This window comes from Phoenicibacter congonensis (genome assembly GCF_902386915.1).
GTDB classification, from domain to species: domain Bacteria; phylum Actinomycetota; class Coriobacteriia; order Coriobacteriales; family Eggerthellaceae; genus Phoenicibacter; species Phoenicibacter congonensis.
On sequence record NZ_LR698997.1, the window covers coordinates 1,384,114 to 1,441,784 of the forward strand.

General features: G+C 43.2%; 46 protein-coding genes, 5 tRNA genes and 1 riboswitch (2 of these 52 only partly in view). Of the genes, 16 read left to right on the top strand and 35 right to left on the bottom strand.

From position 1 onward, the window contains the following. From FXZ76_RS06010 to FXZ76_RS06040, 7 genes are all read right to left on the bottom strand, one after another. Positions 1–3,151: the 5' portion of an immunoglobulin-like domain-containing protein gene (locus FXZ76_RS06010; RefSeq protein WP_147571566.1), read on the bottom strand. It extends 3,032 nt beyond the left edge of the window; only the first 3,151 of its 6,183 coding nucleotides appear in the window; its start codon is at positions 3,149–3,151; its stop codon lies beyond the left edge, outside the window. A gap of 82 nt (positions 3,152–3,233) precedes the next feature. After that, positions 3,234–3,412, bottom strand: a riboswitch (adenosylcobalamin-variant (AdoCbl-variant) riboswitch). Positions 3,413–5,186: 1,774 nt separating this feature from the next. Continuing rightward, positions 5,187–5,261 (bottom strand) — tRNA-Val (locus FXZ76_RS06015). Between the two features lie 43 nt (positions 5,262–5,304). Further along, positions 5,305–5,394: transfer RNA gene (locus FXZ76_RS06020), tRNA-Leu, on the bottom strand. A gap of 67 nt (positions 5,395–5,461) precedes the next feature. Next, positions 5,462–5,722, bottom strand: coding sequence for a preprotein translocase subunit SecG (secG, locus tag FXZ76_RS06025; protein ID WP_079536687.1), 261 nt, complete (start codon positions 5,720–5,722; stop codon positions 5,462–5,464). Positions 5,723–5,824: 102 nt separating this feature from the next. Then, the gene (gene gpmI, locus FXZ76_RS06030; RefSeq protein ID WP_079536689.1) at positions 5,825–7,393 is read right to left on the bottom strand and encodes a 2,3-bisphosphoglycerate-independent phosphoglycerate mutase; all 1,569 of its coding nucleotides are present in this window, start codon (positions 7,391–7,393) and stop codon (positions 5,825–5,827) included. After that, positions 7,381–8,169, bottom strand: coding sequence for a triose-phosphate isomerase (gene tpiA, locus FXZ76_RS06035; RefSeq protein ID WP_079536691.1), 789 nt, complete (start codon positions 8,167–8,169; stop codon positions 7,381–7,383). Before tpiA ends, gpmI begins: the two co-directional genes overlap by 13 nt. A gap of 22 nt (positions 8,170–8,191) precedes the next feature. After that, complete coding sequence (locus tag FXZ76_RS06040; protein ID WP_079536693.1) at positions 8,192–8,653, bottom strand: hypothetical protein; 462 nt, start codon at positions 8,651–8,653, stop codon at positions 8,192–8,194. Positions 8,654–8,744: 91 nt separating this feature from the next. On the opposite strand from FXZ76_RS06040, the gene FXZ76_RS06045 reads away from it, so the two are divergent. Beyond that, a complete protein-coding gene (locus tag FXZ76_RS06045; protein ID WP_079536696.1) occupies positions 8,745–9,659 on the top strand; it encodes an NAD(P)H-hydrate dehydratase in 915 nt (304 codons plus the stop codon). Between the two features lie 350 nt (positions 9,660–10,009). Here FXZ76_RS06045 and FXZ76_RS06050 read toward each other — a convergent pair whose 3' ends face one another. The 3 genes from FXZ76_RS06050 to lepA all read right to left on the bottom strand — a co-directional run bounded on the left by FXZ76_RS06050 (position 10,010) and on the right by lepA (position 13,219). Beyond that, on the bottom strand, positions 10,010–10,354 hold the full coding sequence (locus FXZ76_RS06050; protein WP_079536698.1) for an AzlD domain-containing protein: 345 nt from the start codon (positions 10,352–10,354) through the stop codon (positions 10,010–10,012). Next, entirely contained in the window at positions 10,354–11,088 is a 735-nt protein-coding gene (locus FXZ76_RS06055) for an AzlC family ABC transporter permease (protein ID WP_231961768.1), read from the bottom strand. Before FXZ76_RS06055 ends, FXZ76_RS06050 begins: the two co-directional genes overlap by 1 nt. Before the next feature lie 304 nt (positions 11,089–11,392). Then, positions 11,393–13,219 (bottom strand): translation elongation factor 4, encoded by a 1,827-nt coding sequence (lepA, locus tag FXZ76_RS06060; RefSeq protein WP_079536700.1) that lies wholly within the window; start codon positions 13,217–13,219, stop codon positions 11,393–11,395. Between the two features lie 264 nt (positions 13,220–13,483). Between lepA and rpsT the strand changes: the two genes are divergently transcribed. Further along, the gene (gene rpsT, locus FXZ76_RS06485) at positions 13,484–13,999 is read left to right on the top strand and encodes a 30S ribosomal protein S20 (protein WP_079536703.1); all 516 of its coding nucleotides are present in this window, start codon (positions 13,484–13,486) and stop codon (positions 13,997–13,999) included. 885 nt (positions 14,000–14,884) lie between these two features. Here the strand turns inward: rpsT and FXZ76_RS06070 are convergent. Next, positions 14,885–15,655, bottom strand: coding sequence for a transposase (locus tag FXZ76_RS06070; protein ID WP_079536705.1), 771 nt, complete (start codon positions 15,653–15,655; stop codon positions 14,885–14,887). 615 nt (positions 15,656–16,270) lie between these two features. Continuing rightward, positions 16,271–16,441: a hypothetical protein gene (locus FXZ76_RS06330; protein WP_157887304.1), complete on the bottom strand. Its 171-nt coding sequence runs from the start codon at positions 16,439–16,441 to the stop codon at positions 16,271–16,273. Positions 16,442–16,593: 152 nt separating this feature from the next. On the opposite strand from FXZ76_RS06330, the gene FXZ76_RS06075 reads away from it, so the two are divergent. After that, positions 16,594–17,775: a ComEC/Rec2 family competence protein gene (locus tag FXZ76_RS06075; protein WP_079536708.1), complete on the top strand. Its 1,182-nt coding sequence runs from the start codon at positions 16,594–16,596 to the stop codon at positions 17,773–17,775. A gap of 59 nt (positions 17,776–17,834) precedes the next feature. Here FXZ76_RS06075 and FXZ76_RS06465 read toward each other — a convergent pair whose 3' ends face one another. Both FXZ76_RS06465 and holA read right to left on the bottom strand, forming a co-directional pair. Next, on the bottom strand, positions 17,835–18,020 hold the full coding sequence (locus tag FXZ76_RS06465; protein ID WP_079536710.1) for a hypothetical protein: 186 nt from the start codon (positions 18,018–18,020) through the stop codon (positions 17,835–17,837). Between the two features lie 403 nt (positions 18,021–18,423). Further along, the gene (gene holA / locus FXZ76_RS06080) at positions 18,424–19,407 is read right to left on the bottom strand and encodes a DNA polymerase III subunit delta (RefSeq protein ID WP_157887305.1); all 984 of its coding nucleotides are present in this window, start codon (positions 19,405–19,407) and stop codon (positions 18,424–18,426) included. A 72-nt stretch (positions 19,408–19,479) separates the two neighbouring features. Here holA and FXZ76_RS06085 point away from each other — a divergent pair, with 72 nt between their 5' ends. From FXZ76_RS06085 to FXZ76_RS06115, 7 genes are all read left to right on the top strand, one after another. After that, a complete protein-coding gene (locus FXZ76_RS06085; RefSeq protein ID WP_079536715.1) occupies positions 19,480–20,826 on the top strand; it encodes a phenylacetate--CoA ligase family protein in 1,347 nt (448 codons plus the stop codon). A gap of 1 nt (position 20,827) precedes the next feature. After that, positions 20,828–21,478, top strand: a complete 651-nt coding sequence (locus tag FXZ76_RS06090; protein ID WP_079536717.1) for a LysR family transcriptional regulator substrate-binding protein — start codon at positions 20,828–20,830, stop codon at positions 21,476–21,478. A 129-nt stretch (positions 21,479–21,607) separates the two neighbouring features. Next, positions 21,608–22,630, top strand: a complete 1,023-nt coding sequence (locus FXZ76_RS06095) for a 2-oxoacid:acceptor oxidoreductase family protein (protein WP_079536719.1) — start codon at positions 21,608–21,610, stop codon at positions 22,628–22,630. Beyond that, positions 22,630–23,811, top strand: a complete 1,182-nt coding sequence (locus FXZ76_RS06100) for a transketolase C-terminal domain-containing protein (protein WP_079536724.1) — start codon at positions 22,630–22,632, stop codon at positions 23,809–23,811. The genes FXZ76_RS06095 and FXZ76_RS06100 overlap by 1 nt, the downstream gene beginning before the upstream one ends. A 136-nt stretch (positions 23,812–23,947) precedes the next feature. Beyond that, complete coding sequence (locus FXZ76_RS06105; protein WP_079536726.1) at positions 23,948–24,865, top strand: thiamine pyrophosphate-dependent enzyme; 918 nt, start codon at positions 23,948–23,950, stop codon at positions 24,863–24,865. 443 nt (positions 24,866–25,308) lie between these two features. Further along, positions 25,309–25,384 (top strand) — tRNA-Phe (locus FXZ76_RS06110). Between the two features lie 447 nt (positions 25,385–25,831). Then, entirely contained in the window at positions 25,832–26,341 is a 510-nt protein-coding gene (locus FXZ76_RS06115) for a hypothetical protein (protein WP_147571568.1), read from the top strand. A gap of 195 nt (positions 26,342–26,536) precedes the next feature. On the opposite strand, the gene FXZ76_RS06120 is transcribed toward FXZ76_RS06115, so the two are convergent. Continuing rightward, on the bottom strand, positions 26,537–27,085 hold the full coding sequence (locus tag FXZ76_RS06120; RefSeq protein ID WP_231961769.1) for a QueT transporter family protein: 549 nt from the start codon (positions 27,083–27,085) through the stop codon (positions 26,537–26,539). A 201-nt stretch (positions 27,086–27,286) separates the two neighbouring features. Further along, the gene (locus FXZ76_RS06125; RefSeq protein WP_079536735.1) at positions 27,287–28,393 is read right to left on the bottom strand and encodes a PTS transporter subunit IIC; all 1,107 of its coding nucleotides are present in this window, start codon (positions 28,391–28,393) and stop codon (positions 27,287–27,289) included. 148 nt (positions 28,394–28,541) lie between these two features. Here FXZ76_RS06125 and FXZ76_RS06130 point away from each other — a divergent pair, with 148 nt between their 5' ends. Then, entirely contained in the window at positions 28,542–29,072 is a 531-nt protein-coding gene (locus tag FXZ76_RS06130) for a flavodoxin family protein (RefSeq protein WP_079536738.1), read from the top strand. A 260-nt stretch (positions 29,073–29,332) separates the two neighbouring features. On the opposite strand, the gene FXZ76_RS06135 is transcribed toward FXZ76_RS06130, so the two are convergent. The 12 genes from FXZ76_RS06135 to FXZ76_RS06190 all read right to left on the bottom strand — a co-directional run bounded on the left by FXZ76_RS06135 (position 29,333) and on the right by FXZ76_RS06190 (position 44,349). Next, positions 29,333–30,670 carry a chloride channel protein gene (locus tag FXZ76_RS06135; protein WP_079536740.1) on the bottom strand — a complete coding sequence of 446 codons (1,338 nt, stop codon included), beginning with the start codon at positions 30,668–30,670 and terminating at the stop codon, positions 29,333–29,335. 306 nt (positions 30,671–30,976) lie between these two features. Then, positions 30,977–31,052, bottom strand: a tRNA-Ala gene (locus FXZ76_RS06140). Between the two features lie 26 nt (positions 31,053–31,078). Continuing rightward, positions 31,079–31,155 (bottom strand) — tRNA-Ile (locus FXZ76_RS06145). Between the two features lie 202 nt (positions 31,156–31,357). After that, on the bottom strand, positions 31,358–33,775 hold the full coding sequence (locus FXZ76_RS06150) for a DNA internalization-related competence protein ComEC/Rec2 (protein WP_147571570.1): 2,418 nt from the start codon (positions 33,773–33,775) through the stop codon (positions 31,358–31,360). 502 nt (positions 33,776–34,277) lie between these two features. Further along, positions 34,278–34,961 (bottom strand): helix-hairpin-helix domain-containing protein, encoded by a 684-nt coding sequence (locus tag FXZ76_RS06155; RefSeq protein ID WP_162273050.1) that lies wholly within the window; start codon positions 34,959–34,961, stop codon positions 34,278–34,280. Positions 34,962–35,545: 584 nt separating this feature from the next. Further along, a complete protein-coding gene (gene thiI, locus FXZ76_RS06160) occupies positions 35,546–36,727 on the bottom strand; it encodes a tRNA uracil 4-sulfurtransferase ThiI (protein ID WP_079536750.1) in 1,182 nt (393 codons plus the stop codon). Positions 36,728–36,730: 3 nt separating this feature from the next. Further along, positions 36,731–36,991 carry a DNA-directed RNA polymerase subunit omega gene (locus tag FXZ76_RS06165; RefSeq protein ID WP_079536753.1) on the bottom strand — a complete coding sequence of 87 codons (261 nt, stop codon included), beginning with the start codon at positions 36,989–36,991 and terminating at the stop codon, positions 36,731–36,733. 24 nt (positions 36,992–37,015) lie between these two features. Next, positions 37,016–37,582, bottom strand: a complete 567-nt coding sequence (gmk, locus tag FXZ76_RS06170; RefSeq protein ID WP_079536755.1) for a guanylate kinase — start codon at positions 37,580–37,582, stop codon at positions 37,016–37,018. Positions 37,583–38,251: 669 nt separating this feature from the next. Further along, on the bottom strand, positions 38,252–39,022 hold the full coding sequence (locus FXZ76_RS06175; protein ID WP_079536757.1) for a transposase: 771 nt from the start codon (positions 39,020–39,022) through the stop codon (positions 38,252–38,254). A gap of 1,148 nt (positions 39,023–40,170) precedes the next feature. Beyond that, positions 40,171–40,689 (bottom strand): 4Fe-4S dicluster domain-containing protein, encoded by a 519-nt coding sequence (locus FXZ76_RS06180; RefSeq protein WP_079536759.1) that lies wholly within the window; start codon positions 40,687–40,689, stop codon positions 40,171–40,173. Beyond that, complete coding sequence (locus FXZ76_RS06185; RefSeq protein WP_079536761.1) at positions 40,682–43,261, bottom strand: molybdopterin-dependent oxidoreductase; 2,580 nt, start codon at positions 43,259–43,261, stop codon at positions 40,682–40,684. The genes FXZ76_RS06180 and FXZ76_RS06185 overlap by 8 nt, the downstream gene beginning before the upstream one ends. A 428-nt stretch (positions 43,262–43,689) precedes the next feature. After that, positions 43,690–44,349 (bottom strand): TorD/DmsD family molecular chaperone, encoded by a 660-nt coding sequence (locus FXZ76_RS06190; RefSeq protein WP_079536764.1) that lies wholly within the window; start codon positions 44,347–44,349, stop codon positions 43,690–43,692. Between the two features lie 780 nt (positions 44,350–45,129). Between FXZ76_RS06190 and FXZ76_RS06195 the strand changes: the two genes are divergently transcribed. The 3 genes from FXZ76_RS06195 (at position 45,130) to FXZ76_RS06205 (ending at position 47,061) form a co-directional block, all read left to right on the top strand. After that, positions 45,130–45,573 (top strand): TlpA family protein disulfide reductase, encoded by a 444-nt coding sequence (locus tag FXZ76_RS06195; protein ID WP_231961770.1) that lies wholly within the window; start codon positions 45,130–45,132, stop codon positions 45,571–45,573. Between the two features lie 262 nt (positions 45,574–45,835). Then, positions 45,836–46,000, top strand: coding sequence for a CD1871A family CXXC motif-containing protein (locus FXZ76_RS06200; protein WP_147571572.1), 165 nt, complete (start codon positions 45,836–45,838; stop codon positions 45,998–46,000). A 182-nt stretch (positions 46,001–46,182) separates the two neighbouring features. Beyond that, positions 46,183–47,061: a 4Fe-4S binding protein gene (locus FXZ76_RS06205; RefSeq protein WP_079536768.1), complete on the top strand. Its 879-nt coding sequence runs from the start codon at positions 46,183–46,185 to the stop codon at positions 47,059–47,061. Positions 47,062–47,747: 686 nt separating this feature from the next. On the opposite strand, the gene FXZ76_RS06210 is transcribed toward FXZ76_RS06205, so the two are convergent. Continuing rightward, the gene (locus tag FXZ76_RS06210; RefSeq protein ID WP_079536770.1) at positions 47,748–48,140 is read right to left on the bottom strand and encodes a hypothetical protein; all 393 of its coding nucleotides are present in this window, start codon (positions 48,138–48,140) and stop codon (positions 47,748–47,750) included. 388 nt (positions 48,141–48,528) lie between these two features. Here FXZ76_RS06210 and FXZ76_RS06215 point away from each other — a divergent pair, with 388 nt between their 5' ends. Continuing rightward, positions 48,529–49,314, top strand: a complete 786-nt coding sequence (locus FXZ76_RS06215; RefSeq protein ID WP_079536772.1) for a cupin domain-containing protein — start codon at positions 48,529–48,531, stop codon at positions 49,312–49,314. Between the two features lie 715 nt (positions 49,315–50,029). On the opposite strand, the gene FXZ76_RS06220 is transcribed toward FXZ76_RS06215, so the two are convergent. Continuing rightward, the gene (locus FXZ76_RS06220; RefSeq protein ID WP_079536775.1) at positions 50,030–50,548 is read right to left on the bottom strand and encodes a metallophosphoesterase family protein; all 519 of its coding nucleotides are present in this window, start codon (positions 50,546–50,548) and stop codon (positions 50,030–50,032) included. An 8-nt stretch (positions 50,549–50,556) separates the two neighbouring features. Next, positions 50,557–51,069 (bottom strand): nitroreductase family protein, encoded by a 513-nt coding sequence (locus FXZ76_RS06225; protein WP_079536777.1) that lies wholly within the window; start codon positions 51,067–51,069, stop codon positions 50,557–50,559. Between the two features lie 311 nt (positions 51,070–51,380). Between FXZ76_RS06225 and FXZ76_RS06230 the strand changes: the two genes are divergently transcribed. After that, complete coding sequence (locus FXZ76_RS06230; protein WP_079536779.1) at positions 51,381–52,163, top strand: protein-ADP-ribose hydrolase; 783 nt, start codon at positions 51,381–51,383, stop codon at positions 52,161–52,163. A gap of 280 nt (positions 52,164–52,443) precedes the next feature. Here the strand turns inward: FXZ76_RS06230 and pyrF are convergent, their stop codons facing one another. The 4 genes in view from pyrF to carB are tightly spaced (at most 9 nt apart) and all read right to left on the bottom strand, a layout consistent with a single transcriptional unit that may run on beyond the window. Beyond that, positions 52,444–53,169, bottom strand: coding sequence for an orotidine-5'-phosphate decarboxylase (gene pyrF / locus FXZ76_RS06235; RefSeq protein ID WP_079536783.1), 726 nt, complete (start codon positions 53,167–53,169; stop codon positions 52,444–52,446). Then, entirely contained in the window at positions 53,163–54,071 is a 909-nt protein-coding gene (locus FXZ76_RS06240) for a dihydroorotate dehydrogenase (protein ID WP_079536785.1), read from the bottom strand. Before FXZ76_RS06240 ends, pyrF begins: the two co-directional genes overlap by 7 nt. Further along, the gene (locus tag FXZ76_RS06245) at positions 54,065–54,865 is read right to left on the bottom strand and encodes a dihydroorotate dehydrogenase electron transfer subunit (RefSeq protein ID WP_079536787.1); all 801 of its coding nucleotides are present in this window, start codon (positions 54,863–54,865) and stop codon (positions 54,065–54,067) included. Before FXZ76_RS06245 ends, FXZ76_RS06240 begins: the two co-directional genes overlap by 7 nt. A gap of 9 nt (positions 54,866–54,874) precedes the next feature. Further along, a protein-coding gene (gene carB / locus FXZ76_RS06250; protein WP_079536789.1) for a carbamoyl-phosphate synthase large subunit crosses the window boundary here: on the bottom strand, positions 54,875–57,671 show its 3' portion. Its footprint extends 419 nt past the window's final position; the window shows 2,797 of its 3,216 coding nt (coding positions 420–3,216); the start codon falls outside the window, past its right edge; the stop codon is at positions 54,875–54,877.

The following is a 57,671-nucleotide window of genomic DNA, read 5'->3' on the forward strand; positions in this document are numbered from 1 at the left end:
TGTTAGCAGTGACTGATTCTGCTGAATCTCCTTCTGCAAATCCAATCGCAATTTGCTCAGCTGCGCTATCCAACAGACTTTGAAGCGCACTTTCATCCCAAGCAACGCTCACCGTTCTGTCTGGTTGATAATAATCAACTTCATCTCCGCGGGTTAATTTAAAGACAACATCTGCATATCTCAACTGATCAATCGAAAAACCACTGTAGTTATTAGGGTCAATCTTCAAGAAAGTTACAGTGCCGTTGGAGTCATCATGCGCATCTGATATTCCAACAGTGGCAGAAGGGTCAGTTTGCTTAAAGGCGACACCGCCTTCCATAACCTTAACGTCAACGTCCGCGTAACCGAGGTTTAAGAGCACTGCTTTGAGGGTATCGTTGACATTTCCGCCTTCTGGGCTGTATTCAACACTGAGCTGAACATTTGCGTCATTGAGCTTCTGAATTGCCGCTGCAAGCGAATTCTTGCCCAGCACTGCTTTTTTAAATTGAGCTTCGACGCTTGAATTTCCGCTATTAACAACTACTTTTATGTATTTATTTGAAACTGAATCTGGCAAAGTAACACTTGAACCTGCCAAGCCTTCGATTTTTGTGAATTCCCCATCAGAAGAATCAGATGCAAACCACTCTACATCTACATTTTTAGTGACATCGATGCCATTTGTAGTAGAGCCATCGGCACGTTTGGCCTGGACTGTTGCAGAAATGCTGTCGCCAGTGACAAGTTGCGTTGAATCATCGTTAGCTGCTGGATTTGTTATTACACGAAGTAAATCATATTCGCCCTGTGAACCAACAACACTTGAAGAAACCCACTCAACTGTGTTATCTAGGGCGGAGGCCGTGACCTTTAAACGCTTTCCGACAAGGGGGTCAGACATCGTGAGACTTCCATCGCTTGTATCAATGCCATCAGTGATTTCAGTCCAAGTTGCACCGTTATCAGAACTCTCATACCAAGCCATTGTGAGTTCCGCATCGGCAGGAACATCCTTTGTTGATCCAGCATAGGAACCAGGAACAAGCACACGAGGCGTCAGCTTTGACCCCACTTGAAGCAGAACATTTTTGTCAGCCAACTCAATTGCAGCTAATTTGTATTGACCCTTGAGGGTTACTGGTCCCAACGGATCTTTTGCGCTATATCCACTACCGTAAGAACTTTTCTTTTGTGTACTGTAGAGAGTATTCTCGCTTGTGACTTTTACACGAAGATATTTCCCAACATACGCTTCCTCAACGGTGTAGCTAGATGAAGTAGCATCAGGGATGTCTTTAAAAGAAGAATCGTAACTAGTATTAGTGTCAGAATACTGCCATTGATAAGTTACTTTATCAGTGTTATTGAGATATGAATAGCTTGATCCGTCTTTCTTGCGAACCTTAGATTTAATAGTGTTACCAACACGAACACCATTCGTCTCATAGCTTCCTTCAAACTGAACATCATACAGCTCAACTTGCCCGGCCACAGAAACTGGTCCAGCCGCATAATATGGTTTTTTCTCTCCATATCCGCCGTCAGCCGTGGCAACAACATAAAAACCCTTGAGCGATTCGTCTACCGTAATTGAGCTGCTCGTTCGCCCTTCAATCAAAGTATTGCACGAACTTGCAGTTTTGGAAGTTCCTTTATACCATCTCCATTTGACATGGCTGTCATTGGTAACATCCCCAGAAGCAGCCTTTGCAGTCGCAGTGATAGTTGCACCGACTTCAACTTTTCCAGAAGAAGGGCTCATTTCGACAGAAGTCACGTTAATGGATCCCGCTGAAGCGATGAGCGCCCCAGTTGAATTAGTCAAAGATGAAGTGCCAATTTTCGAAGATACCAAGCACTTTAAATATTTCCCGCCTAAATCGTCAGAGAGCACAAGAGTCTCATTGGTCGCGCCATCGATGTCGGCGTAGGTTCCTCCTTTAGTGTCACAGCTTTGCCACTGGAAGCAGAGCTTTGAAGGGTCAACGAACGCACCGTAGGCACCACCCTTTTCTTTGGCGCGTGCTTTCGCAGTGTCACCAACAGTAAACACGCTTGTGTTGTCTTTTATGTTGATGATAGAAATGGCCGATAATTCAACTTCGCCTGCAAGCTTAACCTTGCTTGTGGTCGTTTTAGAAACAGTGTTAACTCCCGCGGAAGCCTCCACCTTAATATACTTGCCAGAAAGATCATCGGTAACAGAAATTGACGAGCCTGTCTGTCCTTCAATGATTGCGAATCCTGATTTTTGAGAGCTTGAAGAATACCAGGTGTATGTAATATTTGCATCGGCTGGCGCCTGACTTGAGTATGAAATATATGAAGTGGCTGTGAGCGTGTCTCCAACACTTGGAGCATCGCTGCTTAACTTTACATTTGCTAGCTCATATTGACCTGCTCCTAAAACTGATCCAGGAATGTAGTTGGCATTAAAAGACCCATCATATGTTGACGCGGGTGCAAAATAATCTTTTCCGCCTGCGTTAACTTTGCAGATTATATATTTTCCTGCCATGTCAGACGTAACAGTAAGCGACTGATCATGACCCAGCTCTTGGGTGTAAACACTCGTCTCATCGCCCTTAGTATCTGAGGCAATCCATGTGTATGTCCACCCGCCGGGGTTGACAACAGATTTAGTCTCAGTTGTTGGGTCACCCCAGTAGTCCTCGGTCTCCACCTTGTCGAACATGTTTGCCCACAGCACGTCGCCATTTTTAAGCGTGCCGTACTTTTGTGGGTAAGTTGTTGAGTAGTCCTTTGTCGACTGAATCAACACAAAAGCTTGGGAACTCAACTCAGATCCAGATGTCAAAGTTGCTGTATCAGCGGCACTTTCAGGCTCCCCTGCATCATTTCCAATAGCGCTTGTGTTGACATCCTGTTCGGATGTGTCATTAAGGATTGCAACCTCGGAATCTGAAGAGACTCCCTCGGCATTCGCTGTTCCTCCTCCTTCAACCTGGGCTTCTGCGGAAGATGATTCAGAAACAGGGGAACTAACCGAGGTAGCACCACCTGCATCTATGTCTGACCCCTCTGTCGAAGAGTTCTGTGAAAGAGCAGCCTGCGAGCTACTAGATGAGTTTTGATCAGAATCATTAGCAAAAACTAGATGTGGACTCAGAGAAATTACAAGAGAAAGAGCTAGAAAAGCTCTCAAAATTCTATGCCATAACGGCACAACATTCGATTTTGAGATATTACTCTCAGACATAAAAAAACCTTTCTTCCAGGGCAAATAGCGACAGATGAGCATTCCGACTTTGCCTGTGTGACCCAATCTGCATGCCTGCAGGAATCTACGAAGAAATTCACTGTCTCTTCGCATAGACAGTGAGAGCTTCGACCATGGGGAACAGCTTTTACGGTTACTGGTATAGCGTAGGATTTTCACCCACATTCCCTCAAGCGACAATAATCGCTCGCGCCTTTCGCATGGCGCCTATCTGTACAGTGCCAAATGGTTAACCGATGCAGATGCAAAAAACAAGTCCATGCAGAAAGAACCTGTTCAAAATTTTACTGGGATATTTGAATTATAGAACACTTTCTGCATTTACCATCATGTCTGACCCCATTGTCGGCTTGTAAAATTTTTATGTCTGACACCGCTGTCAATCAGCTAACAAATATAAAGTCTGACCCCTTATGTCCCCGTGGTGACCGCTGCATAAAGTCTGACCCCTTTTAAAGGAGATCTACACGAACTGAAAAACCAGCATTCTTTTAGAAAAGAGAAATCAGAAACCTGTGTACTTCATGAAAGAATATGTCTGACACCAACGTAAAAGAAAACTCCCCCAGTAATTGATTTGAAAAAAGCTTAATAATAAAAAATGATGTCTGGCACCATTACAAAAGAGACAGGTTTGCAAGAAAAGTAATAAGGCACTAAACGCCAATAGAACCTTAAGAACAAAGCAAAACAGCAAATTCAATGAAACCATATTATCGATGTGAGTATAAACGCCTAGAAGCACGAACCATTAGTGACAAGTTGCGCACATCCAACTCATATAGAAACAATTCTTGCAAAAACGACAAGCAAACAGCAATTACCCTAATGCAAAAATTGATACATTTTTACACTAGAGAAAGGATCAAAAAAATCTTTTATGGTCTTAGCTTAGGACGCGTAATTTAGGATTGGGCGGCGGGAGGAACCTTTTCAGTGCCTCCCGCCAATAGGAGTAAAGGTAAAGTGATGTGGTGTTTAAACCAGTTGTTATTATACTTTAAAAAGATAATGGCTATCAATATTTTTTTCCTTTATTCAAATCTTGGCTTCCTCAGCTAAAAATAGCATTTGACCTTAGAACTTTTTGAATATTTCGATATTTCTAAAAATTGTCTGGCACCGCCTAATTATGTCTGATCCCACTGAAAATGTTTGGCACCAATGCAAGGAAATTAATGACTGACCCCTCTGCAAAAGGTCTGGCACCAACGAAGTCTGGCACCAATGCAAGGAAATTAATGTCTGACCCCTCTGCAAAAGGTCTGGCACCAATGCAAGGAAATTAATATCTGACCCCTCTGCAAAAGGTCTGGCACCAACGAAGTCTGGCACCAATGCAGATAGTCTGACCCCAATGCAAGGAAATAAATGTCTGACCCCTCTGAAAAAGTCTGGTACCAATGAAGTCTGGCACCAATGCAGAAAGTCTGGCACCAATGAAGTGAAATGAAATTAAATTTAAAGAAGGTAGTTTCATTCAATTAGCCGTTACAAGAGAAAATCTAGAAAAATATATGAGTTATGAAGAAGAGGCTTTAAAGTCTTTTAATCTAGAAGAAGATGAAAATAATGTAACAGAAAAACCACCAATGAAGTCTGGCACCAATACAGATAGTCTGACCCCACTGAAATGACACCAACGAAGTCTGGCACCAATACAGAAAGTCTGACCCCACTGAAAATGTCTGGCACCAATGCAAGGAAATTAATGACTGACCTCACTGAAAAGGTCTGTCACCAACGAAGTCTGGCACCAATGTAGATAGTCTGACCCAAAAGACATAAGTGAGGATTATGAGATTATGCGAACCTGTGGCGCGTTAATTTCAGTGATTAGTGATTACCGATATAATGTGTTACGCAATACATTAATTAACGCAAAGCACGATCAATTTTCGTATTTGATTAAAGAAGTTAAAGTTAATAGCTCATACAAAATTTTTCTTGATAGAGCAGATGGTGGGCGGTATAAGATTTGAACTTACGACCCCTACCGTGTCAAGGTAGTGCTCTCCCCCTGAGCTAACCGCCCGAATAAATATTCGCTTTGCGCGAGATGAAAATGCTTGAAAAGATGGTGTCGGAGGCGGGATTTGAACCCGCACACCCGAATATGTGGGCACTAGCACCTCAAGCTAGCGTGTCTGCCGTTCCACCACTCCGACAAATTCAAACATATGTAAAAGTGCGAAAACTATTCTACCAAAGATTGAAGAAAAAAACGCTAAAAATCTAATTGCCTGATTGAATCATTCCTGTTGGGAAGAAAACCATCATCAGAATCAATGTGACGATAAATACAACGGCGCAAATGATAGTGATGCGATCAAGGTTCTTCTCAATAATGCTAGTGCCACTCTGCGAAGAGTACATAGATGAAGCAATAGCGTCAGAAATACCAGTCCCTTTGCCACTGTGCATCAAAATAAAAATAACTAGACCAGTCCCAGAAAGGAACAACAAAACTAGCAAAATTATTGCAATAGGTGACATTTCACATCCTTAGTAAATCGCAACTAATGTGCATGAGTCATTACGACTCACGAGTTAGTTATTATAGCAAAACAATCAAGTTAGTGTTCAAAAGTTTTCTGTTTAGGCAGAAAGGTTGCTACCAGTCATCTCCGGCGGTACAGAAAGACCAGCTAGCGTTAGCATTGTTGGCGCAATGTCACAAAGAGCTCCAACATGACTCTCGTCAGTAAACTCCCTATTCTTCCCCGTGTAATCACACAAAATTAGTGGGACGAGCCGGGTTGTGTGTGCAGTGTGTGGTTGACCATCTTCTGCAATCATCTGATCTGCATTGCCATGATCAGCTGTGACAAGCGCGAAGCCACCTTTCTTCTCGATGGCATCAGTGACTTTTCCAACTCCGTCATCAACAGCTTCAACTGCCTTAATAGCAGCATCTAAAACGCCTGTGTGCCCAACCATGTCGCAATTTGCGAAATTTACAATGTAAAAATCAGCAGAATCATTCTCAATCGCTTGAACAAGAGATTCAGTGACCTCTGGTTCGCTCATTTCAGGCTTTAAGTCATATGTTGACACTTTAGGACTGGGAATGAGGATTCTATCTTCCCCAGGTTTTACTTCTTCAACTCCTCCATTGAAAAAGAATGTAACGTGAGCATACTTCTCAGTCTCTGCAATATGAATCTGTTTTAGCCCCGCATCGCTCACAACGTCGGAAAGGACATTCTCAGGAAATGATTTCGGAAAAGCGACAGGCAGAGGAAAAGTCTCGTCATATTGGGTTAAACAAACGAAGAACAAGTCTTGAACCTTTTCGCGATTAAAATCGCAAAATTCATCTAAAGCGATCGCTCTAGTGATTTCACGCGCACGGTCAGGTCTAAAATTGAAAAAAACACATGAATCACCTTTACGAATTCCTTTAGAGCAAAACGCCGCAGGCTCCACAAATTCGTCAGTTATTCCCTCTTTATACGAATGTACAACATATTCTAATGGATTCAACTCTCGTGACAAATTCTCGCCCAAAACAACCGACCTGTAGGCAGAATTGACGCGCTCCCATCGATTGTCTCTATCCATTGCGTAAAAGCGGCCACAAATTGAACCAAATTTAATGTTCACATTATCGTGTTCGAGTCTAACCTGCTCAAACTTTTCTAGAGTTTCAGTGACATATTTGGTACCCGAAGTTGGCGCAACATCGCGCCCGTCAAGAAAAGCATGAACACGAATAGTCTCTACTCCATGTGAGACTGCAGCATCTATGAGTGCAAACAAATGGTCGATTGAAGAATGAACGCCACCATCGCTCAATAATCCAAGTAGGTGAAGGCGACTATTCTTCTTAATGCAGTTATCAAAAGCCTGCACAAGAACTTCATTTTTTGCAATTGAACCATCTCTACAAGCGTGGTTTATGCGAGTGAGCTCCTGCGGAACAAGACGACCTGCACCAATGTTTAGATGTCCAACCTCGCTATTTCCAATTTGCCCATCGGGCAAACCAACAGGTTCACCACTCGCAGCTAGTTGAGTGTGAGGACATGATAAAAACAGACGATCCAAGTTGGGGGTGTTCGCTAGTGCAATCGCATTGCCCTCCTTTTCATCACGAAGACCGAAGCCATCCATGATGATTAAACACGCTGGCAAATTGAGTTTAGACTTATCTACTTTTGACATTCAACAGCAGCTTTCACTAAATTGACAAATGATGATGCTTTCAAAGAAGCACCGCCGATGAGACCGCCATCAATGTCAGGCTGCTCAAGCAAAGAATCAACGTTTCCTTCGTTCATCGAACCGCCATAAAGCACTCTGATCTTTTCTGCCATTGCACCACCAAGGATGTTTGCAAGGCAACTTCTAATTGCGGCACACACTTCTTGAGCCTGTTCAGGAGTGGCTGTGCGACCAGTTCCAATTGCCCAAATTGGCTCATATGCAATCACCAGTTGGTCAGCATCAAAAATATCGATTCCAGCCAAAGCCGCCTCTGCCTGTTTAGTTACATAATCAATGTAGTCACCAGATTCACGAACCGCCAATGATTCACCCACACACAAAATCGGTGTCATTTTCTTGCCTTGATACTCCACCAAAGCACGAACTTTATCGTTAATCATCGCATTAGTTTCACCGAAAATTTCGCGACGCTCGCTGTGTCCTACAATGCAGAAATCGCATCCAGCATCAGAAATCATCTTTACAGAAATTTCGCCGGTGTAGGCGCCAGATGGTTCAAAATAGCAATTCTGTGCGCCAACATAGATGTCTCGCTTATCAAATTCCAAGACACCTTTGACTGCTTTCAAATCAACCGCCGGGGGACAAATAATCACATCGACAAATTCTGTGTAATCACGATAGAAATTGTTTGAAATCTCTTGAGCTAATACGACACCTTCGGCAACCGTGTTATTCATTTTCCAGTTGCCGGCAATAATTGGCTTTCTCATTATTTCCTCCTGTTGAGAAGTACTAGACGGTCGTTTTTCTTAAAGAAATTACCTTTTTAGTCAAAGCGTTGTAAAGAATCAAAATAACGATTACAGTGACCTGAACAATCAAGCGAGAATGCATGAAGTCCGTCGTTCCCATAAACAATGCATAGCAAGTAGCGGCAATTTGAAGGCACATAGCAAGTGTACATAAAGAAACTATTGCGGTTGCAAGACGGCTTCTTTTTCCTCCATTTGAAACAATAATTCCCTTTAAACCGACAAACACCAATAACAAAAAAACTAAAATTGCAACACCCACAGTAGAGTTTACTGTCGTTGAAGCAAGTGAAGGTGCCATGCCAGTGATGTTTACAAGTGTTTCATAGGAATAGGCACCATTTGGAAGAGCGACTGATGCGATAGCGCCGATTAAGTCAAAAATTGCCAATACGATGATAATTACAGACGTGCTCTTAAGGTCACGTTTCGCTTTGTCCATAAATAAACCTTTTCTTTATTTATAAAGTGAGTTCATAATAGCACATGGACAATTGGCATGTTATCTTTATAGAAGCGATTTAGGAGGACTAATGGAGCTTGCAAGATATTCAAATTTTCTTCCGCAAAACAACCCTCACGTGCACAAATATTCTCGTGGTAGAGTTGCTGTAATTGGAGGGAGCGGAAAATATCCAGGAGCTGTGATGCTTGCAAGCAAAGCTGTTGCGCGTGCTGGCGCAGGCTATGTCACTGCCTTTGTGCCAATTTGCATAAGAACCATTTTTCAAAGTTCTCTTCCTGAAATTGTTTCAGTGCCAATCCCAAACAACACAGAATCATTCATCGGAAAAAATGCATTTGAATTCATTTCGCTGGAAAAACAACACTGTGTTTTATATGGCCCTGGTGTTGGCTCTGGCAAAACACAAACAAAACTTTTAAAGAAGTTGGTCAACGCAGACACACCTCTGGTCGTGGATGCCGACATGATTGAAGCACTTGCGTCGCTCGAAGACATTAATGGGGCCAAATCGGTCTACGGCCGAACAACTCCACTCATAATCACTCCGCACCATGGAGAGCTTAAAAAATGGTTGCGCGATAATCGCGAAGACGACTACAACAAATTAGATCCCTCACTAATTGCTTTTCGAGTACAAGGAAAACTCAAGGCAGCCGAAGCTAACAATGTTGTCGTTGTCGCCAAAGGTGAAAAAACGCAGGTTATCACTTCAACCAGCGTTTTGAATCCAGCTGGAGGAACAGACACTCTTGCAACAGCTGGCACAGGTGACGTTTTAGCGGGAACAATAGCAGGTCTCATTGCTCAATCACGCCCAACAAGCGTCAGTGAAACCGCTAACGTTTGCGCTGCAGCTGTTGAAGCACACGCGCTTGCAGGAGAAATTGCGAGCAAACAATTTGGTCGACGCGGTGCTATGGCAAACAATGTTTGCGACTGCATTGGTCTTGCAATCGACCAGTTGCACGGAAAAGAAGAGTAAATAGGATGCACCTAAAACGCGTACCTAGACTATTAGTCTATGCAAAATTAGAAGAAAAGCTAAAAAAACATCCTCAGTTTGCGGAATGCATAAAATTCTTACTTCAAATCTGCGTGTAACACGTAACCAAAGCAAACTTTCTTTGACGAGGCAAAACTTTTTATCTAACCAAACTTTTAATTCCTAAGAGTCAAATCAACTGACGCACAAAACACAAAATGTAAGCAAAAATTCCCATTCCTGCAAGACAAAAGATGTCCACCTTCATGGTTTTTGCGCTCAGTGCAAATAAAGCAAATGTGTTTGTCTGTTAATAGAAAAATGGAGCTTAACTTTTATGCACTCGTCGTTTAAAAGGCAAATCCACCTGTTGCAGCTGCATAAAGAACAGCATAAATTCCTATTCCTGCAAGACAGCATATAATCATCGACTTGGTTTTATATGCAACAAGAAACACGACAACTGCAGCTAAAACTGGCAAGCACCCTGGCCAAATGCCTGCGTCAAACATCCCAGCCGTGAAAATGTCATTCGCAACAAGAGCCCCAAAGGCGGCAGGTGCTATCAAATTTAAACACAATTGCATTCGCTCTGAAATCTGCTTGCCTTTCAAAATAAAAGCAGGCATGACCCTGCATGCAGCAATGGTCACAGTGACAGAAAGAAAAAGAACTCCAAACGTTGTCCAAGACATTAACTCTCACCTGCTTCAGAATTATCGACTTTAGCACGCCGGTTTTGCAGCTGTGCAAATGCATAGGCAACAACAACGCCAAAAATAGCGCCAAGAAAAATAGCTGGTCCAGTTAGCCCGACCGATTTAAAGACGATAACACCAACAACACCGGCAACAGCAGCAACAAAAGTTGGCTTAGTTTTTATCGAGCCCACAACTAGACAAATAAAAAGAGAAGTCATCGCAAAAGAAGCAATTGGCAGCGGAATGTTGATAACTGGCCCCAAGAGGCAACCAATTACACAAGAAATTGTCCAGGAAGCATGAGAAAACTCATTGAGAAAAATTGCTCGTTCTACACTCCAATTTCCCTGTTTAAACTTGCTAATGGCGATCCCAAACGTCTCATCGGTCACAGTAACCATGTACCAAAACATGCGACGTTTGCGAGATCTTTCGCAGAAAGGCGCAAGTGCAGCAGAATATAGTGTCTGGCGAGTGTTGACAAAAGAAACACTTGCAAAAATCGAAAGTAAATCAGCCCCGGCGAGAAACATATTAGGAATCATAAATTGACCTGCGCCAGAATAAAAGAAAATGCTAAAAAGCAGGACTTGCAACCAGTTAAGACCCATCGATGCCGAAAGAATCCCACATGGTATCCCAATGGCAACATAGCCTAACATCACAGGGATAGCCGCGACTAGCGAGTCATGCAAAACCTCAATAGTTATTTTGTCATTGCTCTGCATTAGGCGTTCTCCACGCAACTTAACTCAGCAACATTGAGCAACGAACGCACAATGGGACTACCTAGTCTCTGACTCGAAAAATAATTAAAACTGTTTCTTCTGTAGAAGTTATGCTCCATTGTCATCTTTGAAGCAGTTTGCGAGAAAAATGGTCGAACGAAGACCCGAAACGAACTCCGATTCGTAACTGATTTTGAGCTAGCTTGTTCAAAATTAGTCCCACCATAAATCAAGCATACTTTGGTGCTTGAAATGAGATAGTGATATTTGCAGGACAAAATAGCCAAAACGAATGCGAATCAGCCTAATTAACCTTAAGAATAGCCATAAATGCTTCCTGCGGCACCTCTACGTTGCCGATAGCCTTCATGCGTTTTTTACCTTGTTTCTGTTTTTCAAGCAACTTGCGTTTACGCGAAATATCACCGCCATAGCACTTTGCCAAGACATCCTTTCGCCGTGCTTTCACCGTTTGACGCGCAAGCACACGTCCACCAATAGCGGCCTGGATCGGAACTTCAAAAAGTTGTCGAGGAATAATCTCTTTTAGTTTTTCGCAGAGGACTTTTCCACGGTCATATGCTTTATCCTTATGTACGATAAACGAAAGCGCATCTATCGGTTCTCCGGCAAGAAGAATGTCAAGTTTCACCATGTCTGATTTGCGATAACCATCGTAATCATAATCAAGTGAAGCATAACCTTTTGTATAACTTTTCAACTTGTCAAAAAAGTCCATTATGAGTTCTGAAAGTGGGATGTCCCACAGAAGCTCTACTGTTGTTGAAGACAAGTAATTCATGGTTTTGAAAGTTCCACGTCGGTCAACTGCCAAATCCATCACAGCACCGACATAATCTGGCGGAATGAGGATTTTCGCGTTGAGATAGGGTTCTTCAACTCTCTCGATTTCGCCTGCGTCTGGCATATCTTGTGGGCTAGTAATCACTAACGGTTCGCCCTCACTGCCAGGACCTTCTGTAACTCCGCGCCTGTAGACGTGATATTCCACACTAGGCGCAGTAGCAAGCAAATCGAGAGAAAACTCACGTTCAAGACGCTCTTTTATAACTTCCATGTGAAGAAGTCCCAAAAAACCAACGCGGAAACCAAAACCGAGTGCGCGTGAAGTTTCCGGCTCCCAAACAAGAGCGGGATCGTTTAGGGCAACTTTCTCGAGTGCCTCCTTAAGCGGCTCATATTGATCACTGTCTATTGGAAAAAGACCAGTAAAGACCATCGGTTTAGCTTCGCGATAACCTGGAAGTGGTTCTACATCATTGTTTTGAATTAGAGTGATTGTGTCACCAACTTTTACTTGATTAACATCCTTTAGGCCAGTGACGACATAACCAACTTCACCAGTGTTAATTGAAGGTAGTGGTTCTTCCGCAGGGTGGCGAGCTCCAACTTCTTCAACAATTGCAGTCGTTTTTGTCGCTAGCATTTTAATTTTGTCACCCTTAGAGAGCTTTCCGTCTTCTACTTTCACAAGCGCAACGACGCCTCTATATGGGTCAAAAAAGCTGTCAAAAATAAGTCCTCGCAGCGAAGCATTGGGATTCCCAGTCGGCGATGGAACGTTATAGACAACCGATTCTAAAAGATCGGTAATCCCCTGCCCCGTTTTCCCGGAAGCAAGAACTGCATCATCAGCAGGAATTGCAAGAGAATCCTCAATTTCTGCGCGGACACGATCAGGCTCAGCAGAAGGCAAGTCAATCTTATTGATAACAGGGACGACTTCCAAGTTGGCATTCATTGCAAGCATTGCATTTGCAACGGTCTGCGCCTCTACGCCTTGTGTCGCATCAACAACAAGAACCGCACCCTCGCAAGCTGCAAGTGAGCGAGAAACTTCATAGGTAAAGTCAACATGACCTGGTGTGTCGATGAGATTTAGTTGGTATTCTTCCCCATCTTCGGCAGTGTAATTAACGCGCACGGCTTGGCTTTTGATAGTAATGCCGCGTTCGCGCTCGATGTCCATCTGGTCGAGAAGCTGTGCCTCCATTTCGCGCGCAGCAACAGTTCCCGTCTGTTCTAAAATGCGGTCAGACAGGGTCGATTTACCGTGGTCAATGTGAGCAATTATTGAAAAATTGCGGATATGTGATTGATCTATTGTCATTTTTGAAAAAATCTATTTGGGCATTCGATTATGATACAATAGTTTTCCCAGTGAGGAGCGATTCGTGCGAAAAGCACACACCGCAGACGGGCTGCAAAAGGTAATCGACACTGGCGACTTTCAGCAAAAATCCTGTGCTGATAATTTAAGAATTAGTCATTCTTGTGTCGCCGCGCGTCTATTCCACCATTCAACCTAATCACTGAGTAATTTATAGATAAAGCACTTTTGCTTTTGATTTGATTAGAAAGGACACGGCTTCAAATGGCAAACATTAAGTCACAGAAGAAAAGAATCATCACGAACGAGAAGTCTCGCATGCGCAATCGCGCAATCAAGAGCGAACTCAAAACTGCAACTCGCAAGGTTAAAGACGCTGTTGCTGAGGGCAACGGCAAAGAGGCTTTTGCAGCAGCATGTGCAGCATGCCGTCTGATGGACAAGGCAGTAACTAAAGGTGTAATTAAAAAGAACCAAGCTGCTAACCGCAAGAGCGGCATCATGAAACTCGCTAACACCGTTGTGACAGAGGAAGATCGCAAGGCCTACGAGCCAAAGAAAGGCGCAGCTCCAGAGGCAACAGGGAACAAAAAAGCTGCTGCAAAACAGGCTCGCAAAGATGAAATGAAAAAAGCTCAGAAGGAGAAGGACAAGCGCCGTTCTGCTCAGAAAAAACAAGAAGAAGCCGCTGCAAAGCGCAAGGCTAAAGAAGAAGCAGAAGCAGCAAAAGCTGCTGCTGAGGCAGAGGCTGCAGAGGCAAGCGAAGAAGCTGCAGAATAAAGCAGCAACTTTCAGCTCGATGAGGTCAATGTTAAACAGTGGCCTCATCGACAAGCCTTCAATGAGTGTCTTTCTGCCTTAATGTCAAGGTTTGGCGGAGTGCCCGTTCGGAGTGCTCGTTGTCGGTTCTGTGATGAGTGCCTCCTTGCTGCTCGGAATTTATGTCGGTATTTATGTCTTCGGAATTTATGTCTTCTTCGGAATTTATGTCTGGCACCAGTGCAAGAAGTCTGACGCTAAAGTCTGATCCCTGTTTTTGGAATTTATGTCTGGCACCAATGCAAGAAGCCTGACCCTAATTCGCAGCGCAAAAGGTCTGACCCTGATTCGAGAAATCTGACCCCTGCTTTAAATCTAACACCACAATCTTATGTCTGACCCCAATACAAAAACTCTGGCACCAAGACGACCCCCAAAGCACATACCATCTTCCTGCCAGAATAACTTGCCTGCTTTCACGGCGAAATACAGTGACGAAATATAGCGACTTACGTCTGACCCTGATGCAAAAAGTCTGACACTCGAAAAAAGTCTGGCACTAGAGAGACGCTTGGGAGACACTTGCAAAAAAAGCAACAAATAATCACATAATTCCGAATTTCCCTATAAAACAAATCCCAAATTAACAGTAAAACAGCACAAAAATGACTAAAAATGACTAATTGACGAATTGATGAAAGTTTAATTTCTAATTTAAAGGAGGCAGGAAGAGAAAGAAGAATAAACAATTAAGGATATAAGCAAATGTAAGCACAGTGGCTGCTTAATCCTTTCACATGTAAAAAATGAAACATCTATTCGAATGTCAAATAGAGTGCAAAGCACGAAGTCAGATATCTGAAACGTCTCTCTTAGCTTTCCAAGTGGCTGAATTAACGTTTAAACCTACGCAGCGAGGACGCTAACTTGATGACGTGTTAAAGTTGTGATTCGAGAAATTTGACTAATGTTAGACCCAAACTTCAGGAGTTCCTTAACTAGTTTCCGAAGAAAAGACCTGGACAGCGTTGGGATTTTACCAAGATTCTTACTTTTAACAAGTCTTTTGACTGCATCAATAACCTCAAGATCAGAGGGTGTAGTGTTCGGAATAGCTTCGCACTGTTTCTGAACATCTGAATCGAGCGTAACCTCGGCGGCCTCGTGCGTATACTGCTTGAGATAGGCAATCGAAAGTGTCGAATCAAGTATCTCTCTTGCCTTTTCGTCGAAATTTTTTGTATCCATATCCCTAAACGAGGACCATCTATAGTTCTCTGCTCGCTTCACGATGCCCGCTTTTACTGGGTTGTTAAAGATGTATGCCGCAGTTTGCAAGAATTGCTGTTCGTCCTGGACAGGCTTTGAGTAAAAGCGGGAATTCCAAAGCGTCCCCGTCCTGCCATATTTTCGGTTAAACCAGCGCACATAAGTTGAGCCAATAGATTGAAAAACACTCGCACATTTTTCAATATCCCCGTAAAACAACGCGTGGATATGGTTTGACATCAACACATAACCAAGCAGCACTACCCCAAATTTTTTGCAGGCATTTTGCAGGCACTCAAGGTAATACTCTCGATCTTCGTCATAATAAAAAATGACCTGCCCATTGTGCCCTTTTTGCCCAATATTAAGAACACGCAGAGGCGAATCGCACCTCAAAGGTCGAGGCATAATGCCCTCCTTTCCCTGTAAGCTTTCGTTTCAACATTAGCCTACTCTGAATAGTGAAGAAAAATAAGAATAAACAGGTTATTCAAAACCGATAGAACAGATGTTGAACTAGTGTACGAGGAAATGAAGAAAAGCGAAATTGGGCTTTCAACGAGGGTGTTTTAAGTGTTTAGTTGGTTGAAATTGGTAAAAAAAGCTATGTCTGACCCATGTGTTGAAATACCCAAATCTATGACTGGCACCATTGCAAATATGAGGTACTTACTCGAGACTTTTTAAATTTAAAAATTAATAAATTAATACTTGGCTATTTTTTAGAGAAATGAATAATCATCAAAATCAAGGATACTCAGGTAAAACAACAAGGGAACTCAATAGTTACGGCGGCAGAAACTTAGAAGCAAATAGACAAAAAAGAAGAAGTCAACCTAAAAAAACAAGTGAACATTAAGCAAGAATGACCATTTTCAATTCATGTTTGACTCCATGGGATGGCCGTGTCTCAATCATAAATAGGGCTCAATGAACTTCCTTTACATACTGTGTGAGTTATATGTCTGGCACCGATGATTTATGTCCGGCACCAATGCTCCTTTTTTATGTCTGACCCCCGTGCTAGAAGTCTGGCACCCTAGCAAGAGAGCTGTTAATCGCTATTCCCACAACTGTTTTATTCTTCGAGTTCAAGTCTGGCACTGGTGATTCATGTCTGGCACCAGTGCCGGAAGTCTGGCACCAGTGCAAGAAGACTAGAATCGCTGTGTCTCCATCAAAAGTTGGCCTCATTGTAACTCCTTGACTTCCTGTGTGAGCTTTATGTTTGACACCAATGTTTTCAATGTTTTATGTCTGGCACTTTTATTTCGAGTCTGACACCAGTGTCGCATGTCTAATGTGAGAATATCTATGCTTCAGAACAAATAAAAAAGGTCACAAACATGAAATCCACAACTCGCAGAAGCGTTAAAACAAGCCGAAACGACTTCTCACCAAGTCCAAACATTAACAAAGAAGCGAGCTTCAGATGTTTAAAGGATCGCGTTAATAATCAATGCGTTTATGACCACTCGGGCTTTAGATCATCGAAATCTTATAACAAATGCGCTGCAATAACAGACAATTTTTCCTGCGGATGCACCTCTAAGCTTTTCTCATTGTTTGCTGCTGTTGTCATTTTTGTAAGTATTCTTTTCCTCGGTGGTTGCGCAAGTTCCGCCGAAAATATCTTCAGCGATGCATCGCAAAGCGAAGGAAACGCAGCCACACAGCAAAGTGGAGACTCGACTATTAAGCAAAATAAAGAAGGGGAAGTTAACGAATCAACAGGATCATCGCCCGACTTCGAAAGCAAAGGCGAACTGAAGGTTCGGTTTATCGATGTAGGGCAAGGCGATTGTGCGTTGGTTTCATTCGGAGAACACCACATGCTCATTGACGGAGGCAAACCAAAGGCCTCAAGCACAGTCTACACAATTCTAGAACGATTAGGAATATCCGAAATTGAAAGAATTGTTGCCAGCCATCCTGATGCAGACCACTGCGGAGGCCTGGCCGGAGCTCTTGAAATTGCCAAGTGCGACAATTTTTACTGTTCAACCACAGAATCCAACACCAGAACCTTCGACAACATTAAAAAGCAGGTCTCCAGGCAAGGAATTGGAATTACCGTGCCAAAAGTTGGCGACAATTTCAAACTTGGAGAAGCAACTGTAACTTTCATTGGCCCGACTAGCAAATTCGAAAGCGACAATAACAATTCCCTAATATTGCGCATTGATTATGGAAATAAATCGTTCCTATTTACGGGCGATATGGAACATGAATCAGAGGCCTCAATTATCCAATCAGGAGAAAACACAAAGGCAGATGTTCTTAAAGTTTCACATCACGGATCGCGCACAGCTTCGGGCTCGCGCTTTTTGAGCAAGGTAAGACCAGAATATGCGGTTATCTCATGCGGGAAAAACAACGACTACGGGCATCCCCACAAACAGACTTTGAATCATTTACAAAAAGTTGGAGCAAAGGTGCTTCGAACCGACGAGCTTGGTGACATCGTGTTTACAACTGACGGAAACACACTAACAGTTAGAACAACAAAAGAAGGTATCGAGGATTAAAAGTCCTCATTATCATCAGTTTTTGAATTAAGAATCCTCAATTCAATTTATGTCTGGCACTAATGCTTAATGTCTGACACCTGTGCAGCAAGTCTGACACCCTTGCAACGTGAAGGGGAAATAGTAACAAAGCAATTGGTTTTAGCAACGGTTTTTGGCGATAAAGAACAGTAGTAATTTAAGGCTGAAACAAGAAGAGAATTTATGTCTGGCACCAATGATTGAACAATTATTTCTGACTTCATTAATCTATGTCTGACACCTGTGCAGCAAGTCTGACACCCTTGTAACGTGAAGGGAAAAAGCAACAAAGCAACAGGTTTTAGTACAGGTTTTTGGTGATAAAGAATAGTAGTAATTTAAGGCTGAAACAAGAAGAGAATTTATGTCTGGCACTAATGCTTAATGTCTGACACCTGTACAACAAGTCTGACACCCTTGTAACGTGAAGGGAAAAAGCAACAAAGCAACAGATTTTAGCAATGGTTTTTGGCGATAAAGAACAGTAGTAATTTAAGGCTGAAACAAGAAGAGAATTTATGTCTGGCACCAATGATTTTGACACCAGTGATTGAACAATTCTTCTGACTTCAGTAATCTATGTCTGGCACCAATGATTTATGTCTGACACCTTTTAAAAGTAGGTGGCTAGCCAAGCGTTTTTGCCAACCACAACGTGAGCACAGCCACAGGGTCGCCTCCGCGCTTCATCTCGATTTCAGCTTCAACCGAAGTCTTTATCGCACGCTTAAGTTCTTCTGTCGAAAACTGTCTGCTCCAAGCCGCATGCTGTTTAACCCGCCAACTCAAAGAAGAAGGAAGTCCTAATTCTTTTGCAATTCGTTCATTAATGTTAGACGTTCCACTTTTCAAGCATTCTTTAGCGCAAATGAGTTCGCGCGCTCTAGCCACGCAATAGTACAAAACACCACTCGGAGTTGTTCCCATCACGCGCGGAAGAAGTTCAATAACCTTAGTCAAGTTACGCGCAGCAAAAGCATCAGCCAAAACCCAAACTTTTACTTCGGCACTCGCGGCCACAAGAGACTCAACTTCCACTTGATCAATCGGGCGTGAGCTCGAATGAGAAGCAATTATTTTTGAAAGCTCATTTGTAATTTTTGTCGTATCTTGGCCTACAAGCTCGACAAGTTTCTTTGCACCAGAATCTAAAAGACGAACGCCCTTTGTTTTTGCAACATCAATTGCATATTTCTCAAATTCCCTAGGCTTTGGGGAATCGCAAGGAATAACTGCATTTTCAGAAATTGCTATTACTCTTTTATATAGTCTTGTGTTTTTTGCCAATTTCGTAGCAAGAAGCAGAAGAATTGAAGTGTCGCTCGGTTCAGTCGCATAATCCGCCAAAACATTAAGCTCTGCCGCATTATATTTATCAACATCCTTAATGATTACCAAACGTTTGTCGCTTGCAAATGGCAGAGTTAAACAAGCACTCACTGCACGCTCTGGTTGATGGGTTTCACCATCAAAAACATCGGTGTTGATTTCCATTTCCCCAAATTCTTTGCATCGGTCTTTCATGCGAGCAAGCAGGGCTGATTTTTTCTGCTCATCATCGCCGATAAGCAGATATATTGGGTCTAACTTCTTTTGTTTCGACTTTGTCACAATTTAATTCTAGCATCGACAAGCGTGTATAATTTTTTGCAGTTTGTCCCCGAGAAAAGAAAGGCGAATTCGATGGCAAAAAAACAAATACCAAATGACCAAAAGTACTACGACCCCGAAATAGAATGCATGCCACGCGAGGATATCGAGAAGATGCAACTCGAGCGCCTTCAAGAAATGGTTAAATTCGCCTATGAAAACGCCCCATATTACAAAAGATCGTTCGACGAAGCCGGTGTCAAACCTGAAGACATCAAAACTTTGAAAGACATTGCCAAATTCCCTTTCATCGACAAGAAGACCGAGCGCGAAACGCAAGGTATCGGGTCTTTCTTCGGTGAGCTTTGCGCTGTTGATGAAGAAGACGTTATCTTTATGGCAACATCTTCTGGATCGACGGGAGTTCCTACTGTGAGCCCTTTTACACAGGAAGACTTCGACTTGTGGCAAGACACAGAAGCACGTCTCTTTTGGCAAGCAGGAATGCGTCCAAAAGATAAATATGTCCACGCTCTAAACTTCGCGCTTTATGTTGGCGGACCAGACGTAATCGGTGCACAGAATTTGGGTGCAACAGCAATTTGGGTTGGAGCCGTTCCTTCCGACCGCCTGCTGTTTGTTCTCAAGCAATATCAACCTACTGTAATTTGGACTAGCCCATCTTATGCATGGCAGCTAGGCAACAAAGCAATCGCAAAAGGTTTTGACCCAAAGAAAGACTTCTCAATTCACACAATCATAGTTGCTGGGGAACCAGGCGGATCAATTAAATCTACTCGCGAAGCAATTGAGAATTTGTGGGGTGCAAAAGTCGTCGACTTCTTTGGTCTTTCTGACATCTATGGCGCATGCGCCGCTATGTGCGAAGCAAAAGACGGCCTCCACATCGTGGAAGATCAGATACTTGTAGAAACAGTTGACCCTGCAACAGGCGAGGTTCTTGAACCTGACGAGCGTGGCGAACTTGTCTACACAACTCTCATGAAGAAGGCTCGCCCGATGATTCGTTTCCGCACGGGAGACATTGGATACGTTTCGACAGACAAATGTAGCTGCGGAAGAACGCTAGCGAGAATTCACATTCAGGGTCGCAAGGACGAAATGTTTATCGTAGGTGCCGTTAATGTGTTCCCAACCGACATCGAATATGTTGTCCGCAAAGAAGAAGGTCTCACAGGCGAGTATTCAATTAGAGTTTATAATGAGAACTATTCAACACGTTACGAGGTGTCGGTCGAGCGCGCACAAGGAAGCAGCGAAAGCTTCGATGCAGTCTCTAAACGAGTTGAGAACGCTCTCAAAACTCACACTGGAGTTCGCCCTGCTAAAGTCCTTGTCTACGATGCAGGAGCACTAGGCACTGAATCGGAACACAAAGCTTCAAGATTTATAGATGAACGCGGAAAAGGAGACAAATAAAATGGCTAAGAATTTTGCAGTTTCCGGACAGCACTACCTGTTCAACGTCCAAGCATTTGCACACACCATTCTCACAATGGGCGGCGATGTTTACGATTATGCCTATCGCGACCGTTCAACTGCAGGCATTATCGATGACGTCAAAAACGGAACATCTGAACTGGGCGTTATTATGCAAACAGAACGCTCTAAAAACGAAATAAACGCGGCACTCGCGGAAGCCGGGCTCAAGTTTGTGCCAATCAAAGAAAGCAAACCAATGGTTGCACTTTCTGCCTCTCACCCACTTTCAAATGCAAAATCGCTTCGTTTAGAAGAACTCGAAGCCTGGCCATATCTCTACTTTGAGCAAAGACCTGACTCACCAGTCTCTTTCTGCGAAGAAGCGCTTGCTCAAATTCCGCGCAATAAAACGATTGCTTGCAATGATCGCGCTTCTCTTTCGGAGTTAGCAGTTGCTGTTAATGGCTACACCATAACAAGTGGAATTCTTGTTGGAATTACCGATGGCGGCTCACTTGCAACCGTTCCCCTGGAGACTGATGAAACGTTGAGCCTGGGTTATATAGTGAAGGAGAACTCCTCATTCTCACCTGCTGCTGAGCGCTTCATTGAAGAACTTACAAAAGAACTCAACCTTTACGCAAAGTAGAAGAGAAAACTGAGCGGTCGAGGTAAAACCTTGGCCGCTTTTTTCAATATATGGTAATCCAAAAACGTGCGGGAACGCACTTTTTTTATAATTAGACAACACAGTAATTTTTAATAAAACGGGGAAAAATTGATTGAAATAATTTGGCATGGTCGAGGCGGACAGGGCGCGTTCACCGCCGCAAGACTGCTTGGAGCTGCTGCTTCAATTTCAGGAGAGAACTCGTCTCTCGCCTTCCCAACATTTGGGCCTGAGCGCAGAGGTGCACCCATGCGTGCTTTCACAAAAATTGATAGGCGTCCAATTGGCAACAGAAGCGAAGTCAAACAGGCTGATTATGTTGTCTATCTCGATGAAACGCTTTTAGCGGAAGGCTGGGACAAGGAACTAAAAGACACAGTAAAAAATCTAAATGCGGACATGATTACTTCCCCGGTTGTTCTTGTAAACAGCAAGAAACATTTTAATGACCCGCGCATTAAAAGCATTGATGCCAGTGGTATTGCGACTGACATATTAGGGCGAAATATTCCAAACACCGTCTTCTTGGGACTGATTTGTGCAATGTGCGACGCCCTCTCAATTGAAGACGCGCGTGAGGCAATTAGGCACTATATGCCAGAAAAACTTCACGAGAAAAACTTGGCAATTATCGACAAAGTTGCAAACGCTAAAGAAGCGCTAAACAAAAAAGGCGGGGATAATGAGACGATTGTCGCCAGCAATCATGGCTCAAATTCATCCGAATCTAGAATCGCCATTAATAGGCAGAATTCGCCTGAAGGACAGACAACAAAAATTGCTTTTAAAAAAAGCGAGATAGTTAATGGTTTATCAAGACCAAATTGCGTAATTCCTAAGCTACATTCCGAGGCCGTTTCTCCAAAAGAGTTTGCGCACAACACATGCTGGCAAGCTGGGTGGCTAACTACAAAAAATGCGGGATGGAGGACATTCCGCCCTAAGATCGATCAAGAAAAATGCACAGGCTGTTTAAAGTGCTACATGGATTGCCCTGATGGATGTATTTTTAAAATGCAAGAATCTAGAACAGTTGGAATCGATTTAGATTTCTGCAAAGGATGTGCAATGTGTGCTGAGGCATGCAAATTCGATGCGATAGAAATGATTGCAGAAAGGAGCGCTGAGTAATGAGGCATTTTCTTTCTGGCGATGAAGCTCTGGCAGAAGGCGTGCGCCTTTGCCGACCGAAGGTGATTTCGGCCTATCCAATCACACCTCAGACTGTTGTAGTGGAGAGACTCTCAGAAATGGTGGAGGCAAAAACGCTTGATGCAAAATATATGCATGTAGAGTCGGAGCACTCAGCCCTTTCTGCTGCAATGGGCGCAAGCGCCACAGGCGTGCGCACATTTACTGCCACTTCAAGTCAAGGGCTTTTGTATATGGCTGAGGTTCTGACATATGCTGCAGGCGGGCGTTTTCCGATTGTAATGATGAATGCAAATCGCTCAACTGCGCTTCCATGGAACATATATGGCGACCAGCGCGACTCACTCGCACTTCTTGACCACGGATGGATTCAAGCATATGCCGAAAACAACCAAGAAGCTCTCGATTTAACACTGATGGCATATAGGATTGCAGAAGATAAAGACGTGAGCACACCATTTATGATAAACCTCGATGGGTTTGCTCTCACTCACACATATGAAACCGTTGACATCCCTACTCAAGAGGAAGCTGATTCCTACCTGCCGCAATACTCGACAGCGAACCGCTTCGATTTTAAAAACCCAGTCAACATGGCATATTCTGCAGGCCCTGCAACGAACAAACTTTTTAAATTCGCAGAACATGATGACATGGTCAAATCTCTCGATGTTATTTCTAACGCAGAGAAAGAATTTGAGAAAATTTTTGGCCGTCATTACTCAGGACCAGTTGAGACATATCGCTGCGAAGATGCAGAATTTGTGTTGGTAACGCTGGGTTCAATAGCAGGGCTTGCACGCACTGTTGTTGACGACCTTCGAGAAAAAGGAACAAAAGCTGGTTTACTAAAAATTCGCTATATGCGCCCATTCCCTGAAAAGCAAATTGCCAATGCTCTTAAATTCGCTAAATGCTTTGCAGTTCTTGAGAAAGACATCTCGTTCGGCTTCGAAGGGACAGTATTTACAAATGTTAAGTCGGCAATGCATAACAACCGCGCAGATGTGCCTGGCATAAACTTTATTGGAGGGCTAGGTGGCGATGACATTGCAGAAAATGACATTGAAGCAATTTTTAAAGAATGCGAAAAGTGCGCGAGAGCAGGTGTCTCACAAACTGTTTACTGGTTAAGCATCGATGAAGGCCAGGTGAAATAATGGCAGTCAACGCAAGAAGCATAGTTAGTAGCCTGCATCAATTCCGGTTAAACGATATGGGAAATCTAAAAACAAGGCTAACAACCCACTCACAGGGATATTTTTTTGGAAAAACTATTGAAGGCCAGGTGAAATAATGGCTGTCAACGCAAGAAACATAAGCGATAACGAGCTATTCTTCGGACATAAAGCTTGCGCAGGATGCGGCGGTGCACTTGCACTTCGACATGCTCTAAAGGTGCTTGGTCCAGACACGACAATAGCGCTGCCTGCAGGTTGCATGAGCGCTGTTGGTTTCAACTTTCCACAGTTGTGTTTCGCTAACAATGCCATGATTACACCTTTTGCAGCAACTGCGGCAGTAGCCTCAGGAATAGCTGCTGGTCTTGAAATGCAAGGAATAGACACTGCCACTCATCCAGTTATCGGTTTTGCGGGCGACGGTGGTACGGCCGACATTGGAATACAAGCACTGTCTGGCGCAATCGACCGAAACGAAGACATTATTTATTTTTGTTATGACAATGAAGCCTACATGAACACCGGCATTCAAAAAAGCGGCCTCACGCCTCTCTGCGCATCGACAACCACAACTCCTGCTGGAAAAAATGCCCATGGCGCTCTTACGCAAAAGAAAAACATTTTTGAAATCGTGGCTGCCCATGGGATTTCATATGCGGCCACTTCAAGCGTGGGCTACCTTAGCGATTACATAAAAAAAGTAGAGAAAGCGCAATCGATTAGGGGCACGAAGTTTATTCACGTCATTGCGCCTTGTCCTACTGGATGGGGCCACGCAGAGTCAGCTACAGCGAAATTCGCGAAAGACGTTGTAGACTGCGGTCTTTGGTATTTAGCAGAATACGAGGGTGAACAAGTTTGCGGCGTGCCTGGCGGCAAGTTCAAAATCAACAAAGCTCCAAAAGAATTTAGCTCAATCGAGCACTACTTGCGCGCTCAAAAGCGGTTCTCGCGCATTGATGATGATGATATTCGCACAATAACTGCTTCTCGTGATTCCAAATGGAAGCAAATTAAAAGGGATTGGGAATAGATTGGGAATAAGTAGTCAGCCTACAAAGGCACCAGAAGGTCACTCAGCAGAGAGCCGCCAGCAAAAAAGCAACAGAAGAACCGACATTAAGAGTTCGGTCAACACGCATTGTTCGATGGTTTAGATAGTTTGTAAACGTAAGTGAAACTTATCAGAAAAGCTCAATAATCGATATTTTGTAATTGGCAGATGCATCCTCCCTTGGAGTGAACTCAAAATAATTAGCCTTAAACCCTGGTTTTATTAATTAGCGATATAGAAAACAACAAGGAGCGCGAGCACTATAACCCCCGTGAATCCTCTTGCCAATCGCATAAAAAACAAAGAGCTTGCACCAATTTAATGAATGATTGCACGGTTTCATGAAATGACTTAGAAAATTAAATTTTTTGGAATTCTCATCTTAATTCTTATTATTTAGTGTGCTAGAATAGAAACTCCGTGGTCGGGTAGCTCAGTTGGTAGAGCAGCGGACTGAAAATCCGCGTGCCGAGGGTTCAAGTCCCCCTCCGACCACCATTTTCTCTCATGTGTATTTCTTCTTTTCCTAACTCACAGTTTTTTATTGTGCTTTGATTTTCAATTCCATGTTTTGATTAGCTAGTTTCTTCACACATTAGTCATGTCTGGCACCAGTGTTTTATGTCTGGCACCAATGATCCATGTCTGACACCTTCGCAAATGCGCATTACCAGTGTTTTATATCTGACACCAATGATCCATGTCTGGAAGCGATGGAAAAGGGGCCCGGAAAGTATTACTGTTCTTGTCGCAAATTATGTTTCGCCCTAGTGATTTACGTCTGACACCAGTGATCCATGTCTGACACCTTTGCGATTGAATTTGTGTCTGGCACCTTTGCAAATGCGCATTACCACACGGCGGCTTGGTTAATATCTGGCACTTATGCATCATGTCTGGCACCAGTGTTTCTTGTCTGGCACTAATGATCCATTTCTAGCACCAATGGAAGCGGAGCCAGAAAGTATTGCTGTTCTTGTCGCAAATTATGTCTGGCACCAGTGTTTGCGATTGAATTTGTGTCTGACACCTTCGCAAATGCGCATTACCACTCGGCGGCTTGATTTATGTCTGGCACTTATGATTCATGACTGGCACCAGTGTTTTGGAACCAAAGGAAAAGGGGCCCGGAAAGTATTGCTGTTCTTTTCGCAAATTATGTCTGGCACCAGTGATTTATGTCTGACACCTTCGCAAATGCGCATTACCACTCGGCGGCTTGATTTATGTCTGGCACTTATGATTCATGACTGGCACCAGTGTTTTATGTCTGACACCAATGATCCATGTCTGGAACCAATGGAAGCGGAGCCGGAAAATATTACTGTTCTTGTCGCAAATTATGTCTGGCACCAGTGTTTTATGTCTGACACCAATGATCCATGTCTGGAGCCAATGGAAAAGGGGCCTAGTGATTTATCTCTGGCACCAGTGTTTTATGTCTGGCACCAGTGATCCATGTCTGACACCTTTGCGATTCAATTTATGTCTGACACCTTTGCGATTGAATTTATGTCTGGCACCAGTGATTTATGTCTGGCACCAGTGTCAGGACAAGCAAACAGTTAGACCAAACGAAAGCTCAGGCCGACGTCTAGGATTTCTGAGACACAAAGACAGAGGGAATCGAAGCCCTAATTTGCAGTTTATTTACTTCTCGTTTGCTTTCTTTAGAGCGTGAAGAATTGGTAGGCCAAGCACATAGAGTGTCAAAGACTCACTTATGGTGATTGATACGAAACCGAAAAGCCACATCCAACCATAGTAGCCATCTAGGGCGACATCAGTGAAAGGAATTGTGTAAAAACCAGTCCATTCGCAAAGAATCGGCAGGTATGCAGGAACAATCACTGCATTTGTAATCACGAACATGAAAATTGCGAGCATTGGCTTCTCGCGGAGCTTCCAGCACAGAATCGCGCCTAGCAAAGTTGCCAGACTGCCAAAAACGACGTCAAGAAAACCAAGTGCACCTGTACCTGCAATAACAATGTTAAAAAGATTGGCGATAGCGCAACCAATAGGAAGACCTGCGCGTGCAGAAGGATATAGAACTGCTACGACACAAAGTGCTTCACTCAGACGAATCTGCACAGGACCCCAAGAAATTGCAGGAAAAACAAGATTGCACACCAAAGTTGCCGCAGCATAAATAGCTGCAATTATTCCCGCCTGTGCTATGTTGTTGAGATTTTTCACGATTGACTATTATACAGAGCCGACAAGAACAAACCCCTGCGTTTCGAATTTATTTTTTCGAAATTATCAATGATGAACTAGATTTTATTAAGGCAATGGATGCAACAATCGGCACAATTGGTTAAATTTACCACTATTCCTAAAACTCAATGAGCGGCAATGACGCGTGTGCCGAAGAAAGACCATTCCTCGCAAATAGAACTAGCTAAGCTTCATGTCTCCATCCTTTATCCAGCCGAGTTTACGGCATGCAACCCCAAATGCCCACGCAAGAAGAGCTGGGAGAACTACAGAAATGAGAACTAGCCCAATCCAATCGAAAGTAGTGGGAACAATGGCCGCAGCCCCATCCATCAATGCTTCCGCAGAAGGATTAGTCCAACCGGTCCACACTCCGATGGGACCAACAAGACCGCAGGTGCCCATGCCCGACGAAACGGCAGCTCCGTTCATTTCTAGTTTAAACACGCATGTAGAAAGTGGGCCAGTTATTGCGCTTGCAGCAATAGCGGGAATCCAAATTCTAGGATTGCGAACAATGTTTCCCATTTGAAGCATCGAGGTGCCAATGCCCTGCGACACAACTCCTCCCCAGCCGTTTTCCTTGAACGAAATAACAGCAAAACCAACCATGTTTGCACAACATCCAGCCAGTGCTGCGCCACCCGCAAGGCCTGTCAGACTCAACGCAGCACAAATTGCCGCCGATGAAATTGGTAATGTGAGTGCAATCCCCACTACAACCGAGACGATCACTCCCATTATCAGCGGTTCTTGTGTGGTCGCCCATTTAATCAAAGTTCCAACTACCATCGCGCCACCGCCAATTGGCGCAGCGATAAAGAATGCAACACCAACGCCGACAAGAATGGTGACGATTGGAGTAACAAGAATATCAACCTTAGTTTCCTTCGACACCAACTTACCAAATTCGGCAGCAACGATGGCAACCACATAAACTGCAAGCGGTCCGCCTGCTCCGCCCATCACATTGGTGGCATATCCCACAGGAATTAGCGAAAATAAAACCATAGCAGGTGCATTTAACGCATACCCAATAGCAACTGCCATCGCTGGACCCACCATCGCGGACGCAAACTTGCCAATTGTATACCCTGTGCCCGCAATATCGATGAGCGACGTAGTCAAAAATGCGATTCCGAACTGCGTGCCAATGGTGTCCAGAATGGTTCCTACCAAAAGCGTACAAAAAAGCCCCTGCGCCATCGCGCTCAATGCATCCACGCCATACCTTTTGAGGCTCACTTCGACATCTTTTCGCTTGAAAAATGCTTTTACTTTATCCATTTTTAGAATCCTCCCTTAGAAATAATAAAGGTGAAGAACAAAATGAATAAGAGCAAACTGCATATTTATGCTCTTGCAAAATATAAATCGGCTAAATCTCGCCTTTTGAAAAGTTCTATAATCATGGCAATCTATCTAGGAGGCAAAAATGAAAATTGTAGTTTTGAGCGCAAGCCCTCGCGAAGGCGGAAACACATCAATCATGGTTGACGCTTTCAAAGAAGGTGCAGAAATCGCCGGAAACACCGTAGAGGTAATTGACGTTGCTTCGAAAAACATTGCACCATGCAGAGCCTGCCAGTACTGTTTTGAACACGAAGGCCAATGCGCGCAAGAAGACGACATGACAGCGATTCGCAAAACCCTAAAGGAAGCAGACATGCTTGTCTTAGCCAGCCCAATCTATTGGTTTGATGTTTCTGCGCAACTTAAGCTTGCTATCGATCGCCTTTATGCATTTGGCGGAACCGGCTTTAACTTTTCAAAAGTTGCCATGCTCCTTGATTCAGGATCTGACGGAGTGTATGAAGCAGCAACGGCAGCCTTCAAAGGAATGTGTTCCTACCTCAAATGGGAAAACATGGGCATCATCACAATTCCTGGAATGGTAAACAAAGGCGACATGGCAAACAATCCAAAACTTGATGATGTTCGCAAATTTGGAGCCTCGCTAAAATAAATGAGGAGAGAGTTGTAAGACACTTCAATTGTTGCATTTCTATTGGCAACTCTATTTGAAAAAGCAGCACTAAAAAAAGAACTTACAAACTCCGCGACGCTTGTTCTAAAAAATAATCACAACAACCATGCAGGGGATTTAGAGTTTATCCCCTGCTTGCTTAATAATTCGAAATCTGGGAATGGCACTAGAGCTTAACAGCATCAATAATTTATCGATGCGCATGAGTAAAAGATAATAATCTGTCCAAATCAGAAATCTTATTGCTTGGCCTGTTTGGCTAAAAGTTTTGTGGGAACTGGAAGATAGGCGCCGATGAGACAAGCAATTCCAAACCACGGAAAACTCTCAACGGGAAAACACAAAAGAAGCGTGCCTATAGCCATCAAAGGTTTACGCTGAATGCCAGCTACAAGTGTTGCAGTTGTAATTGCTACGCAAAACATGTCGTTAAATCCACCAATAGAAGCAACGCCGTAGCCAAGCGCGATTCCTGCAAAAATGATGGGAAAAAAGTGTCCACCTTTCCAACCAAAATTGATGCAAAGAGGCGTCATGGCGCATTTTAAAAGACCTGTTGCAATCAGCAAACTACCCGGAACGACCGTCCACATTTCCATCAATTCAAAAGACTGAGACTCTCCAGAAAACAGTAAATATGGAAGCGGAATTGCGAGGATACCAAGCACAAGCCCAGCAATAACAGGCTTTAAAACTTGACGCTCCCCCATTTTCTCACCCAGTTTCTTAAAAGCAAATGAAGACCCATGGAATATTAGAATTGCTGCATATGCAGAAATCACACAGGGTATCGCCCACCACAATTTATTTATGCCAGGAGTAACACCGCCAAAACGCGGTATTCCACTTTCAGTTCCAAAAATTGAAGTAAACAGAGCGATTCCTAAAGTTGCTCCAATTGCAGAAGCTGTGTACAACACAAGTTTCGCTCTGCGATGGAACTGAAAATTTGAAGGGTCGAAATCGTTCATACAATCTTCAGCTGTTGTAACAACCCCTGCAAATGGAGAAGCAAAAATCGCAGAAAGTGCCGCTGAAAGCGTGGTGTCTGTAAGCAGCTTAACGCGTATTCCAGCTGCTTTTAGACTTGTGCCAATTCGCGTGCAGGCAGCCGCGATTATTCCCGTGAGGCCTGCTTCAGGACCAATCGAACCGCCACACACAATAGGTAGCAAAAATCCAACAACACTTGCGCCAGGTTTTTTTAAACTATAGCCACCAGTAGTTTTAACCTTCTCCATCACTGTCTCAAGCAATTCTGGCTCACCACCGACGCGCGATGTCCACATCCCAATAATCAAACCTCCACTCACACAAAAAGCAAGTGGCAACCACCAAGTAGGAATGTTTGCGTTTATCAAAAGGCCAGAAATTAAGTTGTTGGAATCCACCCAAAGTAATTGAGTGAGAGCTGATGAGGCCCAGAAAACTGCCCACACAAAGAGGCCAATAACGAACCCAATAAAAACAGCGAGAAGAACCATCCCAAAGCCAATTTCAGCTTTCTCTGAAGCGCTTTCAAGGGGCTTGCCTACCTCACCAACAAACTCTTTGTCTTTATTTTTACCATTTTTCATGCGTTGGATTATACGCCGTGGATGTCGAAAGGCGGGGCAGAGCGTGAAAGTTAACGAATCAACAGCACCCTCTTAACAATGGTGCCAGACATGTTTCAATGGTGCCAGACATGAATTGCGATGGATCTTTAATCAGCGGTTTACATTGGTGTCAGACATAAAGTCGAAGGTACTTTTAAAAATGGTGCCAGACATGAATTGCGGCAGCAATAATGCCGACCTCGTTTGAACTTTAATAAGCGGATTTATATTGAATTTTTGATTCCTGAATTAATTACAAGAGATTACTACGAAACCTCAAAAGAATGGTGGAGCTTAGGGGGCTCGAACCCCTGACCCCCTGCTTGCAAAGCAGGTGCTCTCCCAACTGAGCTAAAGCCCCACGCTTATAGGTCTCGCACTCTTCAATGGTGGGCCCGAATGGACTTGAACCAGCGACCTCACGCTTATCAGGCGTGCGCTCTAACCAACTGAGCTACGGGCCCTCGAAAAGTGCGTTTCTTATCTTACTACACTTTCTGAATAGTTTCCAATTCTTTTTCTAAATTCTTAAAAATTTTTGAAACTTGTCTTTCCTCCATCAAGTGTTTGCAGATAAAACAACAATAAATGCTCCCTCGACTAGAAGAATAGTGCAGGCGTCATGGGGATTATTACAGAAAGACATGTGTTCAGCATCAAAATCCTTTAGCCATGCGTGCTAACAGAAAAACCTGTCGGAAACTTCGGGGTTACTATAATCGTGCCAAGCTCATCCGTGCAAAAAACCCTCACATCATGCTTTTGAAGGAGCCCTAACGCCTCGGATGATGGATGCCCATACCTGTTCCCCTTCCCGACAGAAATCAATGCGACTGATGGTTCTAGCTCATCCAGCAATGCATCGTCAACCGAAATTTTAGAGCCATGATGGCCGATTTTAAAAATGTCAATTGTCCCAAGGTTTTCTTGCTGAAGCAACTGCCGAAGCGGTTCTTTTTCTGCATCTCCAGTAAGCAGAGCGCAAAATTCTGCCTCAGAATCGCTATTTGCATTACAAGAAACTTTAAGGCAAACACTATCTTCGTTCCCTCCTTCATTCGAGAATTCCATCGGCCACACAACCTTGCATGAAAAATTCCCAGCTCGAACGCAATCACCAACTGTCAAACCGCACAACTCTTTCCCAGTGGCTTCTGTAGCGGCGGATCGAAGTCGATTGCATCCCTCACAAGCGCAAGTTTTCGCATCTGCGGCAGAATTAACAGCGCCTATGCTTTCGTAACTCCTAAGAACCTCCAAACAACCCATGTGGTCGTCATCGTGATGGGTTATTAGAACCCCATCTAGCGAAAATACGCCCAACTTAGCCAATCCTGTTCTTAATTTTGTTTCATTGTTCCCAGTATCAACGAGAAAATTGCAACCGTTGCTTTGAATTAATATAGCGTCTCCCTGTCCCACATCTATAAAAGCAATTCGGTTTTGTGGAACGATGAAGGAGACAAAAACAAAAGCAAACGGCAGCATTATGCAAACAGAAAGAGATGCGCAAGCCAGCCTTCTGCTTAATTTTGGCCAAACAACAATAAGACTTAGAGCGAGAAGAGCAGAGAATAAAATCGATAGAACCACGTCAAAATCCAACGGTATGCAAGCAAAAGGAATTCTGCCCAGAATTTCGACGCACTCGTAAAGCGGAAATGCAACAACAGATGCGCCAAAACAACAAAAACTCGCAATGGCGGGAAAAAAGATAGAAATCAGGGCTGTCAAAAGTCCAAACACGCACGCAGCAGAGAAAAGAGGAGTAGCAATCATATTAGCAATCACGGAAATTGTCGATATTTGCGAAAAGATAGCAGCTGAAAAAGGTAGCGTCATCAAATTAGCTGCCATGGTGAGAGCAATCGGCTGAATGATGATGCCATTTGCGACTTTATTTCTGCAATCAGCCCATGAACTAAACAATCGCGCAAACACAATTATCCCGAATGTCGAAGCAGAAGAGAGATATAGAGAAACCGATGTGCACGTTGAAGCATCGGCAACAATAAAAAGAATTATGCAAAGAGAAAGCGCGTTTAAAGAATCCGCGCGTCTTTCCTGGACACCAGCAATCAGACACAAAACCACCATTATCGCTGATCTAACTGCCGAGATGGGAATACCAGAAAATAGAAGATAACAAAGAACAATTGCAACAGACGAAAACGAAGATGCGCGATGACTGACCTTGAATTTTTTTAGCAATAACAGAAAAAAGCTAACAACAATTGCAAGATGTGCGCCAGAAACGGCAACCGTGTGAGCCAACCCACAGACCTTAAACTCTTCGTATGTTCCATCATCTTCAATGGTGTTTTTATAGCCGCAAACTAAAGCCTGCAACAGCCCACCGCACTGCCCTCCGAAAGTCTCGAAATTGCGGATTGAATCTCTGCGCATGTTCACAACTGCAGATAGGACAGGGTTTATCGAAACAGTTTCAGCTTTCGAAACCTTAAGGATTGAACAAACGGAGCGATTAAAGTTAAAGTCTTTAGACTCAGGCTTTAGACTCTTAAAAGTCCCTTTCACTTTCAGCTTTTCTCCCACCAAAACACATGTGTTCTTGTCAAGATAGGCGAGCACTCGCAAATCTCTGAAATCTTTCGAATTAAGCGAAAGAATTGTTTGATTACCAAACTCTCCCGTCGTGGAGTCTTCTAACACTTGCGCATCAATTTCTGCGACTGACGAATTTAGTGCAATTATCGCGTTGGATTCTAGAGAAACGTTTTTGTAAACACCAAGCGTAGCACCTAGCATCAAAAAGCTAAGCAGAAGAAAAAGCCATCGACGCTGCTTGTGGACACACGCAAACAAAGAGATTAAAAGACCGAACGCAAACACAGACAAAAGCGTGTTCTTCATGGAATCATCGAAACTTCGCGTACCTAAAAAAGAGAGAAGACACGATCCCCAAAGAATGAGCGAACAAGGCAAAAGAAAAGGCATTGAAGGTTTGCGCGGCGTTTTATCGTCGATGACAACATCGAAATTCGCACCTTGTTCGCCAGTCGAAATAGCAAAATCATGCCCAGCGCCATGAATGCTTCCAAACTTTTTCTTTCTGATTTTCAAAGTCGAAAAAGCTGAAACCAACTTTTGCAAAGAGAAGGGTAACCGCACCAAGAAGCTCAAGGCACAGAGCTTTTTCAGAAAGAATGAACGTAACTTTTTCAGTCGCCTAATCACAGGAGTCTCTAGCTATCAAACGACGAAATAATATTTGAACAGGGCATTGAAAATAAAGCCAGAGCATGACCATCTAAAAGCGGACGAGTACGCAGGATGCAACGAATCTGATGTTTAACAATGATTATCAAAAGGCGCTGCTTTTTAGTGCTAATTTTTGATTCTTTGCATGGTCCGAACCGGTCCACAATTGCACAAGACCTACATGCAGAAAAACAGTACCTAAATAAAAACCGTCCCAATTCAACAGCAATTAAAAACGACATCGGAATTTCTGAAACATTTACCACAGGAATACAAATCAATGCAAATCTATTGCTTGATTTTTGTCGTACGCACTTCACGATAACTTGTGGAGTAAAAAACAATGCAAGCTGGATTTTTAAATTCAAACGCATATCTGACTCCTAATGGACTCAAGAGTCTTTACACCAATTCCACTAACATTCGTTAAATCGTCGACGGACTTAAAGGAGCCGTTTTGCTTTCGGTACTCAATGATTTTTTGCGCCTTAGAAGGACCAATGCCTGAAATTGTTTGTAGAAGTGAGGCATCTGCGGTGTTTATGTTTACCTTCCCCGCTCCCGACGCACCACCGCTTCCTTGCAAAGTAGATGCTCCCGAACTTCTCTTTGCAGCCGAACCCGAAAGTGTTTCGTCCGCAGCACCATCAGCATCGACCTCAGGCTCGACTTTAGCTGGGATGATAATCTGTTCGCCATCCTCGCATTTCTTTGCTAAATTCACAGAATTTAGATCGGCATTCTCTGTCGCTCCGCCGGCCAGCTCAATAGCCTGAGACACACGCGCATCGGCATCTAGCTCTTGCAGCCCTGGATTATTAACTTCCCCTGCGACATGAACAAATATTTTTTTAGAATCAACAACATCATCTTTAGAATTCACGCTTTCGACCTCAAATCCCGAATTTTCACCAGTGGTAAAAACATTAAAAGCAAAGTAAGCAATCGCAACTATAAGAAGCAAGGCGATTCCTACCATATAGACTGGCTTTTGGTTCTTCTCTTTTTCATCCTCCTTGAAATTAGAGGCAAATTCTTGGAATGGCACAAGCACCTCCTTCATTCAAATTGCTAACTCAAAAGCCTAGCTTGAACAATCCAAAAAACTAAGAAAGAATTACCCACCAAAAGTGAATAAACAAGTGTTGAACGAGTGAATACAGAAATGAAAAAATGCACTGACACTGGGAAAATAATACAGAATCTAAATGAAATTGCCGCTTTTGCAGATGAGACACATTCATGTCTGGCACCAGTGTAAATGGCCGACAATCATGACTGGCACCAGTGTATAAATCGTGGTTACACAGGCATAATTGACTGGAGTCTAGGAAAATCGACGCCTTATTAAAGCGTTAATTCGACAGATAATACAAAATTGAAGAAATGAAACATTTCTAATAATACATTTAAGTGCATGTCTGGCACCAGTGCTTCATGCCTGGCACCATTGTAAACTCACGACACAAATTCATGTCTGACACTAATGCGTGATGACTGACCCCAGTGTTATTTCACGACACAAATTCATGTCTGGCACCAGTGCTTCATGACCGCCACCAGTGTAAATTGAAGCAAAAAGGGATAAAAACTACCTAAAAGGTAGCTAAGAGAAAAAATGATGAAAATAGATTAGACTCTGTGGAGTTCTGCCGAAGCTACGATTTCGTCAATCCACGAAGGATCAAAAAACTCTTCTTCCTTTTTGACCTCATCCAAATGCGCATGGGTTTCAGGCATTTTTGGCATAAACAAAGTACAACAATCCGAGGCGTCTTGCGATGATATTTCAAAAGTACCAAGCCTGATTGCCTCATCAATAATCTCGAGTTTGTCAAAGCCAATCAATGGACGAAGAACCATTTTTTCAGACGCATCAGAAGTGGCAATCATATTCTCTATTGTCTGAGAAGCAACCTGACCTAGACTTTCACCTGTAACAATCGCCTTGGCACCACATTGTTCAGCAAGTGCGTTAGCCACCTTAAACATGAGTCTGCGATAGAGAACAACACGAAGCTTCGGTGTGCAAGAAAGAGCAATTTTCCTCTGATAGTCGCCAATCGGGCAAACAAAATACTGGTGCATACAGCCACGTTTTGCAAGCACCCTGGCAATGTCGTCCACAAGGTATTCCGATTCGTCTCCAGTTTGAGGGCGACCCGAAAAATGCACACCAATGCAAGTTGCCCCACGTTTCGCTATCTTCCAAGCTGCAACTGGAGAATCAATCCCCGAAGACAACAAGCATATAACCTTGCCTGAAGTGCCAACTGGCAAGCCACCAACCCCAGCAATGGACCGCGCACAGACAAAGCACTGATTTTCAATCACCTCAACGTTAACGGTAACATCAGGTTCTTTCATCTTCACTTTCTTCTCAGGGAAAGCATTGCAAAGAACTTCGCCGATTTCCCGATTTAGAACCATGGAGTCAGGCTCAAAATTTGTGTGATTTCTCCTAGCCTGCACTTTAAAAGTCTGAAACTCACCTGCATCAGCCAACGCCTCAACCGCAAGCTCTTTCATGGTGTCATATTCAGCAAGACACTTAAAACCTGCCGAAACCCTCTGAATTCCGGGTATTGTGGCAATAAACTCCTGCGCACGCACCTGTTCATCGTGCGTTGTTCCTTCCTTTAAGAAGACAACTATTCGCCCGCTAATACGATGACAAGCGGAAACAGGAAAATCGCAAGTAAGAGCTTTTATATTGTCTACAAGCTTCTGTTCAAACCTACCGCGATTGTGCCCTTTTAGACCAATTTCGTGGTAATGAACGAGAACGACACGCTGGAAAGTGTCAGCTGCCATGGTTTAGTGATGAATAGCGTCGATGGTTTGAGGATCGTAAGAAACTTCCCCGCGATAAATCTCATTAAATGCCATAGAAAGTGGTTTTACAGTGCTGGCCTGCGCAATTTCCTTTGCAGTCTCCGTACTAACTGCGCGGTTGCGCTGGCCTCTCATCATGTCATTAATGTCATGAGCACGCTTCGATGCCATCGAGCAAAGTAAGAATCTGTCGTTTTCCGACCTGTTAAGAAGTTCGTGAATTTTTGGTTCTACAACGCTCATTATGAAAATCTCCTATTTATAGAGTTAATCTGCAACCCTATTAATATACTCTTTTAGCTCCTTGAATGCAACATCTAGGTCGTCATTTACAATTATCTTCTCGTACTGCTCGGCGCACTCGAGCTCGAACTCAGCAGCCTGCATTCTCTTTCTAATTGATTCTTCGGAATCGGTGTTACGGCCTCGAAGCCTGCTCTCGAGAATTTCTAACGAAGGAGGCATAATAAAAACGCTGTGACACCCTGGGCACTTTTTCATTACATCTGAAGCACCCTGAACTTCGATTTCCAAAAGGACAACATCCCCATTGTCTAAATGATCATGAATATATTTACGAGGAGTCCCATAAAGATTGCCACTGTATTCAGCCCATTCAAGAAACCCATTTTGTTCAATTGATTCTTTGAATTCATCGCGAGACATAAAATAATAGGATTTGCCGTTCGTCTCTCCCTCGCGTGGCTGACGCGAGGTTGCTGAAACACTCAGCCAAACTCCGTCGACATCATCGAGCAACTTTTTAATAAGCGTTCCTTTACCGCCACCTGATGGCGATGAAATAATAACTAGTTTTTCGTATTCATTTTCCATAGAAAGTAGTGTAGCGCAGTTGCGGAGGAAGTACAGGAGTTTATGTCTGGCACCAGTACTGAACGTCATTCACTAGCGTTGAAATTCATGACTGGCACTAATGCTTTGCGTCTGTCACCAGTGCTGCGAATTCATGACTGGCACTAATGATTTGCGTTTGTTACGATTGCTGCATGTCTTTTTCTAGCGTTAAAATTCATGACTGGCACTAATGAAACATCACTAATCAATCACGTCTGTCACCAGTGCTGGGAATCCATGACTGGTACTAATGAAGCATTAGCATTGATTCATCACTGGCGTTAGTGCACAATAACTGTTTCATGACTGGCACTTTTGCGAGGGAGATAGCAAGTTACGAAAAGACTAAGCAGAAATCACGAGAATAACGCCGGAAAATGCAAAATAAGCGAATTCTCAGGGATTGTTTAAAGGGCAAAAAATACCGCAAAACAAAACAAAACAAGCCATGAACTAGCCAAAAAGTTCAAGTGAAACTAATGACAACGCTTCAATTAGAGTGAACTTTCGTCTAGTACAGAGTAAGGTCAACTGTAAGTATCAGATGTCGTGTTCTCACAACTCAGCAGCACAAAAACTTATATGACAAAACGAAATACCTCGCCCAGAACTCTCAGTTTTAAAATTGCTAAAGTTATAAAGACATCTTTACGTCGCAAGAATGCCAACTTGATGCCTAGTCAGACCCGTGACCCGAGAAATTTGATTTATATTAGATCCAAGTTTTAGAAGCGACTTCACAAGTTTTCTTAAAAGTGACCTGGACAGAGCAGATATTTTGCCAAGATTTTTCTCTTTCACAATTCGTTTCACCGCATCAATCACCAACATATCCGATGGCGTGCTGTTTGGAATCACTTCGAACTCTTTCTCGTCATCGGGACTCATTTGACTCTCGGCAACATCATGTGTGTACTGCTTGAGATACGAAATCGAGAGCGTAGTATCCAGGATTTCCTTAGCTTTAGCATCGATTTTTTCAGAATCTAGATCCTTGAATGAAGACCACTTGTAATTTTCTGCCCGCTTGGCCATTCCCGCCTTGACGGGGTTGTTGAAAATGTATGCGGCGGTTTGCAAAAATTGCAGCTCATCCTGCACAGGTTTCGAATAAAAACGCGAATTCCACAAGGTGCCCGACCGGCCATATTTTCGATTAAACCACTTAACGTACCGCGACCCAATGGATCTAAAAACCTTGTCGCACTTTTTAATGTCCCCATAAAACAGCGCATGAATGTGGTTCGACATCAGCACGTAGGCGAGCAACACTATCCCGAACTTATCGCATGCATTTTGCAGGCATTCAATGTAATACCCACGGTCCTCATCAGAATAAAAAATTACCTGGTCGTTGTGCCCTTTTTGCCCGATATTTAGAACCCCAATCGGAGAGTTGCATCTTGGCGGTCTTGACATTTTGTCTCCTCTTTCTCGCGAAGTCTTAATTGTTGATAAATAAGCCTAGTCATAAAAGTGAAGAAAAATAAGAAAGAAATGGTTATCCAAAACTGATGATTTAAGTGTTGAATAAGTGAACATCAAGATGATGATTTTGTAAAAAATAAGTCTATGCTGGGTAATCTCGAAGATAATTTCAGCAGAAATTGATGTCTGTCACCATTGCTGGCTCAACCGACGATTTCTGCATTCATGTCTGTCACCAGTGAAATTTATAGGCAGAGCTGTGAAAATTGAGTCAAAAAAGTCAAGATAATTAGTAAAAACGAATTTTTGCTACAAATGAACAATTCATAAAAACACCTTTATACAGGTAATTTCCCGATAAATCCCACAGTAAATTACCGATACATCACAAAATAATTGAACGAACCAAGTCAACTGTAGTTACTAATCATTACATCTGCGAACAATGTGTTATGCCTACCACCAGTGCAAGATCAGTACGACATGACTGACACCAATGAGACATGTCTGAAACCAGAACTAAAGACTATCATCTAATCCCGAATTCATGTCTGTCACCAGCGCTTGAAGACTGTCTTCAATGGCAGCACTTAAACATGCAATCTTGAATTCATGTCTGTCACCAATGTAACACGTTTGTCACTTTTGCGAATTAGTTCAGCCTGATTTCTTTGAACCAAATGTATGTCTGGCACCAGTGGCTAACGACTGTCACCTTGCGAATTGAATAAATTTGCTATTAAACAGAACATTCAGCTGGAGCTGGTAACCCATGATGCAATGCGTCATGTCTGACACCAATGCAAGAAGTCTGACACCAACGCTATAAACTAGCCACAAGGCTTTTCGCAACAACTTAAAAGGCGCTGGCCAATAACGTCAACGCCATGAAATAAGTAAATTAAACAATTTAAAAACATGTCTGGCACAAATGTGGTTGGACTGACTCTTTTGCTAATTGCAGTCGATTTTTCTTTGACACCAAATTCATGTTTGGCACTAGTGCGTTATGACTGTCACCTTTGACTGACCTGCAACTGCAAAACATGACTGGCACCAGTGACTGATGACTCACCAGTGCCGGCGAAAAGATCGCCAGCACCAGCACCAACCGCGCAATCACTGCCACCAAAAAACTTCTACTTAAAAAGAACCAGCGTGTTCGGACGAGTGTCCCCTTCTACTCCCTTCGCATCAGGATGCGCCCTTTGTAACTCGTCGAGGTCGCCAAACTCGAGCGCACGTGAGTTGCAAACATCCATGCAAGCTGGATTCTGCCCGTCTTTTGTAAGGTCAAAGCAGAAGTCACACTTCATACTCTTCTTCTTATCAGAATCGATTGTTGGCGCGCCAAAAGGACAAGCTTTCGCACATTTTCCGCAACCAATGCAAACGTCTAGGTCGACCTTTACAACTCCAAGCTCGTTGTCGCGACTCATTGCGCCAGATGGACAATTTTCCACGCATGCAGGGTTCTTGCAATTATTGCAGCTTCTTGAGTGATAGCTCATTCTCACATGAGGAAACGAACCCCACACCTGGCTGTTCACAAAACGAAGATTAAAACCAGCATCAAGATTACGCTTGTCTTTGCATGTGACAACACAAGCCTTGCAACCTGTACACTTAGTTTCATCGATAAAAAATCCTCTAGCCATCTAACTTCACCGCCAAATCAACTTTCCAATCTTCTTCAAGAGATACGCTCGACTTCCTCATATCTGCAATACAAGCATTCCACGACTCTACGTCTGGCCCCGATGGAAAATCGCCCGTCAAAACATTAGGAGAGCCGGCGATGCATCTTCCGTCTTTCATGTCTACCCAAACACCCTCATGAATGACAATGACGCCAGGCATAACGCGCTCAGTGATGTGAAGTTTACGCAGAATTTTTCCACGAGAATTAAAGATTTCAATCACTTCGCCCTCTTTGAAGCCCTTTTCTTTTGCGTCAATAGGATTGACCTCAAGCTCATACGGAAAAGCCTCACGCAAATAATTCACCTGATTAAACACGGTGTGTGTTCCACGCAAATCATGAATACCAAGCACTTGATAGGGATACTCACCTTTAACGCCATTCTCAAAATCTTTGAAAGTCGCTTCATATCCTTCAGTTGGCGGAACATATTTAGCATAGGCATATCCCTTGTTCCAACCAGCTTTATCAACAGCTTTCTTCAAAGCCTTGCAATAAAGCTCAATCTTTCCACTCTCGGTTTTAATCGGATTGGCCTCAGGATTTTGACGAAGCTTCTTATTAGCAATGTAGCCATAGTTGTCACCAAGATGACGTTCCACTTGATAAATTCCGGCCTTCTTCAGTTCAAGAATAGGAACACGACCATACTGAGGTTTACCTTTCACTCCTAGTTCTTTGAGATCATCTTCAGTAACGCTCACGAGCTTTTCATAATCCTTGCCGTTTTCCTTAACAACTGTTGTGCCAGCAATGATGTTATAGCAGCGCTGTTTGTTATTCACAGGGTTTGCCTGATAGGCATCAACTCCAAGGCGCTTTGCAATTTCTTCAGCAATCCATGCATCGTCTTTTGACTCAAAATATGGCTCAATTACTTTTTCTGTCCATATAATCGCTTCACGATTTCCTTGTAAAACCTCACCTTCTTTTTCCCATGGAGTAGTCACAGGAAGGACAACGTCAGAATATTGACATTCTGGCGTAAATGTATAGTGGTTCGTCACAACAAAATCGACTTTGTGGTGCGCTTCGATGCCTTTGTTCACGTTGTTGGTCTGATTTAATGTCGCGCTGTGGCTGTGATAAATCACATGAATATCAAGCGGTTTTAATCCATTTTTGCCATCGCGCCATGTGCCAGAGACAATGTCTTGCCAGTGATGGTTTGTGCAAAGTTTAGGCTTAGACAGAGGATTTTTGATTTCCTCGATTCTGTCTTTGCCTTTCTTGATGAGGTTAGGACCACCGTTAGTCGACGACTCTTGAGAACTACAAGAGAAGGCTCCACCTTTAATTCCCATGTTGCCCGTCAAACTACCAAGTGCCATTTGTGCTAGGCAAACATGCTGAGCCTTCTCAACACGAGCAGAATTCCAGCTGAAGAGACAAGTTGTAGGCTTGTTTTTGATAATCATCTCGGCGATTTTGTTGATGTCCTCAACAGGGGTTCCGCAGATTTTCGATGCCCATTCAGGTGTCTTTGGTTCATTATCATATGTTCCAAGGACATAATCCATGTAGTTTTCTTCCACATTAGCACCCTCTGGCATATGATCAGCGTCAAAACCGATAGTGCAACGATTAAGGAAGTCCCAATCTATGATGCTGCCTCCAGCTTCTTTGTCCTTCTGAATAATTACATAGGACAAAGCGAGAAGTAAAGTAGTGTCTGTTGCGGGTCGAATAGGGTAATATTCATCGGCAAGTACAGCCGCCGTTCTCGTAAACATTGGATCAATGCAAATGATTTTCGCGCCAGCCTCTTTTGCTCTTCTCAAGTTCAAAAGTGGCATGCCCATTGAAGATTGTGCAGGATTGCATCCCCACAAAATAATCAGTTTTGCATTCATCAAATCCATGCGGTCATTCAAGCAGTGGCTCTTTGCAGTAACACCACAAATTGGCTCCATTGCCTTGTTCCAGCATCCCTTAGAACGGCTGCCAGACTTTGCAACATATCCACCATAAAGCGCGAGTGTGCGCTTCATTTCACCACCATCAAGAAGGTAAATGGATTTATTGCCATAATTCTGCTTGGCTTTTTTGAGTTGTGAAGCTACGATGTCGAGTGCCTCATCCCAAGATATGCGCTCCCACGTGTCTCTTCCGCGCATGTCTTTACCTTTTTTGCCTTCTGGGTCAAAATGCTTGCGCTTCATTGGGTATTTTAAACGCTCTTTTCCAACGATTTGAAGTCTCTCCGAAAGACCTCTGACACATGCCCTTTGTTGAGGGTAGTCATAGGAATCGGGGTGGGAATCGTCGGTTTTTAGTCTCACAATTGTGTCGCCTTTGACCTGCGCTTTTAAGCAACAAGTGCCACCACAATTGTGCCAGCAAGGTGCGTTTTTCCAAACTGCCTCACCTGTAGCCTCTTCAGCCTTTTTGAATGCGTCTTCCTCGACAACATTTGATAGTTTATTAGTGCAGCCATCAAGCATCGTGGCTGCACTAAGCACAGCAAGTCCCTTGAGGAAGGTTCTTCGGCTGAAATCCCTCCCCTTCAAGGTTTCTTCAAGATTCATTAGTCCTTTACTCCTAAATTTTGAATATTTATTACTATTTAGTTTTTAAAATCAGGAAAGCTCAGTACTCTCCCGAGAATTTAACAGAATTTCACAACTCGTTTCTTGAACAAGAAGCAGAGTTCTGTGTATTTATTACTAAACCTACCCATCTCTAACGCTTTGCCAATAGAAACAGATTGTTGTCAAATGCAAATTAATTGAGTTCGGTCACTCAAATGCAGCTTAAACTACTCTATTTTTAATCTCTAGACAAAACTTCAAATTACCTAAAGAATTCAAGAATCCTCCTCCTTATTAACAAAAAGAGAACAGATTCAAACTTCAAGGTCCAGAGCGAGAAGAGCTTTTGGCAGAAAATTGGTTTTGCAGAAAACAAGCGCGAGGAATTGACTGTCCCTCTACAAAATGAGCAAACTACTCATCACTTATAAATTAGGCATAAAAGCCTTATCTTCCTCACAAACGATTTTTACCATCGAGGCGAATAGCAAATAGTAAACGCTGGCATTATCTTTTAATGAATCAATAAATTCATCAATCCATGAGAGGATGTGTTTGCAAATAAAATTTTGGATGTCACTCAGAAGTTGTTTGTTGCCTCCTTGAATGACAGAGTCAATGTTTTTAAGCTCCCGGCTCGAGAGCTTGCTTAAAAAATCGAGTTCAATTGCAATGTGATCACCAGGCAAATGATTGTCTTCAACCTTATATCCATAGCGGCGATACATCGCTTTTGCCTGACCGTCGGTCTCCTGGAAAAGTAGCTGCTCCTTATTAGTGTAGCTAGACTGCCAGGGGGAAACGTTAATCCCGCATGGATCAAAAAAGAGATTGTAATATTCTTGCGAGAGAGCTTGAGTGAACTCCTCAAGATTAGTTTCCCGAAGTTTTTCTCTTAAAGATAAGCACAGCGCATGAAGCTCGATATTGTTATCAGCCAATGGGAAATAGTCTTCATTGAGCATTCCCCAAAGCGTCGTGCAAAAAGCGTTTGTAGGGCTGTCCATAAAGACCATGCTCATGAAACTATAGAACTCTTCTTTTTCCTGCAGAAAATTGAAGATATCTGTTTTATCGTTGTCCACTCTTTACTCCATTAGCGATTTTTAAATCATATTTGTTCGTTGAGGCGCGCGATTAGCAATCACCTTAAAATCATGTCTGGCACCAGCGATTCATGTCTGACACAATTGCGAACAGTGCTTAATTTCAAATTTCTATTTGAAGGATTCTAACAAACAGACGAGGAACCGCGGAGGACTCTCAATCGAATCCCCCCCGTCCTCATAGTATTTAAATCATTTCTTGCTTGCTCTGCAAAAAAGCCTTCCGATGCATTTCTTGACAGGAGAAACTCTCAGTCAAATACCTTCATACGACAACTGACTAAGTCCTCAACTAATAGCATTCAAGTGAGCTTCAAAAATCGCAATTGGCTTTTAAGCATTCAACTTACAAGTTACATAGCTCTTTTCTTAATCTAGAAATCATTTACCTATTGCTTATCGTCAAGAATAGCAACTTAAAAACTCTTCCTTGACTGTCAAAGCCTGGTCAGTTTCTCATTTAAGTTCCAACAAATCAACTAAACATTGGCTTTCTTTTGTGTTAATAAAATTCTTAACAGTTTCTTAAAAAAATTTAAGTGCTTTCCAAACACACCATCCTCGATTAAATGAGTTGTGTTAACAGACAGTGTGAATAATCGAAAATGTATAATGGACCGTAGGAAAAGGAGACTCATGTTTATCCAAAGAAGTAAACGATATTTTCTCACGTTATTAATTCTTACAGTTTTCTTCGCGCTCTCCCTTGCGGGGTGCGCATCTAATAATTCAACATGGTCGAACAATGCGGAGGACGAAGTGAAACAGCAACTTACTGAGATGCCAAATTTCGAATCGACGGACCTTGATGGCAACACGATTACGGGAGATGTTTTCTCAAACAAAAAGTTCACGGTGGTTAACTTTTGGGGAACCTACTGTTCACCGTGCATTAGCGAAATGCAGGATTTAGCTGAATGGTCTAAAGGTATGGAGCCTGACATTCAATTAATCGGCGTGGTTTGCGATGTTGATTCAAAAGGTAGCTCAAGTTTTGACACAGCGGTTGAAATTTGCAACTCTAAAGGTGTGAAATTCACTAACGTGCTTGCAAACGATTCGCTGGCACCTGCAATTCAAACTCTCGTAGGAATTCCAACTACATATATAGTAGATAGCAATCGACAAGTTGTGGCTGGCCCAATTGTTGGAGCACAGGTAGACGCATATAAGCAAGCGTTACAAGACTGCCTGGCAAAATAATCTTTCCTAGCCATCAACAGAATCAATAAAAACAAAGTCCTTCAGAAAAGAAATAGATAAATTTACCTTGGCGTGCACTTTTCTCTAATAGTGTGCAAGGATTCTATTGAAAAGTGAAGACAGATTTAAACGAAAGTTGTAGGCAATGCGATAAACAAAAAAACAAGAGAAGAACAGGTTTAAAAAGGATAAGACCATAAACCAACAATAGGATTTAAATACTTGATTGATAACTCAGGGAACTTTTCCATCGGAGAAAATAGTGGACAAGAAGATTTTTCAGGACAATAAAACTAAATTAATAGCAACTATTGCCTTGCTTGTTGTCGCAGTTTCTTTTATCGCAGTCGGGATTGCTAGAGGCGAAATTGAGGTTGTGTTCACGAGAGCAGTTAACATATGCCTCGAATGCATTGGCCTCGGTTAATCCCAGGCATTAGCCGAAATAATCAACTAGCCTTCGTTCTCTACAAAGAGAAAAAAATGCTCTTTGTGCGTTTCGCAAATAAGAAAAAGCGAAATTAGGCTCTTTCAAAGCAACGAATTATGTAAGTCGCACCATTTTCTATTCCATAGACTTCATGTTCAAAAAAATAAAACTGAGGAAAGATGAAAATTAAGAACATCAAAACTGAGGCAAAGAGAAAAATCATCCAAGTAGTGGCTTTTGGTTTTTCAAATGCGAACATTCAGAACTTCGCAGGTGGACAAATTTATAAGGGCAATTGGAAAAACTTCTGCAATCCTGGACTAAATTGTTATTCATGCCCTGCCGCTACGACTGCGTGTCCAATAGGCGCTCTTCAAGCAGTCGCTGGCTCATCAAAATTCGATTTCAGTTTCTATGTAGTTGGTTTCCTTCTTGCGCTTGGTGTTGTTTTTGGACGCGCAATCTGCGGATTTTTGTGCCCATTCGGCCTAATTCAAGAACTAATTCACAAAATTCCAAGCCCAAAAGTTAAACTTCCAAGGCCTTTCAGATATTTAAAATATGTAATTCTCATAGGGTTCGTGATTATTGCTCCAATTGCGTTCACTGAATTTGGAACTGGAGCACCTGCATTTTGCGAATGGATTTGCCCAGTGGGAACTCTCGAAGCTGGAATACCGCTTCTTGCTACACAACCAATGCTTCAGTCCCTAGTTGGATTCTTGTTTTCATGGAAGATGATCATTCTTGTAATAACGATAGTAATGTGCACACTATGCGAGCGATTTTTCTGCAAAGCACTGTGCCCACTCGGGGCAATTTATGGCTTGCTTAACAAAGTCAGCCTTTACTCGATGAAGTTCATGCCTCAAAACTGCATTTCATGCGGAAAATGTGCAAAGGTGTGCCCAATGGACATTGATCCCACAAAGGAGCCGAACTCCATTGAGTGCATCAGGTGCAAAAAATGCGTTTGCGCTTGCAACTTCGAAGCGCTAAACCTCTCATTCTTTGAACATAAAAAGAAGAAAGAAGCAAACGCGAATCCTGCACAGTAATCGCTCGACTCCTTGCAGAATTGAACAGCATGTTATATCTGGCACCAGCGATTCATGACTGGCACCTTTGCTAAGAGTTCATGACTGACACCGTTGCTAAGAGTTCATGACTGGCACCAGTGATTCTTTGCTCACTTGATTGATGACTGGCACCATTGCTGAGAGCTTATTTCTGACACTAATGTTTCACTGTTTCACGACTGGCACCATTGTTGCTTTCAGACATTTATGTCTGACCCCAATGTAAATTGCCACCTATACCCATGGATTCTAGTTGGAAGAATTCACGTATGACACTAATGTTTCACTGTTTCACGACTGGCACCGCTGCTGATACAGAGAATTCATGTCTGGCACTAAAGTAAATTACCGTTTGTACCAGGGGATTATGGTTAGCGGAATTTTGTCTGACACCAGTGATTCATGACTGGCACCGTTGCTGCTTTCAGTCATTTATGTCTGACACCACTGCTTCATGACTGGCACCATTGCTGAGAGCTTATGTCTGGCACTAATGTTTCATGACTGGCACCGTTGCTGCTTTCAGTCATTTATGTCTGACCCCAATGTAAATTGCCCAGTGATTCATGTCTGACACCTCTGCTGAGAGCTTATGTCTGGCACTAATGTTTCATGACTGGCACCACTGCTGAATGACAGATCCCAATAAAAAAGACGCTGTGACTTTATTTTGCGTAGTTACCCAAAGAAAGAACTATCGTCCCAAAAACCCCGATAACAAGCGCGATTGAATCAACCGAGTTTACGTCGAATCCCTCGGCGGACGAAATTTGACAGCACAAGATAAAAGAAACAAAACTCAAGAGCAAAACTTGGTAAGAAATCATCGAACGATTACCGCGGAAAACGAAGAAGAAAACCGAAGCGAGAACCACAAATGCGAGTGGGGCAAGGGTCACAGTCATCAAATCCGAAGTTGTCATTGTTCCTCCAATTCCGGTATCAAACCATTCAAAAGACACTCCATTATTTGCGGCAACTTCCGCAGCAAAAATTCCAACAAGACAGGCTATTCCAATAACAAGAGAAACTGTCTTTTTTATATTCCCTGCTGACATAATTAAAAATCCTCCTAGCTTAAACGTCCACAATTCATCCTAGAAAATTGTATTTAAAAATCAAAGAGCAATTACGTTTGACACCTGTGAAAAAGGTCTTTACCATAACAAACTGGAGCAAAGGCAACTAAGAGATAAATGAAACTACATGATTGATCAGATATTTTGGTCTTCCACAGTTGTTCAATTTCATGTCTGGCACCAGTGAAAATAGTTTTCGCAATTACAAACTTGGGCAAAGACAACGTAGAGATAAATGAATCAGTATGATTAATCGATCAGATATTTTGGTCTGGCACCAGTGATTCATGACTGGCACCAATGCAAAAAGACTATCACCGGTGAAATAAAGCATCTAACATCGGACAAAGTGAACTAATATTCATTCATGAAAGAAAAAATAGGACAATCATTCTCGGTCGCTCGCGATAATCCGCCAGTGAGCGGATGCACCGTCAGTAGAGCAATTCTGCAAGGCGAAAATCCATTAATTTACTTTTCTCTCGCAAAGAACACCGACATAAGTGCAGAAGTTTTTCCTTACCATAAACTAATATTGGTTAACGAGGGCGAACTTGAAGTATATGGTTTTAAAGATAGTTCCGCGTGCTCCAATCATGAAGACAAGTACAAACGAAAAGCCGAATCAGACATCAGCAGCCCTACTGCAAACAAATCAGGTCAAGAAGACCAACAACTCAATTATGAGAATCCGAATTCGACTTCGACGGGCCAAAAATTGTTAAGAAAAGGTGAATCAATTCTTACGCCAACCAACGTTCCGGTTGGATTTAGATCAAAAAGCTCGGCAGTGTACACTGAGTTAGAAATTAGGAGGTCAGACATAATGAATGAAGCAGTGCATCCAGGAGAAATTTTCGTTTTGAAGGATATTCTCCCATATCAAGAAGGACGAATTGTCAATATGGACATTGCACACAACGACAAAATGAAGTTTGTGATGATGGCATTCGACGAAGGTCAGGGACTCTCAGAGCACTCCGCGCCGGGAGAGGCATTAATTTTCGCATTGGATGGAAAAGGAATCATTGGCTATGAAGGAGAGGAACACTCAATCAAAGCTGGTGAGTGTTTCCATTTTGCAAAAAATGGCCGACATTGGGTCAAAGCGGATGGTAAATTCAAGATGGCATTGCTCCTGACACTCGAATAAAAGGTGGAGTAAAAACACTTTCCCGACAAAACAACTGAATTAACTGAGGCTAAAAACAGATCAATTCTGAACGTTTATCTGCCTTACGCTCATATTCTAAAACTTTTAACCCAATAGGGAAAAAAGTGAAATTGAAAAGCATTGCTTATCAAGAGGACGAATTTGCAGGACTAAAAGTCATATGAGCTAACCGACAGTTTTTATATATAGCAGCGATTGAAATGACAATTCCATTACCTGCATTAAAGAAAGCTGACGCACTTAAACGAAGTATTGTCGGAAGGTCTGCATTCAATAACTTAATGTCTGGCACCAGTGAATGAGGCTAGCACGAGCAAAGGTAACTGGATTGTATAAAAGACAATTGCTTGAAGAAATTCAGTGAATGGGCTTATTCCTAATAAAAAGAGGCTGACACCCTTAAACGAAGTATGATCGGAAGCTCTGCACTCAATATCTTTATGTCTGGCACCATTGAACGAGGCTCGCACGAGCAAAAGTAACTGGATTGTATAAGAGACAATTGCTTGAAGAAATTCAGTGAATGGGGTTATTCTCAATAAAAAGAGGCTGACACCCTTGAATGAAGTCTGGTCGGAAGCTCTGCATTCAATAACTTTATGTCTGGCACCAATATAAAAAAGCAGCTAGAAAGAAAAATGGCACATTAAGAAACCCTGTAGGGTTCGTGCTCGATGTATGATTAGCAACCTATCTACAAAATGCAACGGCCATCTAGAGCCTCAATCCAAATATTTTTTACTACACCACTTTCAAATTCTGCAAATCCTAGCGTCTCGCCCGCGGGAGTACGTGGAAAGGCTAATGAACCAGGGCAGATTAAATAGCCTGCAGGAGCAGCTGAGCTCCCAGTTTCAAGGCGAGCAGTGTGAGTGTGACCATGCACAGCAACAATTTCCCCAGCAAAATCGGCAAATTCATCATTTTCCTTCAAAAGCTTTTCAGTTCTTGGTCTAATCTTCTGAGGGTAGTGTGTCACAGTAAGCAAAACGCCATCAAGCACCACGTATGCAAACTTGTCAACATCATCACCATACTCACGAAAGTCATTATTTCCCATGACAGCAGTCGTCGGAGCGATGCGCCGAAGTTGTCGAAGGATGTCCGGAACACAAATGTCTCCAGCGTGGACAATGTGGTCGCACTTAGTTAACAAATCCTCCGCTTTAAGAGGCAGCGTACCGTGCGTATCCGAGACAATTCCTACAAGCATGTGCAAACCTAACGAAAGACTACAGTATCTGAGAGCGGTTTTCTCGAATTATGATTCGGAAGCGGACCAGCGCCTTCAGCAGCATAACCCAAATCAAGAAGCATCAAAACCTCTTCATTTTCGGGCAATTCAAGAGCTGACTTTGCCTTGGTGGGGTCAAAGAAGTTCAACCAGCAACTGTCAACACCTGCGTTTGCGGCGCCTAACATGAGATGAGTAGCAACAATAGAAGCATCTTCGATTCCAGAATCGCGCGCGTCGCCTGGATAGGTGAAAACGTTGTTAGTGTCGTAGGCAACCACCAAAACGATAGGCGCGCCATAACGACAAGGAGTTATTTCATCAATCAGTTCGAGGTCCTCTGGTTTCTGGCAAACATAAATCCTATGCTCCTGTAAATTCTTGGCTGTCGGAGCAACCCTCCCAGCCTCAAGGATTTCATTCAAAACGTCATCTGAGATTGCCTTGTTGGAATACTTTTTGCAGGAATATCGATTAGTAATGACATCGGCGAAATCCACTGTTAACTCCTTCTTCAATTAACCGTCAGTTTGAATTTACCACAACATAAGGACTCTTTAAATTCATGTCTGGCACCAGTGCTTCATGTCTGGAACCAATGCGGGAAGATCAGTCTACTGGAAAAATATGTCTGGCACCAATGTTAACCACCTGTATTTCATGACTGACACTATTGAAAACTATTGGCAAACATTATGTTCTAAATCATGTCTGGCACCAGTGTTTTATGTCTGTCACCGTTGCGCGATGTCTGGCACCAGTGTTTCATGTCTGGCACCAGTGAAAAACCTGCATGATGTAAAATCGGTCTATGAATCAAGAAGAACGAAGAGAATTCCTCATCAGAGAACTTCAAAAAGAGCGAGGCGAACACGTTGCTTCGCTGCCTAAATCTGCAATAGAACAGAAAATCTTGTTACGAGGCTTGTTAAACGTTCGCCCATCAACTCCTGCTTCAAAAGTATTTCTTGAAGTTCAGGACGATTATCTCAAAGAAGAAATTGCGCGAAAAGGAGTATTTGACCCCTCGAATCTTGCTCCTGCTCGTGGAAAACTGTGCCTTTGGCAAGGTGACATTACTCTTCTTAAATGCGATGCGATTGTAAACGCAGCCAATGGGGGGTTGACAGGGTGTTGGATTCCAAATCACATCTGCATCGATAACTGCATTCAAACGTTTGCCGGCGTTCAAATGCGCATTGAATGCGACAGAATCATCAAAAAGCAAGGGCACACAGAGCCTTTTGGCCGATGCAAAATAACACCTGGGTACAACCTTCCTTGTAAATATGTGTTGCACACAGTTGGGCCAATTATTAAAGATAGACCAACGGAACGAGATTGTGCAACACTTGAATCATGTTACGAGTCGTGTCTTTTGGCGGCAAACGAATTGAGTCTTACAACCTTAGCTTTTTGTTGCATATCAACAGGCCAATTCAGCTTTCCGAATACCGAAGCCGCAAAAATTGCTATTTCCACATGCGAGAAATGGCTTAATTCTCACAATACCTCAATTGAAAAAGTCATATTCAATGTATTCCTAGACAAAGATCAAGAGATATATGGTCGACTTCTAGGAATCAACAATTAACGCGGCTTTCGTTTCAACATTATTCATGTCTGTCACCATTGAGTGTCGACTGGCACTCGTGAAAGCAAATCGAAGGAAATGGAGAAAAATTATGTCTGTCACAAATGCTGATGATTGGCATTCATGTCTGACACCATTGAAAGGCGGCTGTGTCTTGTGAAAGGAAACAGAAAGACGTGGAGAAAAAATACGTCTGGCACCAGTGCCGATGCTTGGCATTCATGACTGGCACCAGTGCGCGACGACTGGCACTTTTGCAAATGCCGATTACTTACTTACTTTACAACGAAGCTACAATTTCACGGAAAGCCGCAATTGGATCTTCGGCACCTGTGATAGGTCGCCCGATAACGATGTGCGACGCACCATTGTCAAATGCTTGCTTAGGAGTTGTAACACGTGTCTGATCGCCAAGATCTGCGCCAGCAGGACGAACGCCAGGAGTTACGATGAAAGCATCTGGCCCCAAAACTTCTCGTAACATTGCAGCTTCTTTTGGAGAAGCAACAACGCCTGAAAGTCCAGCGTCGGTAGCAGATTTTGCCAAACATTTTATTTGCTCATTAAGCTCACGCGAAACACCCATGGCCGCCAAATCGTCTTCACTCATTGAAGTGAGCACAGTAATCGCAAGAGTAATTGGGTCATCTTTCCTTAGAATTTCCGCAGCTTCATGCGAACCTACAATCGCAGCTTGCATCATGTCTTTACCGCCAACTGCATGCATAGTTATCATGTCAGCATTTGAAAGCGTTGCGCTCTTTGCCGCCCCATGAACTTGATGAGGAATGTCGAAAAATTTTAAATCAAGAAATACGTTGTACCCACGCTTTTTAAGCATTTTCACAAGCTCTTCGCCATATTCATAATAAAGAGTCATGCCAATCTTGACCCACTTAGCCTCGCCAGCAAGCTGATATGCAATCGATAGCGCTTTATCGGCCTCACAGTCTAAAGCAATAATGACGCGGTCTTTCCGCGGCTGATTCTTAAAATCACTTAACATTCCAAAGCTCCTGTCAAATCACAAACGTTTTCAACGCCCTGTTCTTCGCAATATTGTTCAATTTCATCAATCACACGAACGGTCGAAGTTGGATCCAAAAAGTTAGAAAAACCAATCCCAACTGCCGAAGCACCAGCAAGCATAAATTCGACAGCATCTTCTCCTGAGCAAATGCCACCCATGCCAATAATTGGCATGTGCGTAGCGTTCCAGCACTGATAAACACATTTAAGAGCAATCGGTTTCAGACAAGGGCCTGCCATTCCTCCAATTACCCTTGAAATTTTTGGTTTTCTCGTCTTTGCATCAACCGCCATGCCTTGAACACTGTTAATAACTGACAAAGCATCAGCACCCGCGTCCTGCACAGCTTTTGCAATTACAGTGATGTCGGTTACATTTGGCGTTAGCTTGGCGCTCATTGGCTTTTCAGTAACCTTCCTGCACGCAGCAATCACTTCTGCTGCCGCCTTAGGATCTGTTCCAAGCGATGCGCCGCCACAAGCAACATTAGGACAAGAAATGTTAATCTCATAGGCATCTACATCAACATCTTCGAGACGCTCAACAACCTGCACATATTCGCTTAAATCGTGACCGCAAACATTAGCAATGATTGTGGCTCCCTTGTCTTTCAACCACTTGTAATCATCGTCAATCCAGTGATCAACACCATCGTTTTGAAGCCCAATGCAATTAATCATGCCACCTGTGATTTCGCACATCCTTGGCGTATCATTCCCCTGCCAAGGAACTGGCGACATGCCCTTGGCAGTTACGGCGCCAAGCTTGGCAACGTCGACAAAATCGGCGTAAGGCTTGCCCGATTCAAAAGTTCCAGAACAATTGGTGACTGGGTTTTTCATCACAAGCCCGCCAACGTTTACCTCCATGTTTACCATGAAATTACCTCCGCAGGGAATACAGGCCCACAGTCGCACGATTTAACTTTTCCATTCACCGTGTCAACAACGCAAGTTTTGCAAGCGCCAACGCCACATGCCATTCGCTCTTCGGTTGAGACCTCCACGAACTTCGCCTTTTCTTTAGCGGCATCGGCAACGGCCTTCATGACAGGAGCTGGACCGCATGTTCCAACATAATCATATGAATTCTCATTAATCAAACGCACTGCAGGAAAGGTGCAAAAACCAGCCTCACCATAAGATCCATCGTCAGTTACACAAACCAGAGTGTTTAGATCAAGCGTTCTGTAGGGAGCTTCCATCACGAGAACTTCTTTCGTGCGAGCACCAAGGACAACATCAACACTAATGCCTTTTTTCACAAAATTTCTAGCAAGCATAAACAAAGGAGCAGCACCTACACCACCACCAACGATTAACGCCCGAGAAATTTTTGAATCCTCGCCCTCAGGAAGCGTGGCCAACCACGAATTTCCAAGCGGAGCAATGATGCTTGTGGTGTATCCCTTTTGCCACTTTGTCATCATCGTGGTGCCTGCGCCTTTTACCTCATAAACAATATCAATAGTTTTATTTTCCGCATTAGCGTTCATGATTGAAAAAGGTCTTCGCAACATCGCTTTGCATCCGCCGTCAACTTGAAGATGAACAAATTGGCCGGGCAAAATTGCGTCAGGCGTTTGATTGCAGGAAAGCACAACTTTCCAAATGTTTGAAGCAAGCTGTTCGTTCGAAACAACCTGCGCATTTTCAACGAATTTAGGTGCCAAAATTCCTCCCTACAAATCCTGCAGCGCAATTACGCCAAGTTCTTCGTCTCGTAGTGTTTCCATAGCAGCTGTTATTGCCTGCGTGCCTTCCAAAGTAGTCACCGCTGGAACGCCATAACGAACACAAGCGGAACGAATCGCATAACCGTCACCGCGAGCCTTTTCACCAAAAGGAGTGTTAATCACAAGTGAAATATCTCCGTTAGCAAGGCGATCAATAATGTTTGATTCACCCTCCGAAATCTTGTTCACTTCCTCACACTTAACACCAACTGCCTTCAAAGCGTGCGCAGTGCCTTTCGTCGCAACAATGTCAAACCCTAGGCGTTCAATCTCGCGCGCAATCGAAAAAACGTTTCGTTTATCGCGGTCGCACACACTCATAAAAACTGTGCCTTTAGTGGGCATTGTGTAGTCAATTGCGAACTGTGTCTTTGCATACGCAGCTGGGAAGTTATCAGCTATCCCCATGACCTCACCGGTAGATTTCATCTCTGGTCCCAAAATTGTGTCCGTTCCCGGGAATCTTCCAAACGGAAGCACAGCCTCTTTTACCGAGAAGTGATTGAACTCACGCGTTTCAGACGGAAGATTTAAGTCTGAAATCTTTTCTCCGCACATTATTCTTGCAGCACACTTTGCCAGAGGAACACCTGTCGCTTTAGATACAAAAGGAACAGTTCGGCTGGCTCTAGGGTTTGCTTCAATTACATAAATTATCGAATCTTTTACTGCAAATTGAATGTTTATTAGGCCAATAACACCAAGTCGGAGGGCAATCTTTCGAGTAATTTCACGAAGTTTTTGTTGTTCTGATTGACTCAGAGCAAAAGGTGGCGTACAGCAAGCAGAGTCACCAGAGTGAATTCCAGCCATTTCGATGTGCTCCAGAATTCCACCAACGAACACCTCTTCGCCGTCACAAAGAGCATCAACATCAACTTCAATTGCGCCTTCGAGGAATTTATCAAGATAAACTGGATGGTCAGGCGTAATTTTAGCCGCCTGCGTCATGTAGGTCTTTAGATGCTCGGTGTCATAAACAATCGCCATTCCTCGACCACCCAAAACATAGCTTGGACGAACAAGAAGTGGAAAACCGATGTTTTTTGCCACACTGCAAGCCTGCTCAAAAGTTGAAGCCATACCAGCGGCAGGATATGTAACACCTAATTCATCAAGGATTGCGCTGAATTGGTCTCGATCTTCTGCCAAGTCAATCGCCTCAGGTTGTGTTCCCATAATTTTCACGCCTGCCTCAGCCAAATCATGCGCAAGTTTTAGAGGAGTTTGCCCACCAAGCGTGACAATAACGCCGTCAGGATCTTCTGCATCGATAATATCCATCACATCTTCAAAAGTCAACGGTTCAAAATACAACTTGTCAGAAGTGTCATAGTCAGTTGACACAGTTTCTGGGTTGCAATTAACCATGATGGTTTCATATCCCTCATCATGCAGGGCATATGATGCATGAACACAGCAATAGTCAAACTCAATTCCTTGCCCAATTCGATTTGGACCAGCGCCAAGAATCATCACACGAGGCTTAGTCTTTTGCGCGCCAACCTCGCTTTCAGCAGCGTCGTATGTCTTGTAGTGATAGGCTGTCTTGCTTTCAAATTCAGCAGCACAAGTGTCGACCGTCTTAAACGCAGGACGAACCCCCAAAATTTTTCTCACGGTTCGAACAAGTTTCGAATTTCCGCCCATTAGATGCGCAATTTGCTCATCAGAAATGCCAAACTGTTTAATAGTAAGCAGAGAATCGGCATCAAGCTCCTCAAGCTTGTGTCCTTCTATGTTGTTTTCAACAGCGACGATGTCAGCCATCCTGTTCAAAAACCACTTGTCGATTCCAGTTTTTTCCGCAATTTCATCAACAGAAAAACCGCTTTTCATCGCTTCGGCAATGTGAAAGACTCGGTCTTGGGTTGGACGACCAAGAAGTCTGTCAAAATCTTCTCTGGTTTCAACGCGCTCACCCTTGCCATCGGCAATGAGGCCTGCCCTACCATTTTCCAAGGAACGCAGAGCTTTTCCTAATGCTTCCTCAAAAGTTCGTCCAATAGCCATAATCTCGCCAACAGCCTTCATTCGAGTCGAAAGAGTGTCGTCGGTGCCATTAAATTTTTCAAAAGCAAAACGTGGAACCTTCACGACGCAATAGTCGATAGAAGGCTCAAAACAAGCAGGCGTAGCCTTTGTAATGTCATTCGTGATTTCATCTAGAGTGTATCCAACTGCCAATTTTGCGGCAGCTTTTGCAATTGGAAAACCGGTCGCTTTAGAAGCAAGTGCAGAAGAGCGGCTAACGCGTGGGTTCATTTCTATGACAACCATGCGTCCATTTTTAGGATTGATAGCAAACTGCACATTCGAACCGCCGGTCTCGACGCCAATTTTTTCGAGAATAGCAAGAGACGCAACTCTCATGCGTTGATATTCAACATCGCTTAGAGTTTGGGCAGGAGCAACGGTGATTGAGTCGCCGGTGTGAACGCCCATTGCATCGAAATTCTCAATTGAACAGACGATGATTCCATTGCCTGCGCGGTCACGCATGACCTCCATCTCATATTCTTTCCAGCCTTCGATGCTTTCTTCCACGAGAACTTCGCCGACTGGAGAAAGGTCGAGACCTTGCTCAACAATTTGTTCTAGTTCCTCTTCGTTATGAGCAATTCCACCACCAGCTCCACCAAGGGTAAACGATGGACGTAAAACAACAGGAAAGCCAAGGTTGGAGACGATTTCCTTAGCATCCTCAACGCTGTAGGCATAGCCACTTCTTGCTGTTTCAATG

Coding starts and splice junctions, on each gene's coding strand:
- secG (WP_079536687.1), bottom strand. CDS start 5,722: ATGTCACCTATTGCAATAATTTTGCTAGTTTTGTTGTTCCTTTCTGGG.
- gpmI (WP_079536689.1), bottom strand. CDS start 7,393: ATGTCAAAAGTAGATAAGTCTAAACTCAATTTGCCAGCGTGTTTAATC.
- tpiA (WP_079536691.1), bottom strand. CDS start 8,169: ATGAGAAAGCCAATTATTGCCGGCAACTGGAAAATGAATAACACGGTT.
- FXZ76_RS06040 (WP_079536693.1), bottom strand. CDS start 8,653: ATGGACAAAGCGAAACGTGACCTTAAGAGCACGTCTGTAATTATCATC.
- FXZ76_RS06045 (WP_079536696.1), top strand. CDS start 8,745: ATGGAGCTTGCAAGATATTCAAATTTTCTTCCGCAAAACAACCCTCAC.
- FXZ76_RS06050 (WP_079536698.1), bottom strand. CDS start 10,354: ATGTCTTGGACAACGTTTGGAGTTCTTTTTCTTTCTGTCACTGTGACC.
- FXZ76_RS06055 (WP_231961768.1), bottom strand. CDS start 11,088: ATGCAGAGCAATGACAAAATAACTATTGAGGTTTTGCATGACTCGCTA.
- lepA (WP_079536700.1), bottom strand. CDS start 13,219: ATGACAATAGATCAATCACATATCCGCAATTTTTCAATAATTGCTCAC.
- rpsT (WP_079536703.1), top strand. CDS start 13,484: ATGGCAAACATTAAGTCACAGAAGAAAAGAATCATCACGAACGAGAAG.
- FXZ76_RS06070 (WP_079536705.1), bottom strand. CDS start 15,655: ATGCCTCGACCTTTGAGGTGCGATTCGCCTCTGCGTGTTCTTAATATT.
- FXZ76_RS06330 (WP_157887304.1), bottom strand. CDS start 16,441: ATGAGGCCAACTTTTGATGGAGACACAGCGATTCTAGTCTTCTTGCAC.
- FXZ76_RS06075 (WP_079536708.1), top strand. CDS start 16,594: ATGAAATCCACAACTCGCAGAAGCGTTAAAACAAGCCGAAACGACTTC.
- FXZ76_RS06465 (WP_079536710.1), bottom strand. CDS start 18,020: ATGAAGTCAGAAATAATTGTTCAATCATTGGTGCCAGACATAAATTCT.
- FXZ76_RS06085 (WP_079536715.1), top strand. CDS start 19,480: ATGGCAAAAAAACAAATACCAAATGACCAAAAGTACTACGACCCCGAA.
- FXZ76_RS06090 (WP_079536717.1), top strand. CDS start 20,828: ATGGCTAAGAATTTTGCAGTTTCCGGACAGCACTACCTGTTCAACGTC.
- FXZ76_RS06100 (WP_079536724.1), top strand. CDS start 22,630: ATGAGGCATTTTCTTTCTGGCGATGAAGCTCTGGCAGAAGGCGTGCGC.
- FXZ76_RS06105 (WP_079536726.1), top strand. CDS start 23,948: ATGGCTGTCAACGCAAGAAACATAAGCGATAACGAGCTATTCTTCGGA.
- FXZ76_RS06115 (WP_147571568.1), top strand. CDS start 25,832: ATGGAAGCGGAGCCAGAAAGTATTGCTGTTCTTGTCGCAAATTATGTC.
- FXZ76_RS06125 (WP_079536735.1), bottom strand. CDS start 28,393: ATGGATAAAGTAAAAGCATTTTTCAAGCGAAAAGATGTCGAAGTGAGC.
- FXZ76_RS06130 (WP_079536738.1), top strand. CDS start 28,542: ATGAAAATTGTAGTTTTGAGCGCAAGCCCTCGCGAAGGCGGAAACACA.
- FXZ76_RS06135 (WP_079536740.1), bottom strand. CDS start 30,670: ATGAAAAATGGTAAAAATAAAGACAAAGAGTTTGTTGGTGAGGTAGGC.
- thiI (WP_079536750.1), bottom strand. CDS start 36,727: ATGGCAGCTGACACTTTCCAGCGTGTCGTTCTCGTTCATTACCACGAA.
- FXZ76_RS06165 (WP_079536753.1), bottom strand. CDS start 36,991: ATGAGCGTTGTAGAACCAAAAATTCACGAACTTCTTAACAGGTCGGAA.
- gmk (WP_079536755.1), bottom strand. CDS start 37,582: ATGGAAAATGAATACGAAAAACTAGTTATTATTTCATCGCCATCAGGT.
- FXZ76_RS06175 (WP_079536757.1), bottom strand. CDS start 39,022: ATGTCAAGACCGCCAAGATGCAACTCTCCGATTGGGGTTCTAAATATC.
- FXZ76_RS06180 (WP_079536759.1), bottom strand. CDS start 40,689: ATGGCTAGAGGATTTTTTATCGATGAAACTAAGTGTACAGGTTGCAAG.
- FXZ76_RS06185 (WP_079536761.1), bottom strand. CDS start 43,261: ATGAATCTTGAAGAAACCTTGAAGGGGAGGGATTTCAGCCGAAGAACC.
- FXZ76_RS06205 (WP_079536768.1), top strand. CDS start 46,183: ATGAAAATTAAGAACATCAAAACTGAGGCAAAGAGAAAAATCATCCAA.
- FXZ76_RS06210 (WP_079536770.1), bottom strand. CDS start 48,140: ATGTCAGCAGGGAATATAAAAAAGACAGTTTCTCTTGTTATTGGAATA.
- FXZ76_RS06215 (WP_079536772.1), top strand. CDS start 48,529: ATGAAAGAAAAAATAGGACAATCATTCTCGGTCGCTCGCGATAATCCG.
- FXZ76_RS06220 (WP_079536775.1), bottom strand. CDS start 50,548: ATGCTTGTAGGAATTGTCTCGGATACGCACGGTACGCTGCCTCTTAAA.
- FXZ76_RS06230 (WP_079536779.1), top strand. CDS start 51,381: ATGAATCAAGAAGAACGAAGAGAATTCCTCATCAGAGAACTTCAAAAA.
- pyrF (WP_079536783.1), bottom strand. CDS start 53,169: ATGTTAAGTGATTTTAAGAATCAGCCGCGGAAAGACCGCGTCATTATT.
- FXZ76_RS06240 (WP_079536785.1), bottom strand. CDS start 54,071: ATGGTAAACATGGAGGTAAACGTTGGCGGGCTTGTGATGAAAAACCCA.